This window comes from Achromobacter sp. SX5, assembly GCF_056711425.1.
This window is the reverse complement of sequence record NZ_CM160041.1, coordinates 3,315,894-3,371,553: the sequence shown is the minus strand read 5'-3', so window position 1 is coordinate 3,371,553 and position 55,660 is coordinate 3,315,894. Positions and strand designations below refer to the sequence as shown.

The following is a 55,660-nucleotide window of genomic DNA, read 5'->3' as shown; positions in this document are numbered from 1 at the left end:
GTCGCGTTTCGGGGCCACGCCCAGCGGCGAGCGGCTGTGCGTGGACGGCCGGCTGTTCACCGCCGGCGGCGTGACCTCGGGCATAGACATGGCGCTGCTGGTGGTGGCGCAGCTGTGCGGCGAGGACGTGGCCAAGCTGATCCAGCTGCAGATCGAGTACGACCCCAAGCCGCCGTTTCCCGGCGGCACGCCCGAGACCTCGGAAGCGGCCGTGGTGCAGCGCTATCTGGCGCAATCGCAGGCCCGCTTCGAGCACCGTACGCAGGCGGTGGAGCGGGCCGCGGCGGCGATGCCGGCGTAGGCGCGCCTACCTGGCCAGGTGGTCCAGGGGCAGGGGGCTTTGCGGCTTGACCGTCTGGATCGCGAAGTTGCTGCGTATGTCTTTCACGCCGGGCAGCTTCAGCAGCGTGTCGAGCAGGAAACGCTCGTAGCCGCGCAGGTCCGGCACCACCACCTGCAGCAGGAAATCCGATTCGCCCGACACCAGGTGCGCGGCGATGACTTCCGGCAGCGCGCTGACTTCCTTGCGGAACTCGGCCGCGTCGCGCTCGTGGTGGCGCTCGACCTTGATGCCGACGAAGACGGTCAGGCCCAGCCCGACCTCGTCGGGGGCCAGCCGCGCCTCGTAGCCCTGGATCACGCCGGCTTCTTCCAGCAGGCGCACCCGGCGCAGGCAGGGCGAGGGCGACAGCCCGATCTGCTCGGCCAGTTCGACGTTGGTGAGGCGGCCGTTCTGCTGCAGGGCCTCCAGGATGCGGCGGTCGTAGCCGTCCAGTTCGCGTTTTGGCATGGACTTATGTTGATGGATCAGTTATTGGTGAGGTATGCCAATAATGATAGGCCAGGTGGCAGTAATAGCAAGCACATGCCAGCCCGTTTTTTCTAGAATGATCGCCTTCTTCTGGACGGATTGGAGCGGGGCGATGGCGGATATGGCGATGTTTCTGGGGGCCTTGCTGATCGTCTATGTGGTGCCCGGCCCCGACATGATCCTGCTGCTGGAAACCGGGGTGCTGCGTGGACGCGGGCAGGCGCTGGCGGTGGCCGCCGGGCTGGCGATTGCGCGGGCGGCCCACGTGACGCTGGCCGCGCTGGGCCTGGCGGCGCTGTTCAAGACCCACCCGTGGGCGTTCGATATTGCGCGCACGTTGGGCGGCGGTTATCTGGTGTGGCTGGGCCTGCGGCTGCTGCGCGCCGGGCCGGTGTCGTATGACGCCGTGAGCGGGGCGGCGCCGCGCCGCGCCGGCTGGGGGCCGGCGCTGCTGAGCGGCGTGCTGACCAATGTGCTCAATCCCAAGGCCCTGCTGTTCTGCTCGGTGCTGCTGCCGCAGTTCGTGTCGCCGGCCTACGGGCCGATCGGCCGCCAGTTCGCCGTGCTGGGCGCGATCGTGGTCGGCCTGGGGCTGGCGTTCGACGTGATGTGCGCGCTGGCCGGCGGCGCGGTGGGGCGCTGGATGTCGGCCAGCCCGCGCGCCCGGAAAATCCAGGGCTGGATTTTCGGGCTGACGCTGATCGGCTTCGGCCTGCGCCTGACGCTGGCGCAGCGCCCCGCATGACGCGGGCGGCGCTGGCCGGCGCGGGCCTTACTTGGCGTAGGCGTAGGCGTCCTCGCCGGCTTCCGTGTCCGTTTCCGGATCGCGCACCGGCGGCGGCGTCGCGCCGTCTTCCAGCAGTTCGTCCGGCTTGAAGCCCTTGGTCAGTTCCAGGGCCTGGCGCTCGAACAGGCGGCGGTACAGCCCGTGCTTGAGCTGGATCAGCGCTTCGTGGCTGCCTTCCTCGATGACGCGGCCGTGGTCCATCACCAGCAGGCGGTCCAGCGCGCGCACGGTCGACAGGCGGTGCGCCACCACCAGCGTCGTGCGGCCCTCCATCAGGCGGTCCATCGCCCGCTGGATCAGCACTTCGCTTTCGCTGTCCAGGCTGGAGGTGGCCTCGTCCAGGATCAGGATGGGCGCGTCGGCCAGGAACGCCCGCGCGATCGCGACGCGCTGGCGTTCTCCGCCCGACAGCTTCACGCCCCGCTCGCCGACCAGCGTGGCGTAGCCCTTGGGCAGCGCCATGATGAAATCATGGGCGCTGGCCAGGCGCGCGGCCTGCTCGATCTCGGCCTGTGTGGCGCCGGGGCGCGCATAGGCGATGTTCTCCGCCAGGGTGCGGTGAAACAGCACCGGCTCCTGCTGCACGATCGCGATCTGGCTGCGCAGCGAAGCCTGCTTAGCCTGGGCGATGTCCTGCCCGTCGATGGTGATGCGTCCGCCGTTGACGTCGTAGAGGCGCTGGATCAGCTTGATGAACGTGGTCTTGCCCGATCCGGAATGCCCCACCAGCCCGACGCGCTCGCCCGGCGCGATGCGCACCGAGAACCCGTCGTACAGGGCCGTGTCGTGCGCGCCGTAGCGGAAGCTCACGTCCTCGAAGCGGATCTCCCCGGCGGTCACGCGCAGCTCGCCTGCGCCGGGACGGTCGTCCACGCCCAGCGGCTGGCGGCCCAGCGCGACCAGTTCTTCCATGTCGTTGACCGAGCGCTGCAGGTTGCGGATGTGCATGCCCACGTCGCGCAGGTGGCCCTGCAGCATGAAGAACATCGTCAGCGCGAAGGTGATGTCGCCCACGCTGGCCTCGTTGCGCGACCACAGCAGCAGGGCCATGCCCAGGATGCCGGCCTGCATCGCCACCAGCATCGCGCCCTGCACGCCGCCGTTGATCGTGCCGCGCACCCAGGTGCGGCGCGTGCGGTTGCGCCATTTGTCGACCACGCGGCCGAGCCGGACCTCTTCGCGGGTCTCGGCGCCGAAGGCCTTGACCACCGCGTTGCAGGTGACGGCGTCGGCCAGCGCGCCGCCCATGCGCGTGTCCCAGGCGTTGCCCAGGCGCGCGGCCGGCGCCACGTAGCGCAGCGACAGCGTGGTCGTGACGGCGATATACAGCACCGAGCCGGCGCCCACCACCAGACCCATCATGGGCCAGTGCGCGCCCAGCAGCGCGGTGGCGCCGACCAGCATGACGACGGAGGGCAGCAGCGCGATCAGCAGCGTGTCGTTGAGGATGTCCACCGCCCACATGCCGCGCGTGACCTTGCGCACCGTCGAGCCGGCGAAGCTGTTGGCGTGCCAGTCGGTGGAAAAGCGCTGCACGCGGTAGAAGGCGTTGGAGACGATGGCGTTCATCATCTTCAGCGTGAAGGTGATGATGTTCTGGAACACCGCCTGGCGCAGCAGCGTGCTGCCCACGCCCAGCGCGATCAGCAGCCAGAACGAGGTCACCGCGGCGCTCCAGACCAGCTCGTCGCCGGCGGCGCCGGAGGCCACCGCGTCGACCAGGCGGCCGGCGTACAGCGGCGTCAGCACGTCGGCCAGCGACGACAAGAGCGCCAGCGCCACGATCAGCGCCGTGCGCCAGGGCTGCTCGCGCCAGTGGCGGAAGGTAAAACCGAGAACGTCCTTGAAGGCCTGTCCTCGCAGATCGAGTTTTTTTCTAGCCATTGCAATGGCCCGGCGTCACCAGGACGCCGGGAGTCCTTGTGTGGAAAGAGGAAGGAACGGCCCGCGCGGTCGGCGCAGGCATTGCGTTTACGGGTTTGGGGCGGGCACGGGGGACCGGTCGCCAGATAAGCATCCGGCGACGGGCCCGCGCGGGCGACGACTTAATTGCGTCGCGGGGACACGCGCGGGAAGGCGGTTTGTGCGTACATCATTGCGCCTCCCTGAGGTGTGTTGAAGTGAAAATAGGACGGATCATGCCAAACATGGGCAATGTCCCGAATTGAAGATTCTATAGAAGTGATGTAGTCGAATCAACGGGCCTCGCGCGCGGTGTCGGTTTTTTTCAACTGGGGAGTCGCGTGGGAATGCGGCGCGGACTCGGATGGGCCTGGGACTACAGCGTCCCGCAAAAATCTCGATAAAAATTATTGACGCCGAGATTTTTGATGCTTATCGTAGAAAAAAATGGCGCCGCCAACCCGAGCCGGACCGCGCGACCCGCGCAACACCGGCCACAGGCGCGAGGAGACAGGCAGTGATACGGCTACACGACATCCGGTACGTCCGGCTGGGCACGCGCGACCTCGATGCGGCGGTGTGCTATGCGACCACCGTGCTGGGGCTGGAACTGGCCCGCAAGGAGCACGGCGCGGTCTATTTCAAATCCGATTCGCGCGACCACACGCTCTGCTATTTCGAGGGCGATCCGCGCGACCATACCTCGGCCTTCGAGGTCGACACCGCCGAAGAACTGGAGCAGGCCGGCGCCGTGCTGGAACGCAGCGGCTACACGGTGCAGGCCGGCAGCCGCGAAGCGGCCGAGCAGCGCTACGTGCGCGACTTCCTCAGCTTCATCGACCCTTCCGGCAACCGCATCGAACTGGTGCACGCGCCGCAGCACAGCGGCCGGCGCTACTTTCCCGGCCGCGACGCCGGCATCACGGGGTTTTCGCACATCGGCCTGCGCACGCTGGACGCGCGCCGCGACGAGGCCTTCTGGACCGGCCTGCTGTCGGCCCGCGTCAGCGACCGCATCGGCGAGGCGCCGCTGCTGCGCATCGACGAGGTGCACCACAAGATCGCGCTGTTCCCGTCCAGCTATCCGGGCGTGCAGCACATCAATCACCAGGTCGAGAGCATCGACGACATCATGCGCGCCTGGTATCAGCTGCGCGAGTGGAACGTGCCGATCCGCTTCGGCCCCGGCCGGCATCCGACCTCGGGCGCCATGTTCCTGTATTTCGACGGACCCGACGGCATGATCTACGAATACTCCACCGGCGTGCGTCTGATCAGCGCCGAAGACGAAAAAACCTACCGGCCGCGCAGCTTCCCCGCGATACCGTCCTCGTTCTGCATGTGGGGCGCCAAGCCCGATATCCCGGAGTTCAAGTCGTGAGCGCCGCGCCGGATTCCGGCCAGCAGGCGCTGGTGCGCGTCGCGGCCCGCGCGCTGGCCCGCGCCAACCTGGTCCATGCCTACGGCCATTGCAGCGCCCGCATCGACGCCGACCATTTCCTGGTGTGCGCGGCCCGGCCCATGGGCCTGATCGAACCGGGCGAGCCCGGCACGGTGGTGCCGGTGCATGGCGAGCTGCCCGAGGGTGTGCTGGGCGAAGTGCGCATCCATCAGCACATCTACCGGCTGCGCCCGGACGTGGGCGGGGTGGTGCGGTCCATGCCGCCCACCGTTATGACGCTGTCCACGGCCCGGGTCACGCCGCAGCCGCGCCACGGCATGGGTTCGTATTTTTCCCCGGCCGTGCCGCTCTGGGACGATCCGCAGCTGGTGCGCAGCGACGCGCAGGCGCGCGGCGTGGCCGAGACGCTGGGCGCGGCCCGCGCGGTGGCCATGCGCGGCAACGGCGCGGTGGTGGCGGCCGAGTCCCTCATGCATGCCGTCGTGCTGACCTGGTATCTGGAAGACGCGGCCCGCATCGAATTGCAGCTGCGTTCGGCCGGCCTGGCCAATGAGGGCCCGACGCTGGCCCTCGAAGAAGCGGCCCGGCGCGCCGTCGGCACCGGCCGCATCTACGAACGCATGTGGGAATACCTGAGCGCCGGCGATCCCGAAGCGGCGCTGGCCGACCTGTCACAACCGAGGAAGCAATGACCGATTTCCGCAACTTCATCAACGGCCAGTGGGTCGCCACCGGCAACACCTTCGACAACCGCGACCCGGTCGACAACCGCCTGGTCGGGCGCGTGCACGAGGCCGGCGACGCCGAGATCGACGCCGCGGTGCGGGCGGCCAAGGCCGCGCTGCGCGGCCCCTGGGGCCAGTTGAAGACCCAGCAGCGCGTCGAACTGCTGCACGCGGTGGCCGATGGCATCAACCGCCGCTTCGACGACTTCGTCGACGCCGAGATCGCCGACACCGGCAAGCCCTATGCGCTGGCCAGCCACCTGGACATCCCGCGCGGCGCGGCCAACTTCAAGATCTTCGCCGACCTGATCCGCAACGTTCCCAACGAGACCTTCGACCTGGAAACCCCGGACAACGGCCACGCGCTTAACTACGGGGTGCGCGTGCCGCGCGGAGTGATCGGCGTGATCTGTCCGTGGAACCTGCCGCTGCTGCTGATGACCTGGAAGGTCGGTCCGGCGCTGGCCTGCGGCAACACGGTGGTGGTCAAGCCTTCCGAGGACACGCCGGGCACGGCCACGCTGCTGGGCGAAGTGATGAACGAGGTCGGCGTGCCGGCCGGCGTCTACAACGTGGTGCACGGGCGCGGCCCGGGCTCCGCCGGAGAAAAGCTCACCCGCCATCCGCTGGTCGACGGCATCACCTTCACCGGCGAGACCCGCACGGGCGAGGCCATCATGCAGGCCGCCGCCGTGGGCGTGCGGCCGGTGTCGTTCGAGCTGGGCGGCAAGAACGCCGGCATCGTGTTCGCCGACGCCGACTTCGACAAGGCGGTCGCCGGCATCGCGCGCGCGGCGTTCGACAACACCGGGCAGGTCTGCCTGGGCACCGAGCGCGTCTACGTGCAGCGTCCGATCTTCGAACGCTTCGTGGCGGCGCTGGGCGAGCGTGCGCGCGGCTTCACGCTGGGCCGTCCCAAGGACCCGGGCGTCAACCTGGGCCCGCTGATTTCGCAACGCCACCGCGACAAGGTGCTGGGCTACTACAACCGCGCCCGCGAAGAAGGCGCGACGGTGGTGGCCGGCGGCGGCGTGCCCGACATGCCCGGCGAACTGGCCGCCGGCGCCTGGGTGCAGCCCACCGTCTGGACCGGGCTGCCCGAGACCTCGGCCGTCATCCAGCAGGAGATCTTCGGGCCGTGCTGCCACGTCGCGCCTTTCGACACCGAGGAAGAGGCGATCGCGCTGGCCAACGCCACGCCCTACGGCCTGGCCGCCAGCGTATGGACCACCAACGTGGGCACCGCGCACCGCATGGGCCGGGCGCTGGAGGTGGGCATCTGTTGGATCAATTCCTGGTTCCTGCGCGACCTGCGCACGGCCTTCGGCGGCTCGAAGCAATCGGGCATCGGCCGCGAGGGCGGCGTGCATTCGCTGGAGTTCTATACGGAGCTGCGCAATGTCTGCGTGAAGCTCTGAACCCCCCCGGCAGGCGCCGCAAAGAACGGCGCCGCCGCCCATCCTCCAAAGGAGACATACCATGCAAGCATACGCACGCGGGCTGTCCGCGCTGGCCGCCATCGCGGCCCTGACGGCGGCCAGCGCCGCAATGGCGGACATCCGCATCGGCTTTACCGGCGTGCTGTCCGGGCCGCAGGCGGCGCTGGGCCAGGACCAGTACGACGGCCTGATGCTGGGCATCGAGCAGCTGGGCGGCAGCCTGGGCGGCCAGAAGGCGGTGGTGATCCGCGAAGACGACCAGCTCAAGCCCGACGTGGGCGCGCAGATCGTGCAGAAATTCATCGAGAAGGACAAGGTCGACGCGATCGTCGGCCTGGGCTTCTCCAACGTGCTCATGGCCGAACTGCGGCGCATCAAGGAATCCGGCGTGGTGGCGATATCCACCAACGCCGGCCCCGCGCCGATCGCCGGACGCATGTGCCTGCCCAATCTGTTCGTGCTGGGCTGGCAGAACGACAGCATGTCCGAGGCCATGGGCAAGTACGTCAAGGACCAGGGCTACAAGCGCGCCTACCTGATGTCGTCCAACTACCAGGCCGGCAAGGACAAGCTGGCCGGCTTCAAGCGCTTCTACGGCGCCGCGCCGGCCGACGAAATCTATACCCAGCTGGGCCAGCTGGACTATTCCGCCGAGATCTCGCGCATGCAGTCGGCCGGGCCGGACGCGCTCTTCGTGTTCTACACCGGCGGGGTGGGCGTGAACTTCGTGCGCCAGCTGCGCCAGGCCGGCCTGATGGAGAAACTGCCGTTCTTCTCGGAAAGCCTGATCGACTCCAACACGCTGGCCGCGCTCAAGGACCAGGCCACCGGCGCCATCTACGGCACGCCCTGGGCGACCACGCTGGACAATCCGCAGAACCGCAAATTCGTCGAAGCCTTCAAGGCCAAGTACGGACGGCTGCCGTCGGAGTACGCGGTGGGCGGCTATGACGCCGCCTATCTGCTGGACGCGGCGGTCAAGCAGCTCGACGGCAAGCTCGGCGACAGCCGCAAGCTGGCCGCCGCGGTCAAGGCGGCGGGCGCCAGCTTCCCCTCGGTGCGCGGCTCGTTCCGCTTCAACACCAACAACATGCCGGTGCAGAACCTGTACGCCTATCAGGTCGTGAAAAACGGTGAAAACGTCGACGTCAAGCAGTTGGCCACCGTGTTCACCGACCACCAGGACGCCTACGTGGCCGACTGCCCGATGAAATAACGGAACGCCCATGAACGGATCACTACTGCTGTCCCAACTGCTCAATGGCCTGCAGCTGGGCGCGCTGCTGTTCCTGCTGTCCTCGGGGCTGACTCTGATCTTCGGCATCATGAACTTCATCAACCTGGCGCACGGCTCGCTCTACATGATCGGGGCGTTCCTGGGCGCCACGGCCTACAACGCCAGCGGCTCGTTCGCCTTCGCCATCCTGGCGGCGGTGGTCGGCAGCGGCTTCGTCGGCGTGGTGCTCGAACGCCTGATCGCGCGGCCGCTGTACCGCCACGATCACCTGTACCAGGTGCTGGCCACCTTCGGCCTGATGATGTTCTTCAACGAGCTGGCCTCGGTCATCTGGGGCAGCCGGCCGTATTTCGCGGCCGTGCCGAGCAGCCTGGACGGCGCGGTCAGCCTGTTCGGCAGCGACTACCCGGTGTATCGGCTGATGATCATCGGGGTGGGGGCGCTGGTGGCGTTGGGGGCCTGGTTCCTGATCCAGCGCACGCGCTTCGGCATGCTGATCCGCGCAGGCGCCAGCAACGCGCCCATGGCCAGCGTGCTGGGCGCCAACGTCGACCTCCAGAAAACGCTGCTGTTCCTGCTGGGCGCGGTGCTGGCCGGCGTGGCGGGCGCCCTGGCCGGGCCGATCCTGTCGGTGCAGTCCGGCATGGGCGAGCCGGTGCTGATCCTGGCGCTGGTGGTGATCGTGGTCGGCGGCATCGGCTCGGTGCGCGGCACCCTGGTCGCGGCGCTGCTGATCGCCATGATAGACACGCTGGGCCGCGCCTTCCTGCCCGACATGCTGCGCGCGGTCTTCGACGCCTCGGTCGCCAACGCGGTCGGCCCGGCGCTGGCCTCCATGCTGATCTACGTGCTGATGGCGGTGGTGCTGGCATTCCGGCCGCAGGGCCTGGTCTTTTCCGCGCGGCGCTGACGGCGCCGCGCAAGGGCATAACATCATGCAAGCAAACGACAAGCGGCGCTGGGCGCTGCCCCTGCTGTTCCTGGTCCTGGCCGGCGTGCCGTTCGCGGCGCAATGGCTGGGAGAACCGTTCTACGTCACCCTGGGCGCGCGCATCCTGATCTACGCGCTGGCCGCGCTGGCGCTGAACCTGGTGCTGGGCTTCGCCGGCCTGGTCAGCTTCGGGCACGCCATGTTCCTGGGCCTGGGCTGTTACGCGGTAGGCATCCTCAGCTACTACGGCTTCGGCAACGGCTGGCTGCAGCTGGCCGTCTGCATCGCCGTATGCGCGCTGGTGGCGCTGGTGGTCGGCACGGTCTGTCTGCGCACTTCCGGCATCGGCTTCATCATGATCACGCTGGCCTTCGCCCAGATGTTCTATTTCCTGGCCGTCAGCCTGCGCGAGTACGGCGGCGACGACGGCCTGAACATCTACGAGGCCAGCGCCTTCGGCCTGTTCGAACTGGACGGCAGCCTGCCCGTGTACTGGGCGGCCTGGGCGCTGCTGCTGGTCTGCAGCATCGGCATGCTGCGCCTGCGCCGCTCGCCCTTCGGCATGATCTTGCGCGCCACCCACGCCAACCCGCGGCGCGTGGACGCGCTGGGCTACTCCGTGTTCGGCGTGCGCCTGACGGCCTACGTCGCCTCGGGCGTGCTGACCGGCGTCGCCGGCCTGCTGCTGGCCAACCTGACCGCCTTCGCCTCGCCCAGCTACATGTCCTGGCCCGTCTCGGGCGAGCTCATCGTCATGGTCGTGATCGGCGGCCTGGGCAGCGTGCTCGGGCCCATCGTCGGCGCCATCGCCTACCTGCTGATGGAAGAAGCCTTCAAGAGCCTGACGCAGCACTGGATGCTGCTGATGGGACCGGCCGTGGTCGTCATCGCCATGCTCGCCAAGGGCGGCTACGGCAATTCCCTGGCCTGGCTGCGGCGCGCGCCGCCGGCCGGACCCGCCGCGCCCGCCGCTGCGCCGCCGGCCGGCGACGGCCAGCAGGACCGCCGTCCGCCGGACACCCTGGCCAAGGAGGCCTCCGCATGACCATGCAAACCGCCTCCGCGCCGGCCGGCCTGTCCACCCACGACCTGGTGCGCCGCTTCGGTGGCCTCAAGGCCACCGACGGCGTATCGCTGGACGTGGCCCCCGGCGAACTGCACGCGCTGATCGGCCCCAACGGCGCCGGCAAGACCACGCTCATCAACCTCCTGTCGGGCGAACTGCGGCCCGACGGCGGCGCCGTGCGCCTGGGCGCGGCCGACGTCTCGCGCGCTTCTGTCCAGGAGCGCGTCGCCCAGGGCATGCTGCGCTCCTATCAGGTGACCTCGGTCTTCGACAGCTACACCGTGCTCGACAACGCCTGCCTGGCCGCGTTGCGCAAGCGCCGCCGGCGCCTGTCGCCCTGGACCGCGCTGCGCGACTGCGCCGACGTCGTGGACGCCGCCACCCAGGCGCTGCGCGCCTGCCGGCTCGAAGACGTGGCCGAGGCCGAGGTCGCCAGCCTGGCCTACGGCCAGCGCCGCCAGCTCGAAATCGCCATGGCCCTGGCCGGCGAGCCCTCGGTGCTGCTGCTGGACGAACCCATGGCAGGCATGAGCGCGGCCGAAAGCGCCGGTGTCATCGCCCTGCTGCAAAGCCTCAAAGGCCGCTACACCATCGTCCTGGTCGAGCACGACATGAACGCCGTCTTCGCGCTGGCCGACCGCATCAGCGTGCTGGTCTACGGCAAGATCATCGCCACCGGCAGCGCCGAACAGATACGCAACCATCCCGACGTGCGCCGCGCCTACCTGGGCGACGACGCCGACGCATAAGGAGCCGCCATGTTGAGCATCAGCGGATTGACGGCGGCCTACGGCCATTGCCAGGCGCTCTTCGGCGTGGACCTGGACGTGGGCGAGGGCGAAGTCCTCGGCCTGATCGGCCGCAACGGCATGGGTCGCAGCACCGTCATCAAATGCCTGTTCGGCCTGCTGCCGGCCAGCCAGGGCAGCATCCGCTACGGCGACCGCTCGCTGCGCGGGCTGGCGCCGTACCGCATCGGCCGCATGGGCCTGTCCCTCGTGCCCGAAGGCCGCCAGATCTTCCCGACCCTGACCGTGGAAGAAAACCTCGTCGCCACCGCCATCGCGCGCGGCGGCGCCCGCAACTGGACGCTGGAGCGCGTCTACGACCTGTTCCCGCGCCTGCGCGAACGCCGCGCCAACCTGGGCACCCAGCTCTCCGGCGGCGAACAGCAGATGCTGGCCCTGGGCCGCGCGCTCATGACCAACCCCAGGCTGCTGGTCCTGGACGAAGCCACCGAAGGCCTGGCGCCCGTGGTGCGCGCCGAAATCTGGCGCGTGCTGGCGCAATTGAAAGCCGAAGGCCTGTCCATGATCGTGGTCGACAAGAACACCACGGCCCTGCTGCGCCTGTCCGACCGCAACGTCATCCTCGACAAAGGCGTGACCGTGTGGCGCGGCAGCTCGGCCGAACTGTCCAAACGGCCCGACCTGGTGGCCGCCTACGTGGGAGTCTGAAATGAGATTGCAGGACAAAGTGGCGCTCGTCACCGGCGCGGCCGGCGGCATCGGCCTGGCCATCGCGCGGCGCTTCGTCGCCGAGGGCGCCTGCGTGCTGCTGGCCGACCGCAAGCAGGCCGAACTGACGGCGGCGGCCCGCTCCTTGGGAGACCGCGCCGCCGCCGCGACGGCCGACGTGACCGACCCGGCCGACGCCCAGGCGCTGGCCGACGAATGCGTGCGCCGCTGGGGCGGCCTGGACGTCTGCGTCTGCAACGCCGGCGTGATCCGCGCCGCCGACTTCCTGGACCTGACACTGGAAGACCTGGACGCCGTCATGAACGTCAACGTGCGCGGCACCTTCCTGGTCGCCCAGGCCGCCGCGCGCGCCATGGTCGCGGGCGGACGCGGCAACGGCGCCATCGTCACGCTGTCCTCGATGACCGCGGAACTGGCCATGCCCGACCAGCTGGCCTACGGCGCCAGCAAGGGCGCGGTGCGGCAGATGACCAAATCGATGGCGCTGTCCCTGGCGCCGCATGGGATACGGGTCAACGCCATCGGGCCGGGCAGCATCGATACCGAGATCCTGGCCACGATTACCAGCAACCCCGACGCCCGCAAGACCGTGCTGTCGCGGATTCCGATGCAGCGGTTGGGGTCGCCGGACGAAGTCGCCAAGGTGGCGGTGTTTCTGGCTTGCGATGATTCCAGTTATGTGACGGGGCAGACGGTGTATGCGGATGGGGGGAGGTTGGCGTTGAACTATACGGTTGCCGTCAAGGAGTAGGGGGTGTTATGGGTACTGTCGCTATGGGGTCAGGTGGGTTAGAGGGATAGAACCAGGATGAGCCTGAGGCCGTGAGCATGACGGTGGTCGAGTCAAGGCCGAATCTACGTTCTGATGTCGCGGCCGGGTTCTGGCATTCCTGACAGCCGCTCGTCCCATGTCTCAAATAGGTCGTAAGCAGTCGTTGATGGCGGACGGCTTTCGACCCATTGCGGCCGTTGGGCTAGACAGATTGATCGGCTGCAATACAGCGATTGCTATCCGTGTCACATCTGCCTGGCCCAAGGGGCCAAGGGCCTGGCCGCCAGTCCTTACGCGGTGCCGGCCACGCGCAGGAATTCGCGCACGACGGCCGGAGCGTCCATGCCGAACTCGGCCATCAGGTAAGGCGTCGTGCCGCCATGGGTAAACGTGTCGCGTACGCCGACGCGAGCGAAATTGACCGCGACTTTGTTTTCCATGAGCAACTCTGCCACGGCCGAGCCCAGGCCGCCGATGATCGAATGGTTTTCCACCGTGATCACCGTGGGCACTTCGCGCGCCATGGCCGCTATGGCGGGGTTCAGCGGCTTGAGCGACGTGACGGCGACGACGCCCACGTCCTTGCCCTGACGAGCGAGTTCGGCGGCGGCGGCTTCGGCGATCGGAATGCTCAGGCCGCTGGCCAGGAGCAGGCCGTCTCGTCCGGCGCGCAGCCTGGCGAGTCCCTGCTCGGACGACGGGCGGCTCGCAGCGGGCGTGGCCCCGTTGGCTCGCGCCAGGCGCAGATAGACGGGTCCGTCGTAGGCCAGCGCCTCTTCCACTGCGGCGGCGGCCTGTCCGGCGGCCGGTTCCAGGATGCGCATGCGGGGCAGGGCGCGCATCAGGGCCACGTCGTCGATGGCCTGGTGGCTCACGCCGAGCAAGGTGTCCACGCCCGGGATGAAACCGACCAGCTTGACGTTCAATCCGGGATAGGCCACCTGCATGGCGACCTGGTCGTAGGTGCGGCGCGTGGCGAAGACGCTGAACGTATGCACGAACGGGATGCAGCCGCAGCGCGCCATCCCGCCTGCCATGCCGACCATATTGGCTTCGGCGATGCCGGCCTGGTAGAAGCGGTTGGGCAGGGCGTCGCGGAAGATGTCGGTTTCCGTGGGGCCGCTCAGGTCCGCGGTCAGCGCCACGATGCGCGGGTCGCGGCGGGCCGCGGCCAGCAGCGCCTCGCCATAGATCCGGCGCGCGGCCGGGGCGCCGGAGCGGTCGGTGAAATCATTGACGGCCAGGTTGTCTTGAGAGCGGCTCATGCCTGGATCTCCAGATGATCGAGTTCTTGCAGCGCGAGAGCGGCGGCCTGCGGCGGCAGCTTCAGGTTGTGTCCCAGTATCCCTTCGAGCGAGGGCGCGCCCTTGCCGACCAGCGTGCGCGCGATGATGCAATGCGGCTGTCCGGGAACGGTGCGCGCGAGTTGCAGCGTTTTCAGCAAGGCGGGAATGCTGTTGCCGTCGATGTCATGCGTGTGCCACCGGAACGCGCGCCATTTGTCCGCCAGCGGTTCGTCGGGCTGGACCTGATTGATGTGGCCTTCGACCTGCATGGCGTTGGCGTCGATGATGAGGCAGAGGTTGTCCAGGCCCCAGTTGCCGGCGACCAGCGCGGCCTCCCAGACCTGGCCTTCCTGCAGCTCTCCGTCGCCCAGCACCACATAGACGCGGCTGTTGCTGCCCGAGCGCTTGAGCGCGGCGGCCATGCCCACGCCGACGGACAGGCCCTGGCCCAGCGAGCCGCAGGTCGCCTCGATCATGGGGCCAAGGCGTTCCGACGCGTTGATCTCCAGTTCGGAACCGTCGTCGCAATAGGTGTCCAGGCGCCGTGCGTCCAGGATGCCCCGCGCGGCCAGCGTGGCGTAGAAAATGGCGGTGTTATGCGCGGTGGACAGGATAAAGCGGTCGCGCTGCGGCCATGCCGGATCTTCGGGCTTGAGATTCAGTTCCGAAAAGTACAGCGTGGCGAACAGGTCGGCCGCGCCGAGCCCTTGCTGGACATACCCCTGGCCGGTGCGCGCCACCATGTGCACAACCTGCTTGCGCAGCGCGAGCGCGATCCGCGCCAGTTCGGATGCTTCCCGGGTCGGGGCGAATACCGGGAGTGGTGTAAGGGCGGTCTGTGCTGCCATCGTTTTTCCTTCAGTGGGCGGCCACATCAGCGACCATCGCGAAGGCGTGGTCGGTGATCTGCAGGGCGTGATCGATGTCTTGCGCGGTATGCGCGAGGCTGAGGAACATGTTGTGGCGGTGGTGCAGGTAGACGCCATGTTTCAGCGCTTCGGCCGTGAAGCGGGCGCCCCGGGAGTAGTCGGCGTCATCCTCGAACAGCACCAGCGGCAGCTGGGCGGGGCCCGTCTGACTGATCTTGACGCCGTGCTTGTCTGCCTGGCGTTGCAGGCCGTCGCGCAAGCGCTGGCCCATCTTCTCGAAGTGCTGGATCGCGCCGCTGTTTTCCAGGACGTCCAGCGTGGCGATGGCGGCGGCCATGGCCACCCCGCCCATCCAGAACGAACCGGTGATGTAGATCTGCTGCGCCGCTTTGCGAAAGGCGTCGTTGCCGGTCACCGCGGCCAGGGAGTGGCCGTTGGCGATTGCCTTGCTCCAGGCGCAGATATCGGGCCGCACGCCCAGGGGTTCCCAGCTTCCTTGCAATGACAGGCGCATGCCGGCGCGCACTTCGTCGATGACCAGCGCCGCGCCCTGGCGGTCGCACAGGGCGCGTGCCGCCCGGGCAAAATCGGGATGCGGCAATTCCTGCGGTACGCCCAGGTCGTGGCGGAAGGCCGACACCAGGACGGCAGCCAGATCGTCGCCGGCTTCGCGGGCTGCGGCTTCCAGGCTTTCGATGTCGTTGAACTTGAAGTAAATCAGGTGCGCGCGGTCTTCGGCGGTGACGCCTGCCACCGACGGCGTGCACCACGGCACGGCGCCGTGATAAGCGCCTTTGGCCAGGAGGATCTTGCGCTTGCCGGTGCCGGCGCGGGCAATCATCAGGGCGGCGGTGGTGGCGTCCGAACCGTTCTTCTGGAACATGGCCCAGTCCGCGTGGGGCAGCATGCCGACCAGCCGCTCCGACAGCTCCACCAGCCTGGCGGTGGGGCCGTTCATGCAATCGCCTTGCTCGGCCTGCTTGCGGGCGGCCTCGTCGATGACCGGATGTTTGTGGCCCGCGATGATGGGGCCCCAGCTGCACATGAAATCCAGGTATTCACGGCCGTCCACGTCCCAGAGGCGGCAACCGTCGGCGCGCGCAAAAAACTGAGGGTAGCCGGCCGGCAGGATCCTGGCGTTCAGGTGGCCGTACATGCCGCCCGGAATGACCTTGTCGGCCCGGGCCCGTAGGGCCGCGTCCACAAGTGCGAGATTACTGCCCTGGTTCAGATCTACTGCCGTTTGTGTCGCGGTCATATGTCGTTCCCATCCCTGGCTGACAGTGCTTGGAATAAACATGATACATGATATATGATGTTTGCAAACACAGTGTTTGCCCCGATCGGAATGCGGGAAAACAGCGGGGAATCGTCTACTTGCGCCGGCTGCGGCGGACCGATTTGGTCGAGGACTTTTTCACCGGCTCCGGCTCTTCGTGGTCGATGGATTCGAGGTAGGCGACGAACTGTTCGCCGCCCTCGATCAGGTCCTGTTCCACGGCGGTGGCGAGCGCTTTGGCGTCACCCGCCTTCAGAGCTTCGATGATGCGCAGGTGTTGATGCTCACCCTCGTAGGTGGGGTGGCCATGGGGGTAGAGGTAGTTAAGCAAGGGGCCCGCCTGGATCCACAGGCGTTCCAGGATTTCGGTCAGCTGCGGCATGCCGGACCGGCGATAGAGCGAGAAATGAAAGTCGTAATTGGATTGCACCGCTTGCGGATAGTCTTTTTGCTCTTCGGCACGGATCAGCGTGGCGTGGATGCGCTCGAGATCGGCAATGAATGCGGCATCGATGTGCGACAGCGCCTCGACGGCGGCCATCGGCTCCAGATGCAGCCGCAGGCGCCGGATCTCCAGGTACTCGGAGAGCGACAGGCGGCGGGTCAGGAAGTAGTAGCCGGCCTTCATTTCGATGGCGCCGTCGTTGGTCAGCAGCAGGATGGCTTCGCGCACGGGCGTTTCGCTGACTTCCAGGTCGGCGGCCAGCGTGGCGATCTTCAGCCGTTCGCCGGGTTGGAAGCGGCCGGACATCAATCTGTCGCGCAGCGTGCGGTAGACCTGTCCGGTAAGGCTGGAGCGAGTGACGGAAGTTTTCTCTGTGGCCATAGTGGGCTGAGCGAAGGTCGACAGCGATTGTCTCGGACCTAGATTTTAGGGAAGAGCTGCTGCCTAGGTAGAACTACGGATATGAGTACCACCTAAAAGAACACAATATATTATATATCGTGTTAAGCCAGTGGCCCGCGCCACGGCAAAGATCGGAGGAACGCTGGATGTCGTCGTCCCCTGAAGTGCTGCGAGATCGCTGGGGCATACCGCATGTCCGGGCCGATGGCGTCGATGAGCTGTTCTTCGCCAACGGCTATGTCCACGCGCAGGACCGGCTCTGGCAGATGGACGCCGCGCGCCGGCGCGCCGTCGGCCGGTATGCGGAATGGGTCGGGCCCGAAGGAGCGGCGGCGGATGCGCTGGCCAGGCGGCTGGGCGTGGAGGCGGCCTCGCGCAGGGATTTCGCGGCGCTGTCGGCCGAGACACGGCGCATGTTGGAGTGCTATGCACAGGGCGTCAACGCCGCAATAAATGAGTTTCCGCTGCCCGTGGAATACGAGCTGCTGGGTGAGCGGCCGCAGCAATGGGAACCATGGCAATCGGTTGCCGTGATGCGCCAGCGCGGCCTGCTGATGGGATCCATCTGGTTCAAGTTGTGGCGCGCGGCCGCGCTGCGCACGATCGGACCCGAGGCCATCGGCCTGTTGCGGTACGACGACGGCGGCAACGAGCGTTTCGTTTCGCCGCAAGTCGATGACGTACAGACGCGGCGCTGGATCGCCGGCCTGCAGTCGCTGGCTCCTTCCATCGATGCGCTGCTGGCGCTGGCGCCGGCGGACGGCACCATTGCCGGGTCCAACAACTGGGCGGTGTCGGGCGCGCGCACCGTCAGTGGCAAGCCCATGGTCGCGGGCGATCCGCACCGGATCTTCGAGATCCCCGGGATGTATGCCCAATTGCACCTGAGCTGCGGCGAGTTCGATGCGCTGGGCTTCTCGGTGCCGGGCGTGCCGGCCTTTCCGCATTTCTGCCATACGGAGCACGTCGCGTGGTGCGTGACGCATGCCTTCGCCGATATCCACGACCTGTACCTGGAGCGTTTCGATCCCGCCGATCCCGCGCGCTATCAGACGGAGACAGGCTGGGCGCGGGCCGAGGTCCATGAGGAAATTGTGAACGTACGCGGCGCGGAATCCCTGAAGGTCCGCGTAATCCGGACGCGTCACGGTCCGCTGCTGGCGGATCCCGAGGCGAGCGGGTACGGGGTGGCGCTGCGTTCGGTGCAGCTGGACCCCGTGGACCGTTCCCTGGACTGCCTGCTGCCGATGCTGCGCGCTCATGGCGTGCGTGAGTTCAATGAGGTGTGCCGTCCCTGGGGCGTGATCGACCACAGCGTGGTGGCGGCCGACACGTCCGGCCACATCAGCGTGAACGTGCGGGCCATCGTGCCGGAGCGCGACCGCGTCAACGGCTGGCTGCCTGTGCCCGGTTGGACGGGGCAACACGAATGGCGCGGCTACATCCCCTGGGAACGCATGCCGCGCGAGGTGGACCCCGCGTCCGGCAAGCTGGTGACGGCCAACAACCGCATCGCGCCGGACGGCGAGGGCGATTACCTGTGCACCGATTGCCATCCCTCGACGCGGGCCCGCCGCATCAGTGAACGGCTCGACGGTTTTCCCGCCGCCAGCGTGGACGACATGGTCGGCCTGCTTGGCGACACCGATAGCGCGCGCGCTCGCGACATCGCCGCGCGCATCTGCAAGGTGACCCCTCAGGGCGCCGGCGCGGAACTGGTGGCCTTGCTGCGAGGCTGGAACGGCAACATGGCCGCCGGCGAGTTGGCTCCGTCGGCCTACTACCAGGTGCGCCAGGCAATGACGCGCATCCTCGCGCGGCGCTCGGGCCTGGACCGCGCCGCCCGGGACATCTTCGCCACGATGGCCGCGCCGGGCGTGGTGCCCGTCAATCAATTGTGGTGGACGCTGCCCGAACTGCTGCGCCGCGAAGACGTCAGCCTGCTGGCCGGCGCCACCTGGGACCAGGTCATTCAGGAAGCGCTGGCCGTCGTCGCCGAGGGCGGCGCGGTGCAGCCCTGGGGGCGCCTGCACCGTCCGGTGTTCTCGCATCCGCTTGCAAACGCCTTCCCGGAGGCAGCGGCAAGGCTTGCGCCCGCCTCCAACGATGTCGCGGGCGATGGCGATTGCGTGTGCGCCACCGGCGCCTATCCCACCGGCGGCCCCTCGTCCAGCTATGGACCGGTTGCGCGTTATGTCTTCGACGTGGGTAATTGGGATGCGAGCCGCTGGTCGGTTTTTCATGGCGCCTCGGGCGCGCCCGACAGCCCTCACTACAGTGACCAGAACCCATTGTGGGCGCGCTGCGAGCTTGCGCCCGCGCCGTTCACGCGGGAAGCGGTGGACGCTTGCACCGTGTCGCGCCAGCGCATCGAGATCAAGGGGCTGAAGCCGGAATCCGCGCATACCGACAGCCCGTAATGCCGAGTGGGGGTGCGCCCGCCGCGCGCCCATGCTGTTTTAACCGGGTCCGCCGCAAGCCTCGGCCGGAACCCACGAATAGAAAGGGGAACAGGATGTTCGCGAATTCCACATTGCAGCGGATCGGATGCGGCATGGTCATGGGCGCCGCCCTGTTGGCCAGCGCCATGGCGCCGGCAGGCGCGGCGGAGGACACACCCAAAAAGGGCGGGACTCTGATCTATGCGAGCCTGTCCGGCCCGGGCACCCTTGATCCCCAGGTTGCGGCCAGCATGGTGGATCTGGAAGTGATCCACCATCTGTACGAAGGCATGGTGACCATCGACGGCTCCTACAACACCAAGCCCTTGCTGGCCCGCGAGGTCAAGGTCAGCGACGACCTCAAGACCTATACCTTCCTGCTGCGCAAAGGCGTCAAGTTCCATAACGGCAAGGTCATGACCTCCGAGGACGTGAAGGCGACCTTCGAGCGCTATGCCCGTGTCAGCCCGAACAAGGCGGCGCTGGATGATGTGGAAAGCTACGAAGCGCCCGACGCCGATACCTTCATCATCCGTCTGAAGAAAACGAATGCGGCGTTCCTCGATGTCCTGAAGACGCCGGTCTATCCCTTCGTGATCCTGCCCTCGGAACAGAAGGACAAGCCGGCGCGCGGCATAGACATCATCGGCACCGGCGTTTTCAAGCTGGGCCAATGGGTCAAGGACAGCCATCTGGTGATCCAGCGCTTTGCGGATTATGTGCCCGACGACCAGGCGCAAGGCCCCGACGGATTCGCCGGCAAGCGCACTGCCTACGTCGATGCCGTGCGTTTCAACTTCGTACCCGAGGCCAATGCGCGCGTCGCGGCGATGCAGACGGGCGAAGCCCTCTTTACCTCCACCATCCCGCCGGAATTGGCCGCCAGGCTGAAGAGCCAGAAGCACTTGCAGGAAGTGACGGTCTACCCGTACTGCCAGCAATATCTGATCGTGCATTCGCAACAGGCTCCCACCGACAACGTCAAGGTGCGCCAGGCAATTCGCGAGGCGGTGCACGTGGACGACATCATGAAAGTGATCGGCGCGTCCAAGAAGAACCACTCCATGGTCTATCCGGAAGGCGCGTATTACGGGGGCAAGGTCACCGATGGCCGCTACAACCAGAACGATCCGCAGAAGGCGCGCGAACTGCTCAAGGAAGCGGGCTACAAAGACACGCCTATCGTGCTGCAGACGAACAACAACTACGACTACATGCGCGACGCCATCCTGGTCCTTTCGGAGCAGCTCAAGGCGGCCGGGATGAATGTCAAGATCGACATCACCGACTGGACCACCAACGCCTCCAATCTCCAGACGGGCAAGGGCAACTGGAACGTCTCCACCACCAGCTTCTGCTCCAACCCCATCCTGGGCCCGCAGCAGTGGCAGTCCATGATCTACAACTTCCCGCACGTGAAGGACGACAAGGTGCTCGATGGCGCCTACGAAACCTTCTACAAGACGCCCGATCTGGCCGGCCGCAAGGCCGCGTGGCTGGACATCGAGCAGCGCGTGCTGGATCAGGCATACATGATCAAGGTGGCCGACCGCGGCAACGTGCAGGTCATCAATACGCGCAAGGTGGGCGGGTTCAGGCCGTACTACATGAATCACTTCTGGAACGTGTGGCTCAAGTAGGAAGCGGCGACCATGTTCCATACCGTTTCCACTCGTATCGCGCAGGCGGTTCCGGTCATGCTGATCGTGGCCGTCCTGACCTTCTTCCTGATGCACCTGCTGCCCGGGGACCCGGCCGTCATCATCGCCGGCGACCAGGCCGGCCCGGAAGCCATCGAGGCCATGCGCCGCACGCTGGGGCTGGACAGGCCCTTGCTTGAGCAACTCTGGTTGTGGCTGACGCATCTGGCCCAGGGCAATTTCGGCGAGTCCCTGGTGCTCAACCAGCCCGTGCTGTCCGCCGTCGCCGAGCGCATGCCCGTCACCTTGTCGCTGGCGGCCGTGGCATTCGCCATTACCTTACCGGTGGGCATTGCGTTGGGCATCACCGCGGCCTATTGGCGCGATTCCTGGCTGGATTCGGCCGTCATGGGCTTTGCCTTGCTGGGCGTGTCGGTGCCCAACTTCTGGATTGCGACGCTCTCGGTCATTCTGTTCAGCGTCAATCTGGGGTGGTTGCCCTCCGCCGGCTATGTGCCCATGGAAGACGGCTTCTTCGAATGGCTGGGCGCGCTGATCCAGCCGGCCGCCGTGCTGGCGCTGTTCCAGATCGGCTTTCTGGCGCGTATGACGCGCTCCGAGATGCTGGAAATCCTGGACCAGGACTACGTGCGCACGGCCCGCGCCAAAGGCGTGTCGGAGTTCTTCACCGTCTCCAAGCACGCATTCCGCAATACGCTGGTCCAGGTGTTGACGGTGGGCGGGTACATCGTCAGCCTGCTGATCGGCGGCTCGGTGGTCGTGGAGCAGGTGTTCGCGCTGCCGGGCATCGGCCGGCTGCTGGTGCAGGCCATCATGGCCCGCGACTATCCGACCGTGCAGGGCACCATGCTGCTGCTGGGCTTCGCCTTCGTGTTGATCAACGTGTTGATCGATGTGCTCTACACCTTCATCGACCCGCGGGTGCGCTATGACTGATATTGCGATCAACGGCCAGACGCAGGCGGCACCCGCCGTATTCAGCGCCCGGCGCCGTGTCTTCAAACGCCTGTGGCGGCACCGCTCGTTCAGGATCGGCGCCGCCATCCTGCTGGTCATCATCGCCGGCGCGGTGTTCGCTCCGTTCATCACGTCGGGCGATCCGATGGCGATGCGCATTTCCGACCGCTTCCATCCGCCCTCGTGGCAGCATCCGTTCGGCGCGGATATGTACGGCCGGGACGTCTTCACTCGCGTACTGTATGGAGCCCGCCTGTCTCTGTGGATCGGCCTGGCGGTGTCGGTGCTGGCGGCCATCGGCGGATCGCTGGTGGGAATGATCGCCGGTTATTTCAGCTGGCTGGATTCGTTCTTGATGCGCATCATGGACGCGCTGCTGGCGTTCCCGGCGATTCTGCTGGCCATCGGCATCAATGCGGTGCTCGGCCCGCAGATCCATAGCGTGATCATTGCACTGGCCTTCGCCTATGTGCCTCGCATCGCGCGCATTGTGCGGGCCACGGTGCTGGTGATCCGCCGGCTGGACTATGTGGACGCGGCCCGCATCAGCGGCGCCAGCGCGTGGCGCATCATCGGCCGCCACATATTCCCGAATACGCTGGCGCCGTTGCTGGTCTCGCTGACCTTCATTTTCGCCTACGCCATCCTGGCCGAGGCCACGCTCAGTTTCCTGGGCATCGGCCCTCCGCCGCCGATGCCGAGCTGGGGCAACGTTATTTCCGAGGGGCGGGATTACGCCGTCGAAGCCTGGTGGATCATGCTGTTTCCGGGGCTGGCCATCAGCCTGTCGGCATTGGCCATCAACCTGCTGGGCGACGGGCTGCGCGACGTTCTCGATCCCCGGCTGAAAGTGGAGGGCGCATGATGAACCAGCCCTTGTTGGAGGTGGATGACCTCAGCGTGGACTTTCGCACGGACGCCGGCTGGACGCGCGCGGTCAGCAATGTCAGCTTTTCGCTGGACGCGAACCGTTCATTGGGCATCGTCGGCGAGTCGGGCAGCGGCAAGAGCGTCTGCGCGCTGTCCATCCTGCGGCTGCACCATAAGCGCACCTCGCGCATGCCCGGATCGGCGATACGCTTCGAGGGCAAGGACCTGCTTGCCATGCCCGAAGGCGGCCTGCGCCAGGTGCGCGGCGGCGACATCGCGATGATCTTCCAGGATCCCATGACGTCGCTCAACCCGGTGCTGACCATCGCGGACCAGATTGGCGAAACGCTGCGCATACACCAGGGCATGGACAAGGCTGCCGCACGGCGCCGTGCTGTCGAGCTGCTGGACATGGTGCGCATTCCCGACGCCCGGCGCCGTGTGGACGAGTATCCGCACCGCCTGTCCGGCGGCATGCGGCAGCGAGTCATGATCGCGATGGCGATCGCCTGCCGCCCCAAACTGCTGATTGCGGACGAGCCCACGACGGCGCTGGACGTCACCATCCAGGCCCAGATCATGCAACTGCTGCGCGAGCTCCAGGCCGAGATCGGTATGTCCGTCATCCTGATTTCCCACGACCTTGGTCTGGTTGCCGAGTTCGTCGAGCGCGTCATCGTGATGTACGCCGGCCACATCGTCGAGGAAGCCGGTGCCGCGCAGATGTTCGAAAAACCCCTGCATCCCTATACCGAAGGTTTGCTGCGCGCCATTCCGGACCTGGACGCCGATCATGAGCGTCTGCTGGCCATTCCCGGCAGCATTCCGGCCTCGGGGAATTGGCCGCAGGGCTGCCGCTTCGGGCCGCGCTGCGGCCGTGCGGAGCCTGCCTGTCTGGCTGCGCCGGTGCCTATCCAGGCCTTGCCGTCGGGACGCATCCTGCGCTGCCCGCCCCGCGCGGCTGAGCAGCTAAAGGAGGAAATCGCCGCATGAGCCAGAATCCCATCGTGCAGGTCAGCGGCTTGAGCCGCGATTTTAAACTGGGCCGGAGCGCCGGCAAGAACGCCGTCCTGCGGGCGGTCGACCAGGTGAGCTTCGACATTCATCACGGCGAGACCATCGGCCTCGTGGGGGAGTCCGGGTCCGGCAAATCCACGATCGGCCGGATGATGATCGGACTGCTGGAACCCTCGGAGGGCGATATCCGCCTGTTCGGAAAATCCATCGCCGGGCCGCAGGGGCGGGCCAATCTGGCCGCGGTGCGGCAACGCATCCAGTTTGTGTTCCAGGACCCGTATTCCTCGTTGAATCCGCGCATGCGGGTGGGCGATGCGGTCGCCGAGCCGCTGGATATCGCGCGCAAATCCACGCGCAAGGAGCGCCAGGAGAGGGTAGCCGAATTGTTCGACATGGTGGGGCTTCCCGCTGCCTTCGCGGGACGCTTCCCGCACGAATTCTCGGGCGGGCAGCGCCAGCGCATCGTGATCGCCCGGGCGCTCGCGCTCAATCCGGATTTCGTGGTGTGCGACGAGGCGGTGGCGTCCCTGGACGTTTCCATGCAGGCCCAGATCGTCAACCTGTTGATGGACTTGCAGCAACGGCTGGGCCTGAGCTACCTGTTCATCGCCCACGACCTGGCCGTCGTCAAAGCCATTTCCCATCGCGTGGCGGTGCTGTACGCCGGGGAGATCGTGGAGATCGGCAACAAGCGTTCGCTTTACGCCGCGCCGCGCCATCCCTACACGCAGGCCCTGCTCAAGGCCGTGCCGCGTCCGGTGGCGGGCCGCGTGCGTCCGCCGCCGATCAAGGGAGAGTTGCTCAGCGTGCTGAACCGGCCTGCCGGATGCAGCCTGAGCCCGCGCTGTCCGCATGCGGCCGCGCGTTGCCGGGAAGAAAAGCCCCTGCTGCGCGAAGTCGAACCCGGCTGGCTCGTGGCCTGCCACTTCCATGAAACCCTGGCCGCCCAACCCGCGTCCTGACCGCAACGATCGAGGAATGTCCGTCATGTCCGACCCGCAGCAGCCCGCCCGTCCCGAGTTCGGCCCTTTGAACCAGCGCGCGCGCCCCACGGGCGTCATGCATCCCGACCGGGCGCTGCACCTGTCGCATTGGTACGAGGCGCCCAGCGAGGACCCGTCGCTGCCGGAGGTCTATGTCTACACCGACGCCATGTCCTACGAGGCCGGCCAGGAGGTCGCCTTCCATGCCTCCAGCACCGCGCAGCGCTGGACGCTAGAGGTCTGGCTGGACGGCGCGGCGCCGCAATGCGTGCACAGCCGGCAGGGCATCGCCGGCGAGTTCGCGGCCATGCCCGACCAGGCTTACCGCAACGGCTGCGGCTGGCCCGAGGCGCATCGCTGGCGCCTGCCGCCAGACGCCGCCAGCGGCTTCTACCGGGTGGCCGCGCATTGCGAGCGATCGGATGGTTCGCGCTTTCTGCAGCACCATTTCTTTGTCGTGCGTCCAAAATCGGGGCAAGGCGCGCGTCCGGGCAAGTTCCTGTTCCTTCTGTCGACGTCCACCTGGATGGCCTATAACGATTGGGGCGGCGCCAACGCCTATGACGGCATCGACGGGCCGCAGCGGAATCAGTTCTCGCCCGTGCTCAGCAACCAGCGCCCCTGGACGCGCGGGCTGGTATGGCTTCCGCCGGGTGCGCCGCGCCTGTGCGATCCGGTGCCCCGCGAGCCCTGGGAGGCGCCGCGCTATCCCACCAAGGAGTGGGCCTACACCAACGGCTTCGCGCAGTACTACGCATCCTCGGGCTGGGCGCACTTCGAACGGCATTTCGCGGTGTGGGCGCAGCGCGAAGGCTATGCCTTCGACATGGCAACGCAGACCGATCTGCACTACCGCCCCGAGATCCTGCAGGACTACAGCACGGTGGTCATTGCGGGCCACGACGAGTACTGGACCCGAGGCATGCGCGAGTCCATCGACCGCTTCGTGGAGCAGGGCGGCAGCGTGGCGCGATTCGCCGGCAACTTCATGTGGCAGATCCGCCTCGAGGACGAAGGGCGGACGCAAGTCTGCTACAAGGCCCGAGCCAAGACCGAAGACCCGGTAGCCGGCGGCCCGGAGCACGCGACCCTGACGGGCGCCTGGGAAGAGCAGGCCGTGAACTGGCCTGGCGCCACCACTTTCGGCGTCAACGGCATGCGTGGCGTGTACTCGTCCTGGGGCGGCTTCGCGCCGCGAGCCAGTCGGGGGTTCACGGTTTACCGGCCCCGTCATTGGGCGTTCGAAGGGCTGGACATGCACTACGGCGATGTCATGGGCGCGCAGGCCGGTATCTTCGCCTATGAGGTCGATGGCCTGGAATACACCTTCCGGCATGGCCTGCCATATCCGACCCACGAGGATGGCGCGCCGAAAAGCGCCGAAATACTGGCCATGTCGCCGGCGCTCTATGGCGAAGAAATGCACGACGGCGAGGGCTTCCGGTACTACCTGAAGGACGGCGGCCTCGCGCGCAAGGCCGAGGCCTTGAGCGGCGAGTCCACGCCAGAGGCGATCGCCCGCCATCAATACGGCTCAGGCATGATCGTCTCGATGACGCGCGGCCAGGGCGAGGTGTTCACCGCGGGCAGCTGCGAATGGGTCATGGGCCTGACGCGCAACTGCTATTACACCCAGGGCGTCACGCGCAACGTGCTGGACCGCTTTCTCGCCAAAGGGCGGGCTTAGTCCGTCTTCCAGCCCCGCTTCATGAAAATGGCCCTGCCTTCCGGGGCCGTCAGGAAGTCGACGAACGGCTGGGCCTGCGGATTGGCTTTGCCTTTGCCGGTCACGACGGCGCCAGCGTCCCGGTAGATACGGTACGGTGTCCTCACACCGAATGTGCGCGACCTGCCCGGCTCGAGTCTTGGATAGCATGTATATGGCTCTTGCTCCCTTGGTTGTCAAAATTCGCTGACATACCTTTCGGCCAACGCTGACATACGAGGACCGTGCGTCCGTTGCACACCGGCGCATACCGATTCAGAAGCGGCGGACGATATGAAAGACCGGCTTTACACGGCGCCTCAGCGCGACATGCAGTTTGACGCTCGCGCGCGTAGTGGCCCACCGCTGGCCGGGTGCCGTCTGTGACGACAGGCCGCTCCCGACCCTGAGCAGACGTAGCCGTCGAAAGGTCATCGCCGCACATCGGTCTCTCAACGCTAAACTGCGTTGCATTTACGGAGGGCTGTATATGCGACTCAAAGACCTCGCCAAGTTACACCAAATAATTCGACGTATCCAGGGCGGCCACTTCGATGCGAATGATGTCGACAACTTGCTCATGAAGCTTCGCGCTTATGCGGGGGATAATGCCATCTTCCTTGAGGTGGCGAATTTCGTTGCGCACTCAGACTCGCGGGACCGGGGTCTAGCGCAGCGGTCCATCACAGCGTTCGTTGACTCATTATCGTTTTTTCGGGAGTACATCTCAGAGAAACGTCCGCTAGACTTTCGCGCACCTTTCCCCGCGTATATCTACCGGCTGTTTCTTTCCCAGGCTCGACTATCGGACGAACGTCGACTGAAAGATGAGTACCGAATGAGTCACGCCACGCTCATCAAGAAAATCGAAGCCAATTTTTCGGTCGACAAGAAAACTGGCACATGCAGCTTACGAAACAATAAAGGCGGCAATGAGCTGTTCGCTGCTCTGCAGTTCATCACCGGTTTTATTCATTCAAGAGCGGCCTTCCACATCCGCGACTTTCACAGGGATCTGAAGGATCTAATGCGCGCGCAAAAGGTCACTTTCGATGAAGCAGCCTGGGACGCCCAAGCGGATCGCATATCACTCGCAATTCTTTGCCTCGTATCAAATACCCAGTTCTCGCTTGCAGACGGAGGCCTAGCTAGCTGCAAGTTAGAGACCGAAAACCACTTCAGAATTCTTAATGGTGGAGAACGACGACTACCGAACGGAATGATGAGTACCGAACCAAAGGGCTTCGGGCGACTGATGATTTTAGGTGAAGCAACGATCAAAGGCCCAAACAAGGCTCCGGTAAGGGTTATGTTTCCGCTGATCGAAACTGAGCTCGATCCGCACGAACACTGCGATTCAAAATTATTCGTTCGGGATCAAACATTCGAAGAATTCGGCAACTGCGAGGTAGAAATCATCGACTTTGCTCCGGATATGTCGTTGTCAGACGGTTTCAAACTTGTACGGACCGACTCTCAGCTTTGATAGCAAGTGCGGGAGGAAGCGTCGGCGAGTAGGAAGAGCTTGAATCATCACGCAAATCTAAATCGAACATCGATTAGCGACCGCTCTTGGCCGAAAGCCGTCCTCAATGTCAAGAAATCAAGCCAAAATTCGAACTCCCGCACAAACGGCCTGAGTGAGCTTCCCAGATCACACCGGCATCAATACTCCGATCAATTCCTGTTAAAGCCACTTTCCCGAGTCATTAACACAGACTTCCAGTGCTCTTCACGAGCAAGAATCTCGTCTTTCGTTGAATGGATATCCGCTATCTCAAGCAGCGAGAACCGCAAATCCGCCTGACGATCCGCAGAAGAAAGCCCGAATTCTTCCTTCAAGGCCACATTGCCCCCGTGTCCATTCTGCGCGTAGGCACACCAGCGTCCCCAGATGCCCTCGGTACCGTCCGCCTTGCCTACATAGAGCTGATGCGTTTTTCTGTCGGAAATCAGGTAGATGCCTTTCACATTGGACAGGGCAGTACGCCAGGTCGGTATGTTGTCTCTTACGATGATGTCGAGTTGAGCCTTGGGCACGTCCACCCGCTTGTAGCCGGGGAAATCCGCAATGCTGAGCCTGCGGGGCAGGAGCTGGCTTACCACCAGTTCGGCCTCCAGCGTTTCCCCATACACATAGGAATTGCGTTTTGTGTAGGGGCTGGAAGCATATAGCCTGCCGACCAGGTCTTCACACGCGTTGATTCGCTCCATTTCATAAATGAAGTGCGCAGGCGGCGTTGCTACTGCCTGGCAGTCTTTGACGCGATACAGTCCGACGAACAGCCACGAAGTTGTCGTCCCGGCTTGGACGAAAGACAACACGAATTCTCGTTGAAAGTTACGGCTGCGTTGCCAGGATTGCCACTCATCGAATCGTCCCTCGATGAACACGTCTAGCGGCTGCTCATACTGGTTGAAGCGCGCAAGATGGACTTTGCAATTCCGGGCTTCCAGTGAAGGGTATTGAATCCGCAGCAAATCAAAGACTTTCATAGCTCAACTCAGCAAGAAGACGATGAAGTTTATGCCGCAGCCAATGATTCTGCTCTTTCCCGTTTCCCCAGGCCCGTAACGGCGCCTCGGAGGAGAAGCCCAACCGGATCATCGACGCCGCGATGCTGGCCTGGCCGCCCGCCTGAGTTCGAGCGGCGAACCGCAGGACCTCATCCGCCGCGCCCCTCGCGATGCCGCGCCGCATTGGCAAGATCAGCGATCGGCGCCAACAGCTCCCGGTCGAAGCGCTCCAGCGGCTGGCCGGCGCGCAGCCTCGCGGGCCAGTCGGCGTGCGTGAGCGCGCCGCGCCCCAGCGAAACGAAGTCCGCCTCCTCGCGCGCCATCATGCCGGCGGCCGCCATCGGATCGTGCAGCGAGCCGTTGGCCAGCACGGGGACTGGAACATGCCGCCGCGCCAGCGCCGCGAGACTTGCGCCCTGCGCACCGAAGGCGGGGCGCCAGGCCTCGAATTCGGTGGTGTGCAGGTAGTCGATGGGCTGCGCGCCCAGTGTGCGGAAGATCTGCGCGGCGTCGGCCTCGGCGCCGGGCCATTTGTGGGTGAAGTCGTTGACCTTGCCCTGCGAGCTGCGCACGCCTACGGTGAAGCCCGGCTCCGTGGCCTGGCGCACCGCCTGGATGACTTCCACCGTCAGGCGTAGCCGGTTGTCCAGGCTGCCGCCGTAGCGGTCCGCGCGCCGGTTGGTGTAGTCGGTGAGGAACTGGTCCAGCAGATAGCCGTTGGCGCCATGGATCTCGACGCCGTCGAATCCGGCCTGCTGCGCCCTGCGCGCCGCCTGTGCGAAGCCTGCGACCGCGACCGCGATGTCTTGGTCCGTCATGGCTTCGGGCAGCCGGTACGGGCCTGCTCCGCGGTAGAACGTCATCTGCTGCCCGCGCGGCAACACGGCCGAGGGACCTTTGGTGGTGGCGCGATGGGGATTGCCCTGCGACAGCGCGCCCGCGTGCATGAGTTGGGCGACGATGCGGGCGCCGTGCGCATGGATGCGGTCCACGACGGGGCGCCAGGCATCGCGCTGGGCGTCGTCGGCCAGGCCGGGCTGGAACAGGTAGCCCTGCGCGTGGGCCTGGTCCGTATAGACGCCTTCGGTGATCACCAGACCGAAGCCGCCGGCGGCGTAGGCTTCGTAGTAGTCGGCCATCTGCGGCGTGGCGCGGCCGTCGGCCGTGGCGCTGACGCGGGTCATGGGCGCGACGGCGAGGCGGTTGGCCAGGCGCAGGCCGTTGCCCAGCCGCAGCGGCGTGTACAGTGCGGCGTGCGCGCCCATGTCAGCGGCCCTCCTGGGCACGCACGGCCGCGATGGCCTCGATCTCGATCATGGCGGCGGGGTCGTACAGCGCCTTGATCTCGGCGATGGTGTCGGCCGGGTAGGGGGCCGAGAAATGACGGCGGCGCAGCGCCACCACGTCCTTGAAGTGCCCCATGTCGGTGACGAAGATGGTGACCTTGATGACGTCCTTCAGGCTGGAGCCGCCGGCTTCCAGCGCGCGGCTCAGGTTGCGGAAGGCCTGTTCGCCCTGCGCCAGGAAACCGCCGTCGACGATCTTGCCGTCGTCGCCGGCGCCGGCCTGGCCGGAGATGAACAGCAGGTCGCCGAAGCGGATGCCCTGCGACAGCAGGAAGGGTTCGTAGTTGTCGGGCTGGGTGACGACGCGTTGTAGCATGATGAGAATTCCTTATTCATGGTCGATCGGGGAATCGGCCCGAGGGTGGCCGACCCATGCCTGTAATTTAGGGATGCGAGGCATCGGTGACAAAGGTTCATTTGTCAGCTATAAGGTGAGAAAAACTCATCTGTAGGGCAGATCATGCAACGCCGATCCCTTCCGCTGTCCGGGCTGCGCGTATTCGAGGCGGCCGCGCGCCTGGGCAGTTTCAAGGCCGCCGCCCAGGAGTTGGCGGTGACGCCAACCGCGGTCAGCCACCAGATCCGCGCGCTGGAGGCGCAGACCGGGCTGGCGCTGTTCGAGCGCCACGTGCGCAGGGTGTCTTTGACCGAGGCGGGCGTGCAGCTTTATCCGGTGCTGCGCGACGGGTTCGATGCCTTCGAGGCGACGCTGGCGCGCCTGACGCATGCGCGCACGCGCATGCAGGTGACCATCTCGGCGACCAATGCCTTCACCGTGAAGTGGCTGGTGCCGCGCATGGCCGATTTCCGCAGCCGGCATCCGGGTATCGACCTGCAGTTGCAGGCCAGCGACGAGGTGGTGGACCTGAGATCCGCGGCGGTGGACATTGCGATCCGCTACGGCCGCGGGCCGTATCCGGGCCTGGTCGCCCGGGCGCTGTTCACCGACCGCTTTGCGCCCGTGGCCAATCCGCGGCTGGGCGTGGAATCACCGGACGATCTGGCGCGCGTGCCCTTGATCCGTTTCGACTGGAAGCGGCCGCAGGCCGAGAACCCGACCTGGGAGCGCTGGTTCAGGATCGCGCGGCGGCGCGAGCCGCGGCAGGCAAGCGAGCTGCGGTTCTCCGATGAAGGCCATGCCATACAGGCCGCCGTCGCCGGGCATGGGGTGGCGCTGGTCAGCCTGGCGCTGATCGCCGAAGAGCTGGAGGCGGGCCACCTGGTGCAGCCGTTCGGGCCGGTGATCTCGGGGCACACCTATCATCTGGCGATGCCCGCGGACCGGCCGCCGTCGCCGCCGGTGCGCGCCGTTGCGGACTGGCTGGAAACGCAGGCGGGGCTGGAAGCTACGCCCTGAACGACGCAAACCCGTCCCAGCACTGGCGCGTGAATTCGTACAAGGCGTCTTGCGCCGTCAAGGGCGTGCGTCCCTTCAGCCGCGCCAGCGCATAGTGGCCCTGGCGCTGCGGGTCCGGCGGAATCGGCACTTCGACCAGCTGCCCGGCTTCCTGCTGCCGGCGGGTGACGCAGATCACCCCCAGCAGCAGGGTGTCGGAATGCAGCGTCAGCTCGACCAGCGCGTCCAGGTTTTCGCAGCGGTGGGTGACCAATTGCTCGGGCGCGCCGCCCGGTCCCAGCGTTTCGGCCAGGCGCAGCGAGACTTCGGGGCTCAGCGTGCTGGAGGCCACGGGATAGCGGCGGACCTGTTCGATGCCCGGGCGCCGGTGGGCCAGGATGGGATGGCCCTTGCGGCAGACCAGCCCGGCGCGCAGCGGCGGCAGGGCGCGGGTTTCGAGGTCGGCCGCGTCATACAGCATGCGGGCGTCGCACACCATGGCGTCGACGCGCTCGGCGCGCAGCATGTCCAGCAAGGCGGCGGTGGCGCCCAGTTCCACGCCGACGCGCACCTGCGGATGGCGCTCGGCCATGTGGGTCAGAAAGGGCGAGAGCAGCAGCGAGGCGGGCGCGGGGCTCAGGCCGATGGATAGCGTGCCCGATTCGCCGCTGTGCAGGGTCTTGAGTTCGCGCTGCAGTTCGGCTTCCTCGAAGCGCATGCGGCGCGCGCGTTCGGCCACGCAGGCGCCGTAGGGCGTCAGGCGCACGCGGCGCGTGCCGCGGTCCAGCAGCGGCAGGCCCAGCTCGGCTTCCAGCGCCTGGATGCTGCGGCTGAGCGCGGGCTGCGACAGGTTAACCGCGTCCGCCGCGCGCGAATAAGTGCCGTGTTCCACGACCGCGAGCAGGTGTTTGAGTTTCTGGAAGTCCATGATCCAAGCGCATCAATACTATGAAATAAATGCATTGGAATTATAAATTGGCAGTTCGTATGATGGTCCGCTGACGGCGCCCGGCAGAGGCGCCGCGATCCGCGCGCGGGACTCGCACCGTGGCGCGGCCAGTCAAATACGGAGACAGAAACTGATGAAGCAGCACTTGTTGTCGGCCGCCATCCTGGCGGCCTGCGCGGCCGTGGGCGCCCAGGCCCAGGCCCAGGACGTCCAGCAGCATTCCCGCCAGCATGCCGAGGCGCCGGCGCGTCCGGCCGGCGTCCCCGGCGGGCAGGTCACGATACGGCGCGACGGCTATGGCATGCCGCATGTGTACGCCAATACCGTGTACGGGATTTTCTATGGCTACGGCTATGCCGTGGCGCAGGACCGGCTGTTCCAGATGGAGATGGCCCGGCGCAGCACGCAGGGCCGGGTGGCCGAGGTGCTGGGGTCGTCCATGGTGGCTTTCGACAAGTCCATCCGCGGCAATTTCTCGCCCGAGCGCATCCAGCGCCAGCTGGCCGCGCTGCCGGCCTCGGAACGGCAGATCCTGGACGGCTATGCGGCCGGCATGAACGCGTGGATCGCGAAGGTGCGCGCCGAGCCGGGCAACCTGATGCCCAAGGAGTTCAACGACCTGGGCTTCCAGCCCGGCGACTGGACCGCGTACGACGTGGCGATGGTGTTCGTGGGCACCATGGCCAACCGCTTTTCCGACGCCAATAGCGAGATCGACAACCTCGCGCTGCTGACCGCTTTGAAGGATAAGCACGGAGACGAGCGCGCCATGCAGATCTTCAACCAGCTGCGCTGGATGAACGACAGCCGCGCGCCCACCACGGTGCCCGAGGAAGACGGCGTGTACCAACCCGACGCCGCCCGGCCGGCGGCCAGGCTGTCCTATGCCTTGCCGCGCTATGACGGCACGCCGCCCATGCTGGAGCGCGTGGCGCGCGATCCGCAGACGCGCGGCGTGGTGGACGAGCCGCCCGCGGCCGCCCGCGCGCAGCTGCTGGCGCAGTTCGCCGAGACGGGCCAGCCGGGCATCGCCGGTTTCCCGACCACCAGCAATATGTGGATCGTGGGACGCGAACACGCCAAGGACGCGCGCTCCATTCTGTTGAACGGGCCGCAGTTCGGCTGGTGGAACCCGGCCTACACGTATGGCATCGGCCTGCACGGCGCGGGCTTCGACGTGGTGGGCAATACGCCGTTCGCCTATCCCAGCATTCTGTTCGGCCACAACGCGCACGTGACCTGGGGTTCGACCGCGGGCTTCGGCGACGACGTGGACATCTACGCCGAAAAGCTCGATCCCGACGACCGCACGCGCTATTTCCACGACGGCGCCTGGAAGACCATGGAAAAGCGCAGCGAGCTCATCCAGGTCAAGGACGGCCAGCCGGTGCTGATGGATGTGTACCGCACGGTGCACGGCATCGTCACCAAGTTCGACGAGAAGAACAACGTGGCCTACGCCAAGGCGCGCGCCTGGGAAGGCTTCGAACTGCAGTCGCTCATGGCCTGGACCCACAAGACCCAGGCGCGCAACTGGGAGCAATGGAAAGCGCAGGCCGCGCGCCACGCCCTGACCATCAACTGGTATTACGCGGACGACCGCGGCAATATCGGCTACGCGCACACGGGCTTCTATCCCAAGCGCCGCGCCGGCCACGATCCGCGCCTGCCGGTGCCCGGCACCGGCGAGATGGACTGGGACGGCATGCTGCCGTTCTCGACCAATCCGCAGGTCTACAACCCGCGCCAGGGCTTTATCGCCAACTGGAACAACCAGCCCATGCGCGGCTACCCGTCCACGGACCTGTTCGCCATTGTGTGGGGCCAGGCCGACCGCTACGCCGAGATCGAGACCCGCCTGCGGGCCATGACGGCCAACGGCGGCAAGGTCAGCGCGCAGCAGATGTGGGACCTGATCCGCACCACCAGCTACGCCGACGTCAATCGCCGCCATTTCCTGCCGTTCCTGCAGCAGGCGGTGCAGGGGCTGCCGGCCGACGACGCCCGGGCGCGGATGGTCGCGGCGCTGGCGTCGTGGGACGGCATGGCGACCAGCGACAGGCAGCCCGGCTATTACGACAATGCCGGGCCGGCCGTGATGGACGCGTGGCTGCGCGCCATGCTCAAGCGTACGCTGGCCGACGAGATGCCGGCCGACTTCTTCAAGTTGTACAGCGCCACCGGCTATCCCACGCCGGCCGCGCCCGCCACCGGTTCGCTCAACCTGACGGTGGGCTCCAAGGTGCTGTACAACGCGCTGGCCGGGCGCGCGTCCGGGGTGCCGCAGCGCTACGACTTCTTCAACGGCCAGCCGCCGCAGGCGGTGACGCTGGCCGCGCTGGACGACGCGCTCGCCGCCCTGCGCAAGACCTATGGCGACGACCCGGCCGGCTGGCGGATTCCGGCGCCGCCCATGGTGTTCGCGCCCAAGAACTTCCTGGGCGTGCCGCAGGCCGACGAGAAGGCGGTGCTGAGCCATCCCGCCACCCACAACCGCGGAACCGAGAACAACATGACGGTGTTCGACGCCCGCGGCGTGCGGGCGGTGGACGTGGTGGCGCCGGGGCAGAGCGGTTTCGTGGCCCCGGACGGCACGGCCTCGCCCCACACCCGCGACCAGTTCGACCTGTACGCCAGCTTCGGCAGCAAGCGGGTCTGGTTCACCGAGGCCGAAGTCCGCGCCAACGCTAAGTCGGTAGAGACGTTGCGCTACTGACCGCGTAGCCGCCCTGGTGGCTGGCCAGGCGCGCATAGACCCCTTGCCGCCTGAGCAGCTGCTCGTGCGTGCCGGCCTCGGCCAGCGTGCCGCGGTCCAGCACCAGGATCAGGTCGGCGTCGCGGATCGTCGACAGGCGGTGCGCGATGACCAGCGTGGTCCGGTGGCGCATCAGCACGTCCAGCGCGCCGCGCACCTGCATTTCCGACAGCGTGTCCAGGTGCGAGGTGGCCTCGTCCAGGATCAGCACCGGGGCGTTCTTCAGGAAGGCGCGGGCGATGGAGATGCGCTGGCGCTGGCCGCCCGACAGCTGCATGCCGCGCTCGCCCACGCGCGTGGCGATCCCGTCGGGCAGGCTGCGCACGAAGTCGGCCAGGGCCGCCTGTTCCAGCGCGCGCGCCAGTTCCCCGGGGCTGGCCTCGGGCCGGGCCAGGCGGATATTGCCTTCCAGCGTGTCGTTGAACAGATAGGTGTCCTGGGTCACCAGCGCCACCTGTTCGCGCAGGGCGTCGAGCCGCAGCCGGCGCACGTCCACCCCGTCCAGCTTGACCGCGCCCGTGCGCGGGTCCCAGAAGCGCAGCAGCAGGCTGGCCACGGTGCTCTTGCCCGCGCCCGACGCGCCCACCACGGCCACCGTGGACCCGGCCGGAACCGTGAAGCTCAGGTCGCGCAAGGTGTCCTCGCGCTTGCCCGGGTAGGCGAAGCTGACGTGCTCGAACGCCAGCGACAGGCCGTGGGCCGCCGCCGGCGCGGGCAGCGGGCCGTCGGTGACCGGTTCGGGTTCGTTGGCCACCACGTGCAGGCGGCGGGTGGCGGCGATGGTGTCGGCCAGCTGCCGGCTGACCTGCGAGATTTCCGAGACCGGCAGGAAAGTGGCCAGCGCGATCAGCACCAGCAGCGGCAGCATGCCGGCCGACAGCGCGCCGGCGGCCACCTGCAGCGCGCCCACGACGGCCACGGCCAGGCCGCCCAGCCCCATCGCGACCTCGAACCAGGCGGTCTGGCGCGACAGGTCGTCCAGGATCTCCAGGCGGCGGATGCGGTAGCGGTCGGCCACCTGCAGGAACTGCGCGCGGCGGCGTTCCGTGGCCTGGAACGCGGTCAGGTCGGCCAGACCCTGGATGGTGTCGGTGGCGTGCGCGCTCATTTCTCCCAAGGCATGGCGCGCCTTGTCGCCCAGCGCGTCGACCTTGCGCCGTCCGCGCACCGGCGACACCAGCGCATAGGCCAGGAAGGGCAGCAGCGCCAGCGCCACCGGCCAGCTGTAGACCGCCAGGAATCCCAGCACCGACAGCGGCACCAGCACCGACACGATGGCCGGCGCGATGGTGTGGGCATAGAAGTACTCCACCATCTCCACGTCCTGCGTCGCCAGCGCGACCAGGTCGCCGGAGCGGCGCTGCAGCAGATAGGCCGGCGCCAGCCGTTCCAGCTTGTCGTAAAGCTTGACCCGCATGTCGGCCAGCAGCTGATAGGCCATGGCGTGCGCCAGCCACGACTCCAGCCAGTGGAACAGCGCGGCCAGCGGCGCGACGACCAGCAGCGCGACGATCAGCCCCGACACCTCGCGGCCGTCGCGGATGGCGGCGACGATCAGCGCGCTCAGCACGCCCACGCCGATGAAGGCGGCCACCCGCGCCACGCCCAGCAGGATGGTGGCGATCAGCGTGCCGCGCCAGGGCTGCACCACCGACAGCAGCGTGCCCAGCGTGTCGCGCCAGCCCACGCGTGCGGCGTCCGCGTCCAGCGTGCGCATCGCCGGGCTTGTCGTGTCCGGCTCCTTGCCGGAGGTTTCGCCGGGCGCGCCGCGTTCGGCGGCGGGCAGAGGGGACGCCGCGGCCGGCTGCCGGTGCGCCTCGGCCTGCTCGCGCATCAGCCGGTAATACAGCCCGCCTTGGGCCATCAGCGCGGCATGGGCGCCGGCCTCGACCACGCGGCCCCGGTCCAGCACCAGGCAGCGGTCCGCGCCGATGACGCTGGCCAGGCGGTGCGCCAGGATCAGCGTGGTGCGCCCGGCCATTAGGCGGTCGAGCGCCTGCTGGATGAGCGCCTCGTTCTCGGTGTCCACCGAGGACAGCGCTTCGTCCAGGATCAGGATGGGCGCGTCGCGCAGCAGCGCGCGCGCGATCGCCACGCGCTGGCGCTGGCCGCCCGACAATTGCAGGCCGCGTTCGCCGATGCGGGTGTCGTAGCCGTCGGGCAGCGCCATGATGAAATCGTCGATATTGGCCGCGCGGGCCGCGGCGCGCACCTGTTCCTGCGTGGCGTCCGGGCGCCCCAGCCGCAGGTTTTCGTCGATGCTGCCGTGGAACAGCGTGATGTCCTGGCTGACCAGCGCGATGTGCGACAGCAGCGCCTGGGTGTCCAGTTCGTTCACGTCGCGCCCGCCGACCCGGATGCGGCCGGCCTGCGGCACGCATTCGCGCAGCAGCAGGCGCACGATGGTGGACTTGCCCGCGCCGCTGGGCCCGACCACGCCGACCCGTTCGCCGGCCGCGATACGGAAGCTCAGGCCCTGGTGCGCGCGGCGCTCGGGTGTGTACGAGAACGCCACGTCCTCGAATTCGATGGTGGGTTCCAGCCGCGCCGGCGCGCCGCCGGCCTGGGGCAGGGCGGGCGCCGGCGTGAGCGGCCGCGCGTCCATCAGGGCGTGGATGCTGACCGCGGCCGACTGGCCCAGCATGCCCCGGTGCAGCACCGAGCGCAGGTCGCGCAGCGGCCGGAAAATTTCGGTGCCGGCCATCAGCACGATCAGCAGGGCTTCCACGCTCATGTCGCCGGCGGCCACGCGCCAGGCGCCCAGCGTCAGGGCCAGCGCCGCGCCCAGCGCCACGCCCAGGTCGCTGATGCCGCGCGTCAGCAGGCTCACCGACAGCACCCAGAAAGTATTGTCCGACAGGCTGCGGGCGCGGGCGGCCAGGCGCCGGCCCCAGGCCTTGCCCTGGCCATACGATTTCAGGGTGGGCAGGCCCTGCACCGCGTCCAGGAAGTCTTCCCCGAACTCGTTCAGGGCGTTGGTGCGCGCCAGGCTGGCGCGGCGGTCCAGCATGTGCACGGCCATCGGCCCGAACAGCGCGAACAGCGCCGCCACCAGGAACACCAGCGCGGTCGGCACGTCCCAGAAGGCGATCACCGCGAAAATGGCGAAGGGCGCCGCGGCCGCGATGGCCACCTGCGGCAGGTATTGGCCGAAGAAAGTCTGCAACTGTTCCACGCCGTCGACCACGGTCAGCATCACGCCGCCGGTGCGCTGGTTGGCGAACCAGGCCGGACCCAGCGCCACGATGCGGTCGTACAGCCGGCCGCGCAGCGCCTGCTGCACCTCGGCCGAGCAGCGGTTGGCCAGCACCGTGCGCCAGTGGTCCAGGCCGGCGCGCAGCAGCACCATGGCGGCCGCGTACAGCGCCGGCTCGGCCCATTGCCGCCACGGCGCGGCCTCGAACACCCGGGCCAGCAGCTGGCCCAGGAACACATAGCGCGCGATGCCCGCGGCCAGGGCCAGCAGCCCCAGCAGAATGCCGCCCGCCATGCCGGCGCGCAGTCCTTCGGTCAGCCGCCACAATCGTGAATCGAAATACATTGCACTCTCCTTCCCTGAGCCTGCATGGTCCCCGATCGCCGGCCCGGGCGAAAGCGATAGTTTTTCAATCAAGGGTCGAGATAAACTCAACCCATGCCCGATCTTCCCAACCGCACTCCGCCATTGGCCGCCCTGCGGGCCTTCGAGGCCGTGGCGCGCCTGGGCAGCCTCAGCCGCGCCGCCGCCGAACTCAGCGTCACCAAGAGCGCCGTCAGCCACCAGCTGCGCGCGCTGGAAGCCGACCTCGGCGTCACGCTGCTGCGCCGCGGCGGCACGGTGCGCCGCGCCGAAACCACGGCCGAAGGCGCCGACCTGCTGGCATCGGTGCAACAGGCCTTGACCCTGCTGGAGACCGCGTGCCGCAACGTCCGCATGGCCGCGCGCGGCAGGCGGCGCTATACCCTGAACGTGTCCGCCAACCCTTCGCTGGCCTCGCTGTGGCTGGCCCCGCGCATCGGCCGTTTCATCGAACTGCACCCCGACATCGACATCCAGGTCTATCTGCACGCCAGCCAGGACCCCGCCTGGAAAAGCCAGGACATCGACCTGGCCTTCCTGCACGTGCGCGCGCTCGGACCGCACAACCCCGAGCCCGGCGACATCCCGCTCATGACCGAAACCGTGGTGCCGGTGTGCAGCCCGGCCCTGGTGCCCGCGACCGAGCGCGACGACCCCAGGGTGTTCACGCGCCACCGCTGGCTGGAGGAAAAGCACGTCGACAGTCCCGAAACCGACTGGCGCATCTGGCGCCCGCGCCTGGGCCTGGGCGAATCCGACTGGCAGGAGCCCATGGTGCTGAGCGGCATGAGCACGATCGCCGCGGCGGCTGCCGCCGGCGTCGGCATCGCGCTGGGACGCGCGCCGCTGATCGACGAGGAACTGGCCAGCGGCCGCCTGGTGCCGCTGGTGCCGCGGCTGAGCATGGCCGGATCGTGGGGGTACGTGATGCGGATTCAGCCGAACCGGCCGATGGACGCTTCACTGCCTGCGCTGGTGGAGTTTTTGCTGGAGGAGGGGAAAAGCAGGGGGGCGTGGCAGGGCGGCGGGGCCGCTTAGCGGATGCGGCCTTGCACCCCGGCGGCAGGCGCGAACGGGATCGCTTCACTCCCCGAACAGGCTCTCCACGCTCTCCCGGACCAGCCCGAACAACTCCACCGCCAGCGCCGACGGATCGGCGTCGCGCAGCCGGAAAATGGCCACCGGCGGCAAGGGAATCCGCGGCCGCACGTCCAGCAGCGCCAGGTTCAGGCGCTGCGCCAGATAGGCCGCCGAGTCCGATCGCAACAGGCCGATGAAGCCGGGCTGTTCGGCGACCACGGCGCCGATGAAGGGCGGGCTGGATTCGACGGTGGCGGGCGGGACGGGCAGCTTCTTCTTCAGCAGGGCCGCGCGCAGCGCGCTGCGCACCAGGGAGTCCCTGGACGGCATCACCCAGGAGTGGGGCAATAGCTCCGCGATAGGCACGGGCCGGCCGGCCAGGCCCATGTCGCGGTGCGCGACGAAGCGCACCTCGTCCGGATACAGCACTTCGACGTGGAGCAGGGCGGCTTCCTCGTCGCTCAGGTTGCGGCTGGGCAGGCTGCCGATGACGAAGTCCAGTTCGCCGGCCATCAGCATGTCGAACAGGCGGCTGGCGATGCCGTCGATGATTTCCACGTGGGCCTGCTGGTGGCGGGCCGCGATCCGCGCGACCGGGCGCGATAGCAGGGACATGCCGGTATACGAGGGGGCGCCGGCGCGCAGCGTGCGGATGGGGCTGCGCTGCAGCTCGGCCAGTTCGGATTCGAGGCGCGCCAGCTTGTTGACGATGAGGCGGGCGTCGTGCACCAGCGAGCGGCCGAATTCGGTCAGGGAAACCCCGTCGCGGCGGCGCTCGAAAACGGCCGCGCCCAGCGTGTCTTCCATTTCGCGGGCCATTTTGCTGATGGCGGGCTGGGACAGCGCCATGCTGTCGGCCAGCTGGCGAAACGACAGTCCTTCGGAGACGCCCTTGATCAGTTCGAACTGCTTGAGGCGCAGGCGGTTAAGGAGTTTGCCGCTGCCTGCCGGGGCCGGAGCTAAGGGCATGGCTTATCCAAAAGTTATCACCAGGTGATTTTATTTCAGTTATCAGTTAATGGCGCGGTCCGTATTCTATGGCTGGCAGTCAAAGCAAAAACGGCAAAAACACCGGAGGAGACCATGCAATCCAGGAACCTGTTCGCGCGCCTGGCCGCGCTACTGATGCTGGGCGCGCTTTGCGGCGGCGCGCAGGCCGCGGCCGACTGGCCGGCGCAGCCCATCACCATCATCGTGCCGTTCCCGCCGGGCGGGGCCACCGACGTGATGGCCCGCCTGTTCGCGCCGCGCATCGAGGCGGCCATCGGCCGGCCGGTGGTGGTCGAGAACAAATCGGGCGCCGGCGGCACCATCGGAACCCAGCAGGTGGCCCGCGCGCGCAACGACGGCTATACGCTGCTGTGGGGCACGGTGGCCACGCACGGCATCGGGCCGAATATCTACAAGAAGCTGTCGTATGACGCGGTGGCCGATTTCGAGCCGGTGGTGCACGTGGTGGACCAGCCTTATGTGCTGGTGGCGCACCCGTCGACGAAGATCTCGTCGGTGGCCGAGCTGCGCAAGCAGGCGCAGGCGCGGCCGGGGCAGATTTCGGTGGCTTCGGCCGGCGTCGGCACGGCGGCGGACATGCTGTTGCGCAAGTTCCAGGCCGACACCGGTTCGTCGTTGCTGGGCGTGCCCTACAAGGGAGCGGGGCCGGCCATGGCGGACCTGCTGGGCGGCCAGGTGGACCTGGCGTTCGACGTGATCCTGACCACGGCCCCGTACATCGCGGCGGGCAAGCTGGTGCCGCTGGCGGTGACCAGCGCGCAGCGCTCGCAGACGCTGCCGCAGGTGCCGACCATGGCCGAGGCCGGGGTCGACGGCTTCGTGGCCGCGGGCTGGAACGGCCTGTTCGCGCCGCGCGGCACGCCGGCGCCGGTGATCGACAGGATCAACGCCGCCGTGAACCAGGCGCTGCAGGACCCCCAGATCAATCAGCGCCTGCAGTCGGAAGGGTCGATTCCGGTGGGCGGGACGCCCGGCGATTTCTCGCGCTTCATCAAGGCGGAGATCGGGTCCTGGGGCGAGGTCGCGCGCAAGGCCAATGTGTCGCTGGATTGAGGGAAAATCATGAGCGTCGAGCAGGTTATGGATGCGCAGACCGGCCCGGCCCGCGGGGCGGGACCGCTGAGCGGTGTGCGTGTGCTGGATATTTCCACCGTGGTGGCGGGGCCGTTCTCGTGCACGCTGATGGCGGACCTGGGCGCGGAGGTGCTGAAGGTCGAGGTGCCGGGCGAAGGCGACCACATACGGCAACTGCCGCCGCACAAGAACGGCGTGGCGCTGTGGTCGAAGGTGGCCAACCGCAACAAGCGCGGCGTCACCCTGGACCTGCGCCAGCCCGAAGGCATCGAGATCCTGGAGCGGCTGCTGCCGCAGTATGACGTGCTGGTGGAGAACTTCCGGCCCGGCACGCTGGACCGCTGGGGCCTGGACCTGGCGCGGCTGCGCGCGTTGCGGCCGGACTTGATCGTGCTGCGGGTGACGGGCTTCGGCCAGACCGGGCCGTACCGTTCGCGGCCGGGCTTCGCGCGGATTTTCGAGGCCATGTCGGGCTTCGTCAACCTGTGCGGCGAGAAGGACGGACCGCCCCTGTATCCCGGTTTTCCGGTGTCCGATGCGCTGACGGGCGTGTTCGGCGCCTACGCCGTCGCGGCCGCGCTGCTGCACCGGGAAAAGCACGGCGAGGGGCAGGAGATCGACCTGTCGGCCACCGAGGCCATGCTGCGCGTGCTGGATTTCATGCCCATCGAGTACGACCAGCTCGGGGTGGTGCGAACCCGCCAGGGCAATCTCAATGCATACTCGGCGCCCAGCAGCGTGTACAAGACCCGCGACGACAAGTGGGTGGTGCTGGCGGTCAGCGCGCCCACGGTGTTCCGGCGGCTGGCCATCGCCATCGGCCGCGCCGACCTGCTGGAAGACCCGCTGTACAGCAGCAACACCGCGCGCATCCGGAACCGCGCCGGGATCGAGGGCATCATGGAGGACTGGTTCGGCGCGCATACGCTGGCCGGGGCGTCCGACATCCTGATGCGCCACGAAGTCAGCTTCAGCCCCATCTACGACATGGCCGACATCGCCGCCGATCCGCATTTCATCGCGCGCGAAGTGCTGGTGCGGATCGAGGACGAGGAACTGGGCGAGGTGAGCATGCAGAACGTGGTGCCGCGGTTCTCCGCGACGCCCGGCCGCATCTGGCGGGCCGGACCCGGCGTCGGCCAGCACAACGAAGAGGTCTATGGCCGCGAACTGGGCCTGTCGGCGGCGCAGCAGGCCGCGCTGCGCTCGCGCGGCGTCATTTAGGAGCCGTCCATGACCGGTCTATCGTTGCCCTTGCAGTTTCATGGCGGCTTCACGCTGCCCGATGCGCGCCACGCCGCCTATCTGCAGTCGGTGGGCGGCGGCCACCCGGTGCACAGCTCGCGCGAACTGGCGCTGCGGGCCGGCTTTGCCGAGGTGCCGCTGGCCGGCATCCACGTGCTGGGCGCGGCCATGGCCGCGTTCACCGCGCAGTTCGCCGCCAACCCGGTGCAGCTGCTCAAGGTGGAAAGCAAGTTCCTGCGCCCGGCCTATCCGGGCGAGTCGTTCGAGCTGGCGCTGGAGCGGCTGGACAGCGAAGCGGCGGCCGGCACGCCGTTCGTCGCCGGCCGCTACCAGGGCTATTGCAGCAACGCGCAGGGCCACAAGGTGCTGATGCTGGACTTCAAGATACGGGTGGCGCCGGCGCAGGATCGACCTGCCTAGCCCTTGCGCGCCACGGTCTGGCGCAGCGCGGCCTGCACCATGGACTCGACCAGCGGAATCACTTTGTCGGCCAGTTCGGGGCGATAGGCGTAGGGATAGGTTTCGTCCATGTAGGTGGACTGGCACATCTCGAGCTGGATGGCGTGGACGTTGTCCGCCGGCCTGCCGTAGTGGCGGGTGATGTAGCCGCCCTTGAAGCGTCCGTTGACGGCCCAGGTGTACGGCGCGCTGTCGGCGCGCAGGCGCGCTTCGACCGCGGCCAGCACGTCCGGCGCACAGGCGGCGCCGTCGGCGGTGCCGATGTTCAGGTCGGGCAGCTTGCCTTCGAACAGGCGCGGCAGCACGCTGGCGATCGAATGGGCTTCCCACAGCAGCACCGTGCCGTGCTCGGCCTTGATGCGGTCGAGCTCTTCGCGCAGCTTGGCGTGATAGGGCTGCCAATAGGCTTGCAGGCGGCGCGCGCGTTCGGCGTCGGTCAGGACGCCGTCGTCCAGGTAGAGGGCGTCGCCGCGGAAGGTCTGGGTCGGGCACAGGCCGGTCTTGGTCTGGCCGGGATACAGGCTTTCGTCGTTGGGCGGGCGGTTCAGGTCCACCACGTAGCGCGAGTAGCACGCGCCCAGGACCGAGGCGCCCAGCGATTCGGCGAAACGGTACAGCGTGTCCAGATGCCAGTCGGTGTCGCCGGACTGCAGGCCCGTCGGCGTCATCTGCGCGCGCTGCGCGTCGGGAATCTGGCTGCCCAGGTGGGGAATGGAGATCAGCAGCGGGGCGCTGCCGCGGCTGAATTGATAGATATCGCTCAAGAAAAACTCCGGGGAAAGCGGCATGACATGGCGTGGCGCCATGCCGATGATGATAAAGGATGCGCGGGCCGGGTTCAGGCGCCCCAGGGCGGAGCGGCGCTCCAGCGGCGCGCCATGGCGTCGATCAGCGCGCGGACCTTGGGCGCCAGGTGGCGGCGGTGCGGATACACCGCGCATACCGGGGCGCCTGGCGGCGCATGGGCTTCGAGCACGGCCACCAGCCGTCCGGCGCGCAGGTCCTCGCCGACCAGAAACGCGCCCAGCTGGGCGATGCCGGCGCCGGCCAGGACGGCGTCGCGCAAGGCTTCGGTGTTGCCCAGGCGCAGGCGTCCCGCGGGCTGCACCTGGCGTTCCTGCCCCTGGACCGCATAGCGCCAGGGCACCGGCGCCCCGGCGTGCGTGAACGCCAGGGTCTGATGTCGGGCCAGGTCGTCCGGCGTGGCGGGCGCGCCGTGCCGGTCCAGGTAGCCGGGGGCGGCGCAGGTGATCAGGCGGTGCGGCGCCAGCACGCGGCGCACCAGCCGGCTGTCGGTATCGCCGCCGATGCGGATCGCGAGGTCCACGCCGTCGCGCACCAGGTCGGTGTAGTCGTCGGAAAAACTGACGTCGGCCTCGACTTCGGGCCATAGCCGCAGGTAGTCGCGCAGCAGCGGCATGACGTGCAGCCGGCCCAGCGACACCGGCAGGTCCAGGCGCAGGCGTCCGCGCGGCGCCCGCTTGCGGCGGTCCATCGCGTCGGTCGCGTTGTCCACTTCGGCCAGGATGCGCTGCGCGTGCTCGTAGAACACGCGGCCTTCGTCGCTCAGGCTGACGCTGCGGGTGCTGCGATGGAGCAGCCGCGAGCCCAGGCCTTGCTCCAGGCGGGCGATGCATTTGCCGATGGCCGAGCGCGACAGCGCAAGTTTTTCGGCCGCGGCGGTGAAGCTCTGCATATCGGCCACGCGCACGAAGGCCAGCAGGTCGCCGATGTGGTCCAGCCGGGCAGCGGAATTGCGCACGATTCGTCCCTAGTGTTGGTCTGCAAGCCTACTTTATCAGTTTGCTGGAAACAGTAGAGTGCAGAGGAGTCGGCCCGGCCAGGGCATTCATGGACATACCGTTATGACTTCAGGCACTCCTCCCCATCGAAACGCTGTGGCGCGCCGGCCCTGGCTGGCCGTCGCGGCGGTCGGCATGGCGACCTTCTGCGTGGTGACCAGCGAAATGCTCCCCGTGGGGTTGTTCGTTCCCATCACGGCCGAGCTGGGTGTGTCCACCGGCATGGGCGGTTTGATGTTGTTCGTGCCCGCGATCGTCGCGGCGCTATGCGCGCCGCTGATCGTGATGGGGGCGAAGGGCGCGGACCGCCGCCGCGTTCTTTGCGGCCTGCTGGCGCTGCTGGCCGCGGCCAACGCCGCCGGCGCGCTGGCCTGCGGCATGGCCTGGTTCCTGGCGGCGCGCGTGCTCGTCGGCATCTGTATCGGCGGAATATGGGCGGTGGCCGGCGGACTGGCGGGCAGGCTGGTTGCGCCGGCCGCGGTAGGGCTGGCCACCTCCGTCATATTCGGCGGCGTCGCGGTGGCGTCGGTGCTGGGGGTTCCGCTGGGCGCGTTCATCGGCGGCCTGGCAGGGTGGCGCACGGCGTTCGGCCTGATGGCCGGACTGTGTTTCGGCGTGCTGTGCCTGAACGCGCTGAGCCTGCCGCGCCTGCCCGCCGGGCCGGCGCCGGGGCTGCGCCGGATGCTGTCGCAACTGGCCGATCCGGGCGTCAGGCTGGGGCTGCTGGTCACGCTGTGCCTGGTCGCCGGGCACTTCATGGCCTATACCTTCGTGCGGCCGCTGTTGCAGTCCTACGCGGGATTCGAAGCGGGCTGGATAGGACCGCTGCTTTTCGCCTACGGCGCGGCGGGCGTGGCCGGCAATTTCGTGGCCGGCAGCGCCGCGGCGCGGCGCGCGGGCGCGACGCTGTGCGCCATCGCAACCGCGCTGCTGCTCATCCTGCTGTTGTTCAGCGGCCTGGGGCAGTTCCGTCCGGCCGCGGCGGTGTTGCTGCTGGCGTGGGGGCTGGCGTACGGCGGCGTCTCCGTCGCGCTGCAGACCTGGATGATGCAGGCCGCGCCCGAGGCGGTCGAAGCGGCGACCTCGCTGTTCGTGGCCGTCTTCAACCTGGGCATCGCCGCCGGCGCGCTGCTGGGCGCGCCCAGCGTGGACGTGCTGGGGCTGCGGGCCAACCTGTGGCTGGCCGCGGCCTGCATGCTGGCGCCGCTGGCCATGCTGGCGCGGGCGGGGCGCTATGGCCGGAAGGCGCGCAGCAACGTATCGACCGCGTAGCGGCAGGCGGCCAGGTGTTCGGCGTCGGGGCCCTCGGCCCTGCCGCCGGACAAACGGGCCTGGAAGGCGATGCCGTTGATCTGATTGCCCAGCATCGCCGCCGCGCGGCGCGGATCGTCGATGCAGAGTTCGCCGCGCTCGCAGGCCTGGCGCAGGCATGCTTCCAGCGGGGCGTGGATCTGCGTGTCCACGGCGGTCTGCAGCGATTCGGCCAGTTGCGGCAGGCGATGGCATTCCGAGACCAGCAGGCGATAGAGCGCCGCCGATTCGGGCTGCAGGGCGTAGGCCAGCAGGCGCACGGACAGTTCATGCAGCGCCGTGGCGACGGATTGCTGGAGCAGGGCGGGCGGAAACACCGCCTCGCGCACGCCATCCAGTTCATGCTGCAGCACCGCTGCCAGCAAGCCCTCTTTGCTGCCGAACAGTTGATAGGCGGTGGCCGCGGAGCCGCCGGCCTGTTTCACCACCTGCTGGATGGAGGTCCGGGAGTAACCGTGCTCGAGCAGCGATTGCTTGGCGGCCTCGAGCAGCCGCACGCGGCGCGCCTCGCCTTTGCTGGTCGGCGGGCGGGGCGCGCTGACGCGGGTAACCGGGCTCACTGTGTCCTCTCCCCGGAGAATCGCCGCGGCGGGCCGGCAAGCCGTCCACGGTCAGGGTCAATTTTTGTAATGTATAGTACATTACATTCAAAAGTTTACGCGCGGCTGCCGGGGCCAGGCTGCGCCTGTTTTTGCAAGGCAGCCTTGATAAGCGATGATCTGGTGTTTTTTTCCGACGATAGCAGTACGTTGCGGCCATACGGCGAGAACTAGCCGGGCCGCATGCCGCGCCGGCGGGAGCGCCGGATGATGGCCTGGACGATCATCGCGGCCGTGGGCCTCGTCGTCGGCGCTGCGCTGGCGGTATTGCTGCGCCATCCCGGCGTGGTGCTGTACGACTGGATCGCGACGCGCGCGAACAAGCCCCTGCGGCAAGCCCGGCCGGCCCGGCTGCGCGAGTCCGCCGAGCACCGCAAGCCGGTCTCGCAGGCCGGCCAGACCGTGCTGGGGACCGCGCGGCAATAAAAAAAGCCATCCGACGAACGGATGGCCCAAAGAGGAGACGCCCCGACTCTGCTCAGTTGGGGCTGTCCATGACCTGCTTAGAAGCGATGGCGGATGCCGACGCCGACCGTGGTCATCTTGTCGCCCTTGATGAAGGCTGCGCCGTCGGCGTAGGAGGCCAGGGCGTACAGATCGGTCCGCTTGGACAGGTCGTACGTGTAGCCCAGGCTGTACACGTCCATGGCGTACAGGTTCTTGTTCGGATCGGCGCGTTGCCACGACGCGAACACCTTGCTGGCGCCGCCGATCGGCGCGCTCAGGCCGACCATGTACGAGTTGATGCGCAGGCCGTCCCAGGTGAAGCGGTCGTTGGTATAGCCGATGCCGCGGGCGATGCCGCCGGACTGCTGGCGGCCGCCCATCAGCGCGAAGTCCTGGCCGGCGAAGACGCCGTCTTCGGAACGGCCGTAGGCCAGCGCCAGCTTGACCACTTCGAAGTCGTACGCGCCGCCGATGATGAACTGCTGCGGCTGCGGCTGGTTGGGCTTGCGGTACTGCACGTCATACGTCAGCGCCACGTTCAGCGGGCCGTTGTCGTAGCGCACGCCAGCGGTCCAGGCGCGGTTGTTTTCCTTGGTCTTGAAGCCGGTGGGGCCTTCGACGTCATCGGTCGAGAACGAGTAGCCCACGCCAGCCTGGAAGCCGCCCCAGCTCGGGGTCTGGTACATGACCATGTTGTCGTAGCGGACCGTGTTGGCCGCGCTGAACGCCATGCCCATGTTGGCGTTCAGGTAGTCCAGCGAGAACGGATCGATGCCGCGGAAGTACTTGGACGCGATGTTGGTCTGGCGGCCCAGTTCGAGCAGACCCCATTCGGTGTGGCTCAGGCCGATGGTGGCCTGACGGCCGAACATGCGGCCACCTTGCGAACGGTTGCCGTTGTTGGCGGTAAAGCCGCTTTCCAGCGTGAAGACCGCCGACAGGCCGTCGCCCAGGTCTTCGACGCCGCGCAGGCCCCAGCGCGAGCCATTGTTCTGGATACCGTCGGACATGCCGATGCGGGAACGATAGTCGCCGCCGTACAGGCCCCGGTTGGAGTCGGTGGTGCCGACTTTGCCGCGTTGGTAGGTCAGGCCCAAGTCGACGACGCCGTACAGCGTGACCGAGGTTTCGGCGTGTGCGGCGCCTGCCATGCCGGCCAGAATGGCGCCAGCGAGCAAAGTTCTTGTTAGTTTCATATCACATCCCGTTCTATGGCTTGAGTCACCTGCCTCCAATGCGGTGAAGACAGACCAGCCCTAACCTTAGGCAAGCCGGCGGGATTCAATGAAACCGGATATTACGTAATCGTTCAGGATGTGCTAAATAGGGCCGAATTAGGGTTAATCCTCCCTGACTGTCCCCTTAAATGTGTAGATTTAGTTACTTCCTACACATTGAAATACCTACGGTTTATTGCATATGAACAACAGTTCAGGAATATCGGGCGCCGATACGTGGGTTTTGACCGGATAAGTCCTAGATACATAAAGAGATACTTCGGTCCGAACTTTGCACACATATTGATAAATTATGGCTGCGCGTCCGCGCCCCGGCGTCAGCCTCGCGGCTTTTCCAGGCCCAGGTGGCCGCGCAAGGTGCTGTGTTCATAATCGCGGCGGAACAGTCCGCGGCGCTGCAGTACCGGAATCACGTGCTCGACGAAGTCTTCGATGCCGCCGGGCAGGGAGGGCGGCATCAGGTTGAAGCCGTCGGCCCCTTCGTTGCGCCACCAGTGCTCCATCCGGTCGGCGATCTGTTCGGGCGTGCCGACCATGGTGCAGTGGCCGCCGCCGGCGGCCAGCCGCCCCAGCAGCTGGCGCACGGTGGGCCGTTCGGTTTCGATGATGTGCAGTATGGTCGCATAGCGCCCCTTGGGGCCGGTGAATTCGGACAGCGGGGGCAGCGGCGGCACCGGTGCGTCCAGCTCCCAGGCCGAGCAGTCCTGCAGCACGAAGGTGCCCAGCTGGCGCAGCGAGGCGTCGCTGGGCAGCAGCTCGTCCAGTTCGCGCTGCTTGGCCCGGGCCTCGGCCTCGGTCGAACCCACGTAGGTGACCAGGCCCGGCATGATGGGCACGAAGGCCTTGCGGCCGGCCGCCAGCACGCGTTGCTTGATGTCGCGGTAATAGGCCTGCGCGGCGGGCAGGTCGTAGGCCACGGCGTAGATGGCCTCGGCCCGCCTGGCGGCCAGGTCGCGGCCTTGGTCGGAGGCGCCTGCCTGGAACAGTACCGGGTGGCCCTGCGGCGGGCGTGGCACCGTCAGCGGCCCGTCGACCAGGAAATGCTCGCCGTGGTGCCCGATCTTGTGGACCCGCTGCGGCACGCCATAGAAGCCCCCGCGATCGATGGCCAGGGCGTCCTCGTCCCAGGATTCGAACAGCCGCAGCGCCACGTCGACGAACTCTTCGGCGCGCGCGTAGCGCCAGTCGTGCCCGGGCATGGATTCGTAGCCGTGGTTGCGCGCTTCGGCGTCGAACATCGAGGTCACCACGTTCCAGCCCATGCGCCCGCCCGAGATATGGTCCAGCGAGGCCACCATGCGGGCCGCATGAAACGGCGTGAAGAAGGTGCTCGAGACCGTGCTGATCAGGCCGATGCGCTCGGTGGCGCGCGCCAGCGCGGCCATGGTGGTGAGCGGCTCCAGGTACCAGCGCGGCCCGTCGCCGATGTTGTCGACCGACTGGCCGTCGGCGAAGAATACGGCGTCGAGCTTGCCGCGCTCGGCGGTGCGGGCAAGCTCCTCGTAATAGCGGATGTCGCCCAGACGTTCGACCGGGGAGCCGGGGTGGCGCCAGGCGGCGCGATGGTGGCCGCAACCAAAAATGAACAGATTCAGGTGCAACATGGCGGTCGTTTCCGGCGGACCGGAAGGCAGGAAAGGCGGTGGAAGGAGCGGGCGCGCTCCGCAAGCGGCCGAACTTAGCACATAGTCCGCCGCGTTGACATCGCCGCGCCGCTCTCCTAATCTTGCGGCACTTCCTGGGGGAGCCCTGACGGGCTGAGATTCCGCGCCACCGCGGTAACCCTTTGAACCTGATCCGGGTAATGCCGGCGAAGGGAAGGACATCGCAAGACTCGCGCGCCCCTCCCCGGATTTTCCCTATAGCGGCGCGAGAGGAACGACCCCCATGCTTACCCAACCGATCGCCCTGATGTGGCTGCTGCTGTTTGCGGGCGGCTTCGCCGTGGCGAGCATTCTGTACGCCCGGCGCAAGCGCGGCACGCTGGAAGACTACATCGTCGCCCGCAACAGCCAGGGGCCGGTCGGCACCATTCTGACGCTGATGGCGTCGACGCTGGGCGCATGGATTCTGTTTTCGCCCGCGCAGGCGGCGACCTGGGGCGGACTGGCCGCGGTGGTCGGCTATGCGCTGGGCTCGATGTCGCCGCGGCTGGTGATGATTCCGCTGGGACGGCGCATGCGCGAACTGATCCCGCACGGCCACACCCTCACCGAATTCCTGATGGCCCGCTACGGCCGTCCGATGTACGGGCTGGCGCTCTTCATCATGCTGTTCTACCTCTTCATCGCGCTGTCGGCCGAAGTCACCGCCATCGCCAAGCTGGTCGCGATGCTGGCGCCCGTGCCGCTGTGGACGACGGCCGCCATCGTGATGGGCACCACCTTGCTCTACACCAGCTACGGCGGCCTGCGCTCGTCCATCTTCACCGACCAGGTGCAGATGATGGTGATCGTGCCGCTGCTGGTGGTGCTGTGCGTGGTCGGCTGGCAGGCCGCGGGCGGGGCGCTGCCCACCATCGAGGCGCTGCAGGCCAAGGCGCCCCAGCTGCTGGACCTGACCGACCCGATGGGCGTGAAGGCCGGGCTGACGTTCTTCGTCGCCATCCTGCTGACCGGCGTGTTCCACCAGGGCAACTGGCAGCGCATCTACGCCGCGCGCGACGCCCGCTCCATGCGCAACGGCTTTCTGCTGGGCGGCCTGCTGGTCGCGCCGTTCATCTTCCTGATGGGCCTGTTCGGGCTGGCCTTCGTCGGGCTGGCCCCGCAAGGCGACAGCTCCATCGCGCTCTTCAGCGTCATCATGCCGCACGCGCCCGCGTGGTTCGTGATCGCGCTGATCCCGCTGGGCCTGTCGCTGGTCATGAGCACCGCCGACACCGCCATCAGCGCCGTGTCCAGCATCATCGCGGTCGACCTGCGCCGCCTCATGCCCAACGCCAGCTCGCTCACCATGAAACGCCTGGCGCGCTGGCTGGTGCTGCTCATGGCCATCCCGGTGATGGTGGTGGCCTCGCAGGGCTACAGCGTGCTGTACCTGTTCCTGCTGGCCGACCTGCTGTGCTCGGCGGCCGCCTTCCCGGTGTTCTACGGCCTGTTCAGCCGCAAGCACGACGGCTTCACGGCCACCGTGGCCACGGTCAGCGGCCTGGTCGCCGGCCTCTACTACTTCCCCGCGCCGGGCGACAAGCCGACTTTCCTGCTGGAGTCGTTCCTGCTGGCCGCGCTGGTGCCGGTCGCGGCCACGGCGCTGATGCGCAGCCTGCTGCGCGGGCGCAAGGAATTCGACCTCTCGACCCTGAGCGCCGCCGTGCGCCGGCTGGACCAGGACGTCGTCTGAAACCCTGGCCGGTTTAGCGGACGATGCGCACCGAAGCCGCGCTGCGCACGGATACGCCGTGGAACACGGCCTCGATGTTGTTGCCGTCCGGGTCCAGCACGAAGGCCGCGTAATAGCCCGGATGGTAGCCGCGCTCGCCGGGCGCGCCGTTGTCCCGCCCGCCGTGGGCCAGGGCGGCGCGATAGAAGGCGTCCACCATGGCCCGGTCCCGGGCCTGGAAGGCCAGATGATGGCGCCCGGTCAACGGTCCCTGCACCTCCTCGCTGTCGGCCGTCGAAACGTACAGCTCGTCCGCCCAGAAATTGCGCTCGTCGGAGCCCCCCAACGGAATCTGCAAGGCCTCGAACACGGCGAAATAAAAAGCCTTGCTGGCGGGCAGGTCCCGCACCACCATCCCGATGTGGTCGATCAGGCGGCCGCGATGCAGTTCTCGTGTTGCCATGAAATGTCCTCGGAGATGGCGGGAGTGATGGAATTTACCAGCGGAGGGCTCCGGCGGCTCTCAATCGCGGTCTGGCCGATGAAATCGGGGCTGGCTTGGCTGGTACAGTGACAGGTACGCAACGAGATCCGCTGTCGCGCTTGCCGATCGCGGTTTCCGCCAAAAGTCCAGGGAATCCAGGCCGATGTCCGCCAGCCCCCGAGTCCAACGCTTTTCCCTCAACACCGCCGGCCGCGATTTCGCCGTGGGCGACGTCCATGGCCATTTCAGCCGGCTCGAATCCGCACTTGCCGCCATCGGGTTCGCGCCCGAGCGCGACCGGTTGTTCGCAGTCGGAGACCTGGTGGACCGCGGGCCGGAATCCGCCGAGGTGCTGGCCTGGCTGGAACGCCCTTGGTTTCACGCCATCTGCGGCAATCATGAGCTGATGACCTGGCGGCGGGCGGTGAAGCATCCGCTGCCCGACGTCGATCATCTCGCGCATGGCGGCGCCTGGCTGGACGCCTGCGATCGCGACACGCAGGCGCGCATCGCGACTTGCCTGCAGGCCTTGCCGCTGGCCATCGAAGTCGAAACGCCGGACGGCCTGGTCGGCCTGGTCCATGCGGATTTTCCGTATGACGACTGGCAAGCCATACACGAAGACCGTTTCAGTCCGGAAGACGAAGAGGACTGCCTGTGGTCCATCGAGCGCTACCGCATGCGGTACGCCCAGCCCGTGCGCAACATACGGGCGGTGGTTCACGGGCACATGACGCTGCGCAAGCCGGCGCAGCTCGGCAACGTGCATTACATCGATACAGGCGGCTGGCGGGCGGAAGGGAAGTTCACGCTTCTGGATCTGCATACGCTCAAGGCTTGAGCCGGCCTGCTGCCTGGATATACATTTTTTTGTATATCCAGGAAAGGAGTACGACCATGCAAGTCGCCAAGTGGGGCAACAGTCTGGCGGTTCGTCTCCCCGCCAGCGTCGTCGAGGCGTTGGAGTTGCCCGAGGGAGACGATATCGAAATCGAGATCGCCGTGGACGCGCCCCGGACCTTCGGGATCCGCAAGAAGCCCGGCGCCGAAGCGCTGCTCGAGCGGCTGCGCGCCTTTCGCGGCAAGCTGCCCGCCGACTTCAGGTTCGACCGAAATGAAGCCAACGAGCGCGGCTAAGGGCAGGGACTTTCTGGACACCAATGTTGTGCTGTACTTGCTGTCGGCCGATACCGCCAAAGCCGATCGGGCGGAAGGCCTGCTTCTTCGGCGGCCATCGGAGCCGGATGCCAGACGCTTTATACCGAAGACATGAACCACGGCCAGGTCTTCGAAAACCGCCTTTCCTTGCGAAACCCGTTTGCATAGCGCGCAGGCGCCAAGGCCCGACAGCGCAAACAAAAAAGCCTTGGACCACTTAGCGTGTGTCCAAGGCTTTTCGTCTGGAATTTGGTGGAGCGGAGGAGGATCGAACTCCCGACCTTCGCATTGCGAACGCGACGCTCTCCCAGCTGAGCTACCGCCCCAAAAGCAAGACCGCAACTATACATAAAGCCAAGCCCGCGTGCAAGCGGGATGGCGATATCAAGTTCAGACGAATTCCAAAGTGGCCACGACCGGGGCGTGGTCGGAGGGTTGTTCGTTGCGGCGCGGTTCCTTGTCGATGGCGCAGGCGACGCAGCGCTTGACCAGCGGGGCCGACAGCAGGACGTGGTCGATCCGCAGGCCGGCGTTGCGGCGGAAGGCGAATTGGCGGTAGTCCCACCAGCTGAAGGATTTCTCGGGTTGCTCGAACAGGCGGAAGGAATCGCTCAGGCCCAGGTCGAGCAGGGCGCGGAAGGCGGCGCGCTCGGGTTCCGAGACCAGCACCTGGCCTTCCCATTTCTCGGGGTTGTGCACGTCCTCGTCGGCGGGCGCCACGTTGTAGTCGCCCAGCACCGCCAGCCTGGGGTATTGCTTGATTTCCTCGGCCAGCCATTTGCGCATGGCCTCGAACCATTCCAGCTTGTAGGCGTATTTGTCCGAGCCCACGGACTGGCCGTTGGGGCAGTAGGCGCAGACCACCCGCACGTCGCCTTCGGGGCCGGGAAAGGTCAGCGCCAGCACGCGCTGCTGCGGGTCTTCGTAGCCGGGGATGTTGCGCTCCATGGAGGTGCCGGGCACGCGCGAAATAATGGCCACGCCGTTGTAGGTCTTCTGCCCGGCCCAGACGGCGTGATAGCCCGCTTCGGTGAAGGCGGCTTCGGGAAACTTGTCGTCCGTGAGCTTGAGTTCCTGGATGCACAGCACGTCGACCGGATTGGCGGCGAGCCAGTCGAGCACCTGCTGCAGGCGGACGTTCAGGGAGTTCACGTTCCAGGTGGCTAATTTCATTTTTCGCGTAGACCGTTTGTTGTTGCGGCGCTTTGGCCATCGGCGGGAATTGCGGCTCCCGGATCACGTCGGATGATACCGTGCCGGCTTGCGCGGGGTGGTGCGGTCCCGATATGTGAGCAGGTATGTCGCCCCCTCCGCCCGCTGTCATGGGCGGCAAAAATGCAATGAACATACAAAATGTTCAAATTTTTGCGCATTCCTAATACTTAAAGATTCAATCAATGGCTACGCTGCTAGGGTTCCCTGAACGGAGAGCGGCATGAAATGCCTTGATTTGGAAACGGTTTCTCCCGGTGTTCCGATAGTCGGCTGGCTGCTGGATGGGCCGCGG

General features: G+C 67.1%; 51 protein-coding genes, 1 tRNA gene and 1 riboswitch (2 of these 53 only partly in view). Of the genes, 31 read left to right on the top strand and 21 right to left on the bottom strand.

Features of this window, described 5'->3' with window-relative positions:
* On the top strand, positions 1-301 hold the 3' portion of the coding sequence (locus AC1M14_RS15830) for a DJ-1/PfpI family protein (RefSeq protein ID WP_479729987.1). It extends 377 nt beyond the left edge of the window; only the last 301 of its 678 coding nucleotides appear in the window; the start codon falls outside the window, past its left edge; the stop codon is at positions 299-301.
* A 6-nt stretch (positions 302-307) separates the two neighbouring features.
* Here AC1M14_RS15830 and AC1M14_RS15825 read toward each other — a convergent pair whose 3' ends face one another.
* Positions 308-790, bottom strand: coding sequence for an Lrp/AsnC family transcriptional regulator (locus tag AC1M14_RS15825; RefSeq protein ID WP_102771443.1), 483 nt, complete (start codon positions 788-790; stop codon positions 308-310).
* 142 nt (positions 791-932) lie between these two features.
* Between AC1M14_RS15825 and AC1M14_RS15820 the strand changes: the two genes are divergently transcribed.
* The gene (locus AC1M14_RS15820) at positions 933-1,556 is read left to right on the top strand and encodes a LysE family translocator (RefSeq protein WP_258231328.1); all 624 of its coding nucleotides are present in this window, start codon (positions 933-935) and stop codon (positions 1,554-1,556) included.
* 27 nt (positions 1,557-1,583) lie between these two features.
* Here AC1M14_RS15820 and AC1M14_RS15815 read toward each other — a convergent pair whose 3' ends face one another.
* Positions 1,584-3,482 carry an ABC transporter ATP-binding protein gene (locus AC1M14_RS15815; RefSeq protein WP_102771441.1) on the bottom strand — a complete coding sequence of 633 codons (1,899 nt, stop codon included), beginning with the start codon at positions 3,480-3,482 and terminating at the stop codon, positions 1,584-1,586.
* A gap of 535 nt (positions 3,483-4,017) precedes the next feature.
* Here AC1M14_RS15815 and AC1M14_RS15810 point away from each other — a divergent pair.
* The 9 genes from AC1M14_RS15810 (at position 4,018) to AC1M14_RS15770 (ending at position 12,529) form a co-directional block, all read left to right on the top strand.
* Entirely contained in the window at positions 4,018-4,881 is an 864-nt protein-coding gene (locus AC1M14_RS15810) for a VOC family protein (RefSeq protein ID WP_479729986.1), read from the top strand.
* The gene (locus AC1M14_RS15805) at positions 4,878-5,594 is read left to right on the top strand and encodes a class II aldolase/adducin family protein (RefSeq protein WP_479729985.1); all 717 of its coding nucleotides are present in this window, start codon (positions 4,878-4,880) and stop codon (positions 5,592-5,594) included. The genes AC1M14_RS15810 and AC1M14_RS15805 overlap by 4 nt, the downstream gene beginning before the upstream one ends.
* Positions 5,591-7,045 carry a 2-hydroxymuconic semialdehyde dehydrogenase gene (locus AC1M14_RS15800; protein ID WP_102771439.1) on the top strand — a complete coding sequence of 485 codons (1,455 nt, stop codon included), beginning with the start codon at positions 5,591-5,593 and terminating at the stop codon, positions 7,043-7,045. Before AC1M14_RS15805 ends, AC1M14_RS15800 begins: the two co-directional genes overlap by 4 nt.
* A gap of 61 nt (positions 7,046-7,106) precedes the next feature.
* Positions 7,107-8,282: an ABC transporter substrate-binding protein gene (locus tag AC1M14_RS15795; protein WP_102771438.1), complete on the top strand. Its 1,176-nt coding sequence runs from the start codon at positions 7,107-7,109 to the stop codon at positions 8,280-8,282.
* Between the two features lie 10 nt (positions 8,283-8,292).
* Positions 8,293-9,213, top strand: a complete 921-nt coding sequence (locus AC1M14_RS15790; RefSeq protein WP_102771437.1) for a branched-chain amino acid ABC transporter permease — start codon at positions 8,293-8,295, stop codon at positions 9,211-9,213.
* 25 nt (positions 9,214-9,238) lie between these two features.
* Entirely contained in the window at positions 9,239-10,279 is a 1,041-nt protein-coding gene (locus AC1M14_RS15785; RefSeq protein WP_111825373.1) for a branched-chain amino acid ABC transporter permease, read from the top strand.
* Complete coding sequence (locus tag AC1M14_RS15780) at positions 10,276-11,049, top strand: ABC transporter ATP-binding protein (protein WP_102771435.1); 774 nt, start codon at positions 10,276-10,278, stop codon at positions 11,047-11,049. Before AC1M14_RS15785 ends, AC1M14_RS15780 begins: the two co-directional genes overlap by 4 nt.
* Before the next feature lie 9 nt (positions 11,050-11,058).
* Complete coding sequence (locus tag AC1M14_RS15775; RefSeq protein ID WP_479729984.1) at positions 11,059-11,757, top strand: ABC transporter ATP-binding protein; 699 nt, start codon at positions 11,059-11,061, stop codon at positions 11,755-11,757.
* A 1-nt stretch (position 11,758) separates the two neighbouring features.
* Positions 11,759-12,529, top strand: a complete 771-nt coding sequence (locus AC1M14_RS15770) for an SDR family NAD(P)-dependent oxidoreductase (protein ID WP_102771433.1) — start codon at positions 11,759-11,761, stop codon at positions 12,527-12,529.
* A gap of 311 nt (positions 12,530-12,840) precedes the next feature.
* Here AC1M14_RS15770 and AC1M14_RS15765 read toward each other — a convergent pair whose 3' ends face one another.
* The 4 genes from AC1M14_RS15765 to AC1M14_RS15750 all read right to left on the bottom strand — a co-directional run bounded on the left by AC1M14_RS15765 (position 12,841) and on the right by AC1M14_RS15750 (position 16,810).
* Complete coding sequence (locus AC1M14_RS15765; RefSeq protein WP_479729983.1) at positions 12,841-13,815, bottom strand: transketolase family protein; 975 nt, start codon at positions 13,813-13,815, stop codon at positions 12,841-12,843.
* On the bottom strand, positions 13,812-14,684 hold the full coding sequence (locus AC1M14_RS15760; protein ID WP_168202128.1) for a transketolase: 873 nt from the start codon (positions 14,682-14,684) through the stop codon (positions 13,812-13,814). Before AC1M14_RS15760 ends, AC1M14_RS15765 begins: the two co-directional genes overlap by 4 nt.
* A 10-nt stretch (positions 14,685-14,694) precedes the next feature.
* Entirely contained in the window at positions 14,695-15,963 is a 1,269-nt protein-coding gene (locus tag AC1M14_RS15755) for an aminotransferase class III-fold pyridoxal phosphate-dependent enzyme (protein ID WP_479729982.1), read from the bottom strand.
* A gap of 115 nt (positions 15,964-16,078) precedes the next feature.
* Positions 16,079-16,810 (bottom strand): GntR family transcriptional regulator, encoded by a 732-nt coding sequence (locus AC1M14_RS15750; protein ID WP_102771429.1) that lies wholly within the window; start codon positions 16,808-16,810, stop codon positions 16,079-16,081.
* Positions 16,811-16,977: 167 nt separating this feature from the next.
* Between AC1M14_RS15750 and AC1M14_RS15745 the strand changes: the two genes are divergently transcribed.
* The 7 genes from AC1M14_RS15745 (at position 16,978) to AC1M14_RS15715 (ending at position 26,447) form a co-directional block, all read left to right on the top strand.
* Complete coding sequence (locus AC1M14_RS15745; RefSeq protein ID WP_479729981.1) at positions 16,978-19,251, top strand: penicillin acylase family protein; 2,274 nt, start codon at positions 16,978-16,980, stop codon at positions 19,249-19,251.
* Between the two features lie 95 nt (positions 19,252-19,346).
* Positions 19,347-20,912: an ABC transporter substrate-binding protein gene (locus AC1M14_RS15740; RefSeq protein ID WP_479729980.1), complete on the top strand. Its 1,566-nt coding sequence runs from the start codon at positions 19,347-19,349 to the stop codon at positions 20,910-20,912.
* Positions 20,913-20,924: 12 nt separating this feature from the next.
* The gene (locus tag AC1M14_RS15735) at positions 20,925-21,869 is read left to right on the top strand and encodes an ABC transporter permease (protein WP_210405780.1); all 945 of its coding nucleotides are present in this window, start codon (positions 20,925-20,927) and stop codon (positions 21,867-21,869) included.
* On the top strand, positions 21,862-22,755 hold the full coding sequence (locus tag AC1M14_RS15730; RefSeq protein WP_479729979.1) for an ABC transporter permease: 894 nt from the start codon (positions 21,862-21,864) through the stop codon (positions 22,753-22,755). The genes AC1M14_RS15735 and AC1M14_RS15730 overlap by 8 nt, the downstream gene beginning before the upstream one ends.
* Complete coding sequence (locus tag AC1M14_RS15725; RefSeq protein ID WP_210405779.1) at positions 22,752-23,753, top strand: ABC transporter ATP-binding protein; 1,002 nt, start codon at positions 22,752-22,754, stop codon at positions 23,751-23,753. The genes AC1M14_RS15730 and AC1M14_RS15725 overlap by 4 nt, the downstream gene beginning before the upstream one ends.
* Positions 23,750-24,739: an ABC transporter ATP-binding protein gene (locus AC1M14_RS15720; RefSeq protein WP_102771425.1), complete on the top strand. Its 990-nt coding sequence runs from the start codon at positions 23,750-23,752 to the stop codon at positions 24,737-24,739. Before AC1M14_RS15725 ends, AC1M14_RS15720 begins: the two co-directional genes overlap by 4 nt.
* Before the next feature lie 25 nt (positions 24,740-24,764).
* Positions 24,765-26,447, top strand: coding sequence for a N,N-dimethylformamidase beta subunit family domain-containing protein (locus tag AC1M14_RS15715; RefSeq protein ID WP_479729978.1), 1,683 nt, complete (start codon positions 24,765-24,767; stop codon positions 26,445-26,447).
* Here the strand turns inward: AC1M14_RS15715 and AC1M14_RS15710 are convergent.
* Positions 26,444-26,551, bottom strand: coding sequence for a substrate-binding domain-containing protein (locus AC1M14_RS15710; protein ID WP_479729977.1), 108 nt, complete (start codon positions 26,549-26,551; stop codon positions 26,444-26,446). The genes AC1M14_RS15715 and AC1M14_RS15710 overlap by 4 nt on opposite strands.
* Positions 26,552-26,955: 404 nt before the next feature.
* Here AC1M14_RS15710 and AC1M14_RS15705 point away from each other — a divergent pair, with 404 nt between their 5' ends.
* Positions 26,956-27,951, top strand: coding sequence for a hypothetical protein (locus AC1M14_RS15705; RefSeq protein ID WP_479729976.1), 996 nt, complete (start codon positions 26,956-26,958; stop codon positions 27,949-27,951).
* Positions 27,952-28,142: 191 nt separating this feature from the next.
* On the opposite strand, the gene AC1M14_RS15700 is transcribed toward AC1M14_RS15705, so the two are convergent.
* From AC1M14_RS15700 to AC1M14_RS15690, 3 genes are all read right to left on the bottom strand, one after another.
* Complete coding sequence (locus AC1M14_RS15700; protein ID WP_102776117.1) at positions 28,143-28,961, bottom strand: GIY-YIG nuclease family protein; 819 nt, start codon at positions 28,959-28,961, stop codon at positions 28,143-28,145.
* Positions 28,962-29,131: 170 nt separating this feature from the next.
* Positions 29,132-30,247, bottom strand: coding sequence for an NADH:flavin oxidoreductase (locus AC1M14_RS15695; protein WP_479729975.1), 1,116 nt, complete (start codon positions 30,245-30,247; stop codon positions 29,132-29,134).
* 1 nt (position 30,248) lies between these two features.
* Positions 30,249-30,644: a RidA family protein gene (locus AC1M14_RS15690; protein WP_209164913.1), complete on the bottom strand. Its 396-nt coding sequence runs from the start codon at positions 30,642-30,644 to the stop codon at positions 30,249-30,251.
* Positions 30,645-30,788: 144 nt separating this feature from the next.
* Between AC1M14_RS15690 and AC1M14_RS15685 the strand changes: the two genes are divergently transcribed.
* Entirely contained in the window at positions 30,789-31,685 is an 897-nt protein-coding gene (locus AC1M14_RS15685; protein WP_479729974.1) for a LysR substrate-binding domain-containing protein, read from the top strand.
* Here AC1M14_RS15685 and AC1M14_RS15680 read toward each other — a convergent pair.
* Positions 31,675-32,592, bottom strand: a complete 918-nt coding sequence (locus tag AC1M14_RS15680) for a LysR family transcriptional regulator (protein WP_479729973.1) — start codon at positions 32,590-32,592, stop codon at positions 31,675-31,677. The genes AC1M14_RS15685 and AC1M14_RS15680 overlap by 11 nt on opposite strands.
* A gap of 154 nt (positions 32,593-32,746) precedes the next feature.
* Here AC1M14_RS15680 and AC1M14_RS15675 point away from each other — a divergent pair, with 154 nt between their 5' ends.
* A complete protein-coding gene (locus tag AC1M14_RS15675; RefSeq protein ID WP_479729972.1) occupies positions 32,747-35,329 on the top strand; it encodes a penicillin G acylase in 2,583 nt (860 codons plus the stop codon).
* Here the strand turns inward: AC1M14_RS15675 and cydC are convergent.
* Positions 35,301-38,909: a thiol reductant ABC exporter subunit CydC gene (gene cydC, locus AC1M14_RS15670; protein WP_479729971.1), complete on the bottom strand. Its 3,609-nt coding sequence runs from the start codon at positions 38,907-38,909 to the stop codon at positions 35,301-35,303. The two genes, AC1M14_RS15675 and cydC, sit on opposite strands and share 29 nt — an antisense overlap.
* A 93-nt stretch (positions 38,910-39,002) precedes the next feature.
* Between cydC and AC1M14_RS15665 the strand changes: the two genes are divergently transcribed.
* Positions 39,003-39,965, top strand: coding sequence for a LysR substrate-binding domain-containing protein (locus tag AC1M14_RS15665; protein WP_479729970.1), 963 nt, complete (start codon positions 39,003-39,005; stop codon positions 39,963-39,965).
* Positions 39,966-40,010: 45 nt separating this feature from the next.
* Here the strand turns inward: AC1M14_RS15665 and AC1M14_RS15660 are convergent, their stop codons facing one another.
* Positions 40,011-40,976, bottom strand: coding sequence for a LysR family transcriptional regulator (locus tag AC1M14_RS15660; protein WP_102776109.1), 966 nt, complete (start codon positions 40,974-40,976; stop codon positions 40,011-40,013).
* A 114-nt stretch (positions 40,977-41,090) separates the two neighbouring features.
* Between AC1M14_RS15660 and AC1M14_RS15655 the strand changes: the two genes are divergently transcribed.
* Genes AC1M14_RS15655 through AC1M14_RS15645 form a run of 3 tightly spaced genes read left to right on the top strand, consistent with a single transcriptional unit; the run spans position 41,091 to position 43,757 of the window.
* Positions 41,091-42,071, top strand: a complete 981-nt coding sequence (locus tag AC1M14_RS15655) for a Bug family tripartite tricarboxylate transporter substrate binding protein (protein ID WP_258231561.1) — start codon at positions 41,091-41,093, stop codon at positions 42,069-42,071.
* A gap of 9 nt (positions 42,072-42,080) precedes the next feature.
* Complete coding sequence (locus AC1M14_RS15650) at positions 42,081-43,316, top strand: CaiB/BaiF CoA transferase family protein (RefSeq protein WP_102776108.1); 1,236 nt, start codon at positions 42,081-42,083, stop codon at positions 43,314-43,316.
* A 9-nt stretch (positions 43,317-43,325) separates the two neighbouring features.
* Positions 43,326-43,757, top strand: coding sequence for a MaoC family dehydratase (locus tag AC1M14_RS15645; RefSeq protein ID WP_102776107.1), 432 nt, complete (start codon positions 43,326-43,328; stop codon positions 43,755-43,757).
* On the opposite strand, the gene hutG is transcribed toward AC1M14_RS15645, so the two are convergent.
* Both hutG and AC1M14_RS15635 read right to left on the bottom strand, forming a co-directional pair.
* A complete protein-coding gene (hutG, locus tag AC1M14_RS15640; protein ID WP_479729969.1) occupies positions 43,754-44,560 on the bottom strand; it encodes an N-formylglutamate deformylase in 807 nt (268 codons plus the stop codon). The two genes, AC1M14_RS15645 and hutG, sit on opposite strands and share 4 nt — an antisense overlap.
* Before the next feature lie 74 nt (positions 44,561-44,634).
* Positions 44,635-45,558: a LysR family transcriptional regulator gene (locus AC1M14_RS15635; RefSeq protein WP_479729968.1), complete on the bottom strand. Its 924-nt coding sequence runs from the start codon at positions 45,556-45,558 to the stop codon at positions 44,635-44,637.
* A gap of 136 nt (positions 45,559-45,694) precedes the next feature.
* On the opposite strand from AC1M14_RS15635, the gene AC1M14_RS15630 reads away from it, so the two are divergent.
* On the top strand, positions 45,695-46,870 hold the full coding sequence (locus AC1M14_RS15630; protein WP_479729967.1) for an MFS transporter: 1,176 nt from the start codon (positions 45,695-45,697) through the stop codon (positions 46,868-46,870).
* Here AC1M14_RS15630 and AC1M14_RS15625 read toward each other — a convergent pair.
* Positions 46,831-47,469 carry a TetR/AcrR family transcriptional regulator gene (locus AC1M14_RS15625; protein ID WP_209164919.1) on the bottom strand — a complete coding sequence of 213 codons (639 nt, stop codon included), beginning with the start codon at positions 47,467-47,469 and terminating at the stop codon, positions 46,831-46,833. The genes AC1M14_RS15630 and AC1M14_RS15625 overlap by 40 nt on opposite strands.
* 246 nt (positions 47,470-47,715) lie before the next feature.
* Here AC1M14_RS15625 and AC1M14_RS15620 point away from each other — a divergent pair, with 246 nt between their 5' ends.
* Positions 47,716-47,934, top strand: coding sequence for a hypothetical protein (locus AC1M14_RS15620; RefSeq protein ID WP_102776103.1), 219 nt, complete (start codon positions 47,716-47,718; stop codon positions 47,932-47,934).
* Between the two features lie 77 nt (positions 47,935-48,011).
* On the opposite strand, the gene AC1M14_RS15615 is transcribed toward AC1M14_RS15620, so the two are convergent.
* Together AC1M14_RS15615 and AC1M14_RS15610 are read right to left on the bottom strand one after the other, a co-directional pair.
* Complete coding sequence (locus AC1M14_RS15615) at positions 48,012-49,151, bottom strand: porin (protein ID WP_102776102.1); 1,140 nt, start codon at positions 49,149-49,151, stop codon at positions 48,012-48,014.
* Positions 49,152-49,510: 359 nt separating this feature from the next.
* Positions 49,511-50,797 (bottom strand): LLM class flavin-dependent oxidoreductase, encoded by a 1,287-nt coding sequence (locus AC1M14_RS15610; protein WP_479729966.1) that lies wholly within the window; start codon positions 50,795-50,797, stop codon positions 49,511-49,513.
* 126 nt (positions 50,798-50,923) lie between these two features.
* Positions 50,924-51,029, top strand: a riboswitch (TPP riboswitch).
* Between the two features lie 51 nt (positions 51,030-51,080).
* Here AC1M14_RS15610 and AC1M14_RS15605 point away from each other — a divergent pair.
* A complete protein-coding gene (locus AC1M14_RS15605; RefSeq protein ID WP_479729965.1) occupies positions 51,081-52,532 on the top strand; it encodes a sodium:solute symporter family protein in 1,452 nt (483 codons plus the stop codon).
* 13 nt (positions 52,533-52,545) lie between these two features.
* Here AC1M14_RS15605 and AC1M14_RS15600 read toward each other — a convergent pair whose 3' ends face one another.
* Complete coding sequence (locus AC1M14_RS15600) at positions 52,546-52,974, bottom strand: VOC family protein (RefSeq protein ID WP_102776098.1); 429 nt, start codon at positions 52,972-52,974, stop codon at positions 52,546-52,548.
* 184 nt (positions 52,975-53,158) lie between these two features.
* Between AC1M14_RS15600 and AC1M14_RS15595 the strand changes: the two genes are divergently transcribed.
* Entirely contained in the window at positions 53,159-53,836 is a 678-nt protein-coding gene (locus AC1M14_RS15595) for a metallophosphoesterase (protein ID WP_479729964.1), read from the top strand.
* 56 nt (positions 53,837-53,892) lie between these two features.
* Positions 53,893-54,132, top strand: a complete 240-nt coding sequence (locus AC1M14_RS15590; protein WP_479729963.1) for an AbrB/MazE/SpoVT family DNA-binding domain-containing protein — start codon at positions 53,893-53,895, stop codon at positions 54,130-54,132.
* A gap of 271 nt (positions 54,133-54,403) precedes the next feature.
* On the opposite strand, the gene AC1M14_RS15585 is transcribed toward AC1M14_RS15590, so the two are convergent.
* Together AC1M14_RS15585 and xth are read right to left on the bottom strand one after the other, a co-directional pair.
* Positions 54,404-54,479: transfer RNA gene (locus tag AC1M14_RS15585), tRNA-Ala, on the bottom strand.
* A gap of 64 nt (positions 54,480-54,543) precedes the next feature.
* Complete coding sequence (gene xth / locus AC1M14_RS15580) at positions 54,544-55,326, bottom strand: exodeoxyribonuclease III (RefSeq protein WP_102770807.1); 783 nt, start codon at positions 55,324-55,326, stop codon at positions 54,544-54,546.
* Positions 55,327-55,588: 262 nt separating this feature from the next.
* Here xth and AC1M14_RS15575 point away from each other — a divergent pair, with 262 nt between their 5' ends.
* Positions 55,589-55,660, top strand: partial view of a hypothetical protein gene (locus tag AC1M14_RS15575; RefSeq protein ID WP_102770809.1) — the 5' portion only. 156 nt of this gene lie beyond the right edge of the window; only the first 72 of its 228 coding nucleotides appear in the window; its start codon is at positions 55,589-55,591; its stop codon lies off the right edge, out of view.

What these genes read in the sequence shown, in the direction of transcription:
- AC1M14_RS15660 (WP_102776109.1), bottom strand. Translation starts at nt 40,976, where the DNA reads ATGCCCTTAGCTCCGGCCCCGGCAGGCAGCGGCAAACTCCTTAACCGC.
- AC1M14_RS15645 (WP_102776107.1), top strand. Translation starts at nt 43,326, where the DNA reads ATGACCGGTCTATCGTTGCCCTTGCAGTTTCATGGCGGCTTCACGCTG.
- AC1M14_RS15655 (WP_258231561.1), top strand. Translation starts at nt 41,091, where the DNA reads ATGCAATCCAGGAACCTGTTCGCGCGCCTGGCCGCGCTACTGATGCTG.
- AC1M14_RS15665 (WP_479729970.1), top strand. Translation starts at nt 39,003, where the DNA reads ATGCCCGATCTTCCCAACCGCACTCCGCCATTGGCCGCCCTGCGGGCC.
- xth (WP_102770807.1), bottom strand. Translation starts at nt 55,326, where the DNA reads ATGAAATTAGCCACCTGGAACGTGAACTCCCTGAACGTCCGCCTGCAG.
- AC1M14_RS15605 (WP_479729965.1), top strand. Translation starts at nt 51,081, where the DNA reads ATGCTTACCCAACCGATCGCCCTGATGTGGCTGCTGCTGTTTGCGGGC.
- AC1M14_RS15615 (WP_102776102.1), bottom strand. Translation starts at nt 49,151, where the DNA reads ATGAAACTAACAAGAACTTTGCTCGCTGGCGCCATTCTGGCCGGCATG.
- AC1M14_RS15825 (WP_102771443.1), bottom strand. Translation starts at nt 790, where the DNA reads ATGCCAAAACGCGAACTGGACGGCTACGACCGCCGCATCCTGGAGGCC.
- AC1M14_RS15755 (WP_479729982.1), bottom strand. Translation starts at nt 15,963, where the DNA reads ATGACCGCGACACAAACGGCAGTAGATCTGAACCAGGGCAGTAATCTC.
- AC1M14_RS15595 (WP_479729964.1), top strand. Translation starts at nt 53,159, where the DNA reads ATGTCCGCCAGCCCCCGAGTCCAACGCTTTTCCCTCAACACCGCCGGC.
- cydC (WP_479729971.1), bottom strand. Translation starts at nt 38,909, where the DNA reads ATGTATTTCGATTCACGATTGTGGCGGCTGACCGAAGGACTGCGCGCC.
- AC1M14_RS15795 (WP_102771438.1), top strand. Translation starts at nt 7,107, where the DNA reads ATGCAAGCATACGCACGCGGGCTGTCCGCGCTGGCCGCCATCGCGGCC.
- AC1M14_RS15820 (WP_258231328.1), top strand. Translation starts at nt 933, where the DNA reads ATGGCGATGTTTCTGGGGGCCTTGCTGATCGTCTATGTGGTGCCCGGC.
- AC1M14_RS15735 (WP_210405780.1), top strand. Translation starts at nt 20,925, where the DNA reads ATGTTCCATACCGTTTCCACTCGTATCGCGCAGGCGGTTCCGGTCATG.
- AC1M14_RS15730 (WP_479729979.1), top strand. Translation starts at nt 21,862, where the DNA reads ATGACTGATATTGCGATCAACGGCCAGACGCAGGCGGCACCCGCCGTA.
- AC1M14_RS15790 (WP_102771437.1), top strand. Translation starts at nt 8,293, where the DNA reads ATGAACGGATCACTACTGCTGTCCCAACTGCTCAATGGCCTGCAGCTG.
- AC1M14_RS15700 (WP_102776117.1), bottom strand. Translation starts at nt 28,961, where the DNA reads ATGAAAGTCTTTGATTTGCTGCGGATTCAATACCCTTCACTGGAAGCC.
- AC1M14_RS15760 (WP_168202128.1), bottom strand. Translation starts at nt 14,684, where the DNA reads ATGGCAGCACAGACCGCCCTTACACCACTCCCGGTATTCGCCCCGACC.
- AC1M14_RS15610 (WP_479729966.1), bottom strand. Translation starts at nt 50,797, where the DNA reads ATGTTGCACCTGAATCTGTTCATTTTTGGTTGCGGCCACCATCGCGCC.
- AC1M14_RS15785 (WP_111825373.1), top strand. Translation starts at nt 9,239, where the DNA reads ATGCAAGCAAACGACAAGCGGCGCTGGGCGCTGCCCCTGCTGTTCCTG.
- AC1M14_RS15765 (WP_479729983.1), bottom strand. Translation starts at nt 13,815, where the DNA reads ATGAGCCGCTCTCAAGACAACCTGGCCGTCAATGATTTCACCGACCGC.
- AC1M14_RS15590 (WP_479729963.1), top strand. Translation starts at nt 53,893, where the DNA reads ATGCAAGTCGCCAAGTGGGGCAACAGTCTGGCGGTTCGTCTCCCCGCC.
- AC1M14_RS15780 (WP_102771435.1), top strand. Translation starts at nt 10,276, where the DNA reads ATGACCATGCAAACCGCCTCCGCGCCGGCCGGCCTGTCCACCCACGAC.
- AC1M14_RS15620 (WP_102776103.1), top strand. Translation starts at nt 47,716, where the DNA reads ATGATGGCCTGGACGATCATCGCGGCCGTGGGCCTCGTCGTCGGCGCT.
- AC1M14_RS15685 (WP_479729974.1), top strand. Translation starts at nt 30,789, where the DNA reads ATGCAACGCCGATCCCTTCCGCTGTCCGGGCTGCGCGTATTCGAGGCG.
- AC1M14_RS15690 (WP_209164913.1), bottom strand. Translation starts at nt 30,644, where the DNA reads ATGCTACAACGCGTCGTCACCCAGCCCGACAACTACGAACCCTTCCTG.
- AC1M14_RS15705 (WP_479729976.1), top strand. Translation starts at nt 26,956, where the DNA reads ATGCGACTCAAAGACCTCGCCAAGTTACACCAAATAATTCGACGTATC.
- AC1M14_RS15680 (WP_479729973.1), bottom strand. Translation starts at nt 32,592, where the DNA reads ATGGACTTCCAGAAACTCAAACACCTGCTCGCGGTCGTGGAACACGGC.
- AC1M14_RS15745 (WP_479729981.1), top strand. Translation starts at nt 16,978, where the DNA reads ATGTCGTCGTCCCCTGAAGTGCTGCGAGATCGCTGGGGCATACCGCAT.
- AC1M14_RS15815 (WP_102771441.1), bottom strand. Translation starts at nt 3,482, where the DNA reads ATGGCTAGAAAAAAACTCGATCTGCGAGGACAGGCCTTCAAGGACGTT.
- AC1M14_RS15800 (WP_102771439.1), top strand. Translation starts at nt 5,591, where the DNA reads ATGACCGATTTCCGCAACTTCATCAACGGCCAGTGGGTCGCCACCGGC.
- AC1M14_RS15725 (WP_210405779.1), top strand. Translation starts at nt 22,752, where the DNA reads ATGATGAACCAGCCCTTGTTGGAGGTGGATGACCTCAGCGTGGACTTT.
- AC1M14_RS15720 (WP_102771425.1), top strand. Translation starts at nt 23,750, where the DNA reads ATGAGCCAGAATCCCATCGTGCAGGTCAGCGGCTTGAGCCGCGATTTT.
- AC1M14_RS15695 (WP_479729975.1), bottom strand. Translation starts at nt 30,247, where the DNA reads ATGGGCGCGCACGCCGCACTGTACACGCCGCTGCGGCTGGGCAACGGC.
- AC1M14_RS15770 (WP_102771433.1), top strand. Translation starts at nt 11,759, where the DNA reads ATGAGATTGCAGGACAAAGTGGCGCTCGTCACCGGCGCGGCCGGCGGC.
- AC1M14_RS15750 (WP_102771429.1), bottom strand. Translation starts at nt 16,810, where the DNA reads ATGGCCACAGAGAAAACTTCCGTCACTCGCTCCAGCCTTACCGGACAG.
- AC1M14_RS15650 (WP_102776108.1), top strand. Translation starts at nt 42,081, where the DNA reads ATGAGCGTCGAGCAGGTTATGGATGCGCAGACCGGCCCGGCCCGCGGG.
- AC1M14_RS15675 (WP_479729972.1), top strand. Translation starts at nt 32,747, where the DNA reads ATGAAGCAGCACTTGTTGTCGGCCGCCATCCTGGCGGCCTGCGCGGCC.
- AC1M14_RS15775 (WP_479729984.1), top strand. Translation starts at nt 11,059, where the DNA reads ATGTTGAGCATCAGCGGATTGACGGCGGCCTACGGCCATTGCCAGGCG.
- AC1M14_RS15740 (WP_479729980.1), top strand. Translation starts at nt 19,347, where the DNA reads ATGTTCGCGAATTCCACATTGCAGCGGATCGGATGCGGCATGGTCATG.
- AC1M14_RS15715 (WP_479729978.1), top strand. Translation starts at nt 24,765, where the DNA reads ATGTCCGACCCGCAGCAGCCCGCCCGTCCCGAGTTCGGCCCTTTGAAC.
- AC1M14_RS15600 (WP_102776098.1), bottom strand. Translation starts at nt 52,974, where the DNA reads ATGGCAACACGAGAACTGCATCGCGGCCGCCTGATCGACCACATCGGG.